Origin of the sequence: Gilliamella sp. Pas-s27 (assembly GCF_009795865.1) — a bacterium.
Classification (GTDB): Bacteria; Pseudomonadota; Gammaproteobacteria; order Enterobacterales; family Orbaceae; genus Gilliamella.
Window position 1 is genome coordinate 115344 of record NZ_WTEW01000001.1, and the last position, 57671, is coordinate 173014.

At 34.2% G+C, this 57671-nt stretch carries 52 protein-coding genes and 1 riboswitch (2 of these 53 cut by a window edge); of the genes, 26 read left to right on the forward strand and 26 right to left on the reverse strand.

Annotated features, from left to right (window positions below):
- Positions 1–305, forward strand: partial view of an ABC transporter ATP-binding protein gene (locus GQ589_RS00520; RefSeq protein ID WP_160411125.1) — the final stretch only. It extends 1627 nt beyond the left edge of the window; only the last 305 of its 1932 coding nucleotides appear in the window; its start codon lies beyond the left edge, outside the window; the stop codon is at positions 303–305.
- Positions 306–380: 75 nt separating this feature from the next.
- Here the strand turns inward: GQ589_RS00520 and GQ589_RS00525 are convergent, their stop codons facing one another.
- The 3 genes from GQ589_RS00525 to apbC form a co-directional block, all read right to left on the reverse strand.
- The gene (locus GQ589_RS00525; protein ID WP_160400323.1) at positions 381–1574 is read right to left on the reverse strand and encodes a sugar transporter; all 1194 of its coding nucleotides are present in this window, start codon (positions 1572–1574) and stop codon (positions 381–383) included.
- A gap of 136 nt (positions 1575–1710) precedes the next feature.
- Positions 1711–2223, reverse strand: coding sequence for a thiol peroxidase (gene tpx / locus GQ589_RS00530; RefSeq protein WP_160400324.1), 513 nt, complete (start codon positions 2221–2223; stop codon positions 1711–1713).
- A gap of 314 nt (positions 2224–2537) precedes the next feature.
- Positions 2538–3611 carry an iron-sulfur cluster carrier protein ApbC gene (gene apbC / locus GQ589_RS00535; RefSeq protein ID WP_160423887.1) on the reverse strand — a complete coding sequence of 358 codons (1074 nt, stop codon included), beginning with the start codon at positions 3609–3611 and terminating at the stop codon, positions 2538–2540.
- Between the two features lie 238 nt (positions 3612–3849).
- Between apbC and metG the strand changes: the two genes are divergently transcribed.
- Positions 3850–5877 (forward strand): methionine--tRNA ligase, encoded by a 2028-nt coding sequence (gene metG / locus GQ589_RS00540; RefSeq protein ID WP_160423889.1) that lies wholly within the window; start codon positions 3850–3852, stop codon positions 5875–5877.
- Positions 5878–6018: 141 nt separating this feature from the next.
- On the opposite strand, the gene GQ589_RS00545 is transcribed toward metG, so the two are convergent.
- Positions 6019–6594: a hypothetical protein gene (locus GQ589_RS00545; protein WP_160423891.1), complete on the reverse strand. Its 576-nt coding sequence runs from the start codon at positions 6592–6594 to the stop codon at positions 6019–6021.
- Between the two features lie 105 nt (positions 6595–6699).
- A complete protein-coding gene (locus tag GQ589_RS00550; RefSeq protein WP_160423893.1) occupies positions 6700–7857 on the reverse strand; it encodes an MFS transporter in 1158 nt (385 codons plus the stop codon).
- Between the two features lie 148 nt (positions 7858–8005).
- Here GQ589_RS00550 and GQ589_RS00555 point away from each other — a divergent pair, with 148 nt between their 5' ends.
- Entirely contained in the window at positions 8006–8308 is a 303-nt protein-coding gene (locus GQ589_RS00555) for a MerR family transcriptional regulator (RefSeq protein WP_160423896.1), read from the forward strand.
- A gap of 434 nt (positions 8309–8742) precedes the next feature.
- Here the strand turns inward: GQ589_RS00555 and GQ589_RS00560 are convergent, their stop codons facing one another.
- Both GQ589_RS00560 and GQ589_RS00565 read right to left on the reverse strand, forming a co-directional pair.
- Entirely contained in the window at positions 8743–9528 is a 786-nt protein-coding gene (locus GQ589_RS00560; protein WP_160423898.1) for an SDR family oxidoreductase, read from the reverse strand.
- A 115-nt stretch (positions 9529–9643) separates the two neighbouring features.
- Positions 9644–10321 carry an NADPH-dependent F420 reductase gene (locus GQ589_RS00565; RefSeq protein WP_160423900.1) on the reverse strand — a complete coding sequence of 226 codons (678 nt, stop codon included), beginning with the start codon at positions 10319–10321 and terminating at the stop codon, positions 9644–9646.
- 107 nt (positions 10322–10428) lie between these two features.
- Between GQ589_RS00565 and GQ589_RS00570 the strand changes: the two genes are divergently transcribed.
- On the forward strand, positions 10429–11319 hold the full coding sequence (locus GQ589_RS00570; protein ID WP_160423901.1) for a LysR family transcriptional regulator: 891 nt from the start codon (positions 10429–10431) through the stop codon (positions 11317–11319).
- A gap of 72 nt (positions 11320–11391) precedes the next feature.
- Here the strand turns inward: GQ589_RS00570 and tolC are convergent, their stop codons facing one another.
- Positions 11392–12738: an outer membrane channel protein TolC gene (gene tolC, locus GQ589_RS00575; protein WP_160423903.1), complete on the reverse strand. Its 1347-nt coding sequence runs from the start codon at positions 12736–12738 to the stop codon at positions 11392–11394.
- 138 nt (positions 12739–12876) lie between these two features.
- On the opposite strand from tolC, the gene nudF reads away from it, so the two are divergent.
- Together nudF and cpdA are read left to right on the forward strand one after the other, a co-directional pair.
- Positions 12877–13506 (forward strand): ADP-ribose diphosphatase, encoded by a 630-nt coding sequence (gene nudF, locus GQ589_RS00580; protein WP_160423905.1) that lies wholly within the window; start codon positions 12877–12879, stop codon positions 13504–13506.
- A 168-nt stretch (positions 13507–13674) separates the two neighbouring features.
- Complete coding sequence (gene cpdA, locus GQ589_RS00585) at positions 13675–14505, forward strand: 3',5'-cyclic-AMP phosphodiesterase (protein WP_160423907.1); 831 nt, start codon at positions 13675–13677, stop codon at positions 14503–14505.
- A gap of 38 nt (positions 14506–14543) precedes the next feature.
- Here the strand turns inward: cpdA and cls are convergent, their stop codons facing one another.
- The 5 genes from cls to fldA form a co-directional block, all read right to left on the reverse strand.
- On the reverse strand, positions 14544–16007 hold the full coding sequence (gene cls, locus GQ589_RS00590) for a cardiolipin synthase (RefSeq protein WP_160400333.1): 1464 nt from the start codon (positions 16005–16007) through the stop codon (positions 14544–14546).
- 6 nt (positions 16008–16013) lie between these two features.
- Positions 16014–16469, reverse strand: coding sequence for an acyl-CoA thioester hydrolase YciA (yciA, locus tag GQ589_RS00595; protein WP_160400334.1), 456 nt, complete (start codon positions 16467–16469; stop codon positions 16014–16016).
- A gap of 25 nt (positions 16470–16494) precedes the next feature.
- Positions 16495–17040, reverse strand: a complete 546-nt coding sequence (locus tag GQ589_RS00600; RefSeq protein ID WP_160423909.1) for an inner membrane-spanning protein YciB — start codon at positions 17038–17040, stop codon at positions 16495–16497.
- A gap of 69 nt (positions 17041–17109) precedes the next feature.
- Positions 17110–17568, reverse strand: a complete 459-nt coding sequence (fur, locus tag GQ589_RS00605; protein ID WP_160400336.1) for a ferric iron uptake transcriptional regulator — start codon at positions 17566–17568, stop codon at positions 17110–17112.
- A 78-nt stretch (positions 17569–17646) separates the two neighbouring features.
- Positions 17647–18159, reverse strand: coding sequence for a flavodoxin FldA (gene fldA, locus GQ589_RS00610; protein WP_160400337.1), 513 nt, complete (start codon positions 18157–18159; stop codon positions 17647–17649).
- Positions 18160–18336: 177 nt separating this feature from the next.
- On the opposite strand from fldA, the gene sucC reads away from it, so the two are divergent.
- The 11 genes from sucC to hslU all read left to right on the forward strand — a co-directional run bounded on the left by sucC (position 18337) and on the right by hslU (position 28233).
- Positions 18337–19506: an ADP-forming succinate--CoA ligase subunit beta gene (gene sucC, locus GQ589_RS00615; RefSeq protein ID WP_160423911.1), complete on the forward strand. Its 1170-nt coding sequence runs from the start codon at positions 18337–18339 to the stop codon at positions 19504–19506.
- 27 nt (positions 19507–19533) lie between these two features.
- Positions 19534–20406, forward strand: a complete 873-nt coding sequence (gene sucD, locus GQ589_RS00620) for a succinate--CoA ligase subunit alpha (protein WP_160411140.1) — start codon at positions 19534–19536, stop codon at positions 20404–20406.
- A gap of 99 nt (positions 20407–20505) precedes the next feature.
- A complete protein-coding gene (locus GQ589_RS00625) occupies positions 20506–22077 on the forward strand; it encodes a cytochrome ubiquinol oxidase subunit I (protein ID WP_160400340.1) in 1572 nt (523 codons plus the stop codon).
- 20 nt (positions 22078–22097) lie between these two features.
- Positions 22098–23234, forward strand: a complete 1137-nt coding sequence (gene cydB, locus GQ589_RS00630; protein ID WP_160423913.1) for a cytochrome d ubiquinol oxidase subunit II — start codon at positions 22098–22100, stop codon at positions 23232–23234.
- 10 nt (positions 23235–23244) lie between these two features.
- Positions 23245–23355 (forward strand): cytochrome bd oxidase small subunit, CydX/CbdX family, encoded by a 111-nt coding sequence (locus GQ589_RS00635; protein WP_160411143.1) that lies wholly within the window; start codon positions 23245–23247, stop codon positions 23353–23355.
- A gap of 185 nt (positions 23356–23540) precedes the next feature.
- Positions 23541–23936, forward strand: coding sequence for a tol-pal system-associated acyl-CoA thioesterase (gene ybgC, locus GQ589_RS00640; protein ID WP_160423915.1), 396 nt, complete (start codon positions 23541–23543; stop codon positions 23934–23936).
- Positions 23933–24604 carry a protein TolQ gene (gene tolQ / locus GQ589_RS00645; RefSeq protein ID WP_160400344.1) on the forward strand — a complete coding sequence of 224 codons (672 nt, stop codon included), beginning with the start codon at positions 23933–23935 and terminating at the stop codon, positions 24602–24604. The genes ybgC and tolQ overlap by 4 nt, the downstream gene beginning before the upstream one ends.
- Positions 24601–25029, forward strand: coding sequence for a colicin uptake protein TolR (gene tolR, locus GQ589_RS00650; RefSeq protein WP_370519401.1), 429 nt, complete (start codon positions 24601–24603; stop codon positions 25027–25029). The genes tolQ and tolR overlap by 4 nt, the downstream gene beginning before the upstream one ends.
- A gap of 27 nt (positions 25030–25056) precedes the next feature.
- Entirely contained in the window at positions 25057–26202 is a 1146-nt protein-coding gene (tolA, locus tag GQ589_RS00655; protein WP_160423920.1) for a cell envelope integrity protein TolA, read from the forward strand.
- 153 nt (positions 26203–26355) lie between these two features.
- Entirely contained in the window at positions 26356–26883 is a 528-nt protein-coding gene (gene hslV, locus GQ589_RS00660; RefSeq protein ID WP_160400347.1) for an ATP-dependent protease subunit HslV, read from the forward strand.
- 21 nt (positions 26884–26904) lie between these two features.
- Entirely contained in the window at positions 26905–28233 is a 1329-nt protein-coding gene (gene hslU, locus GQ589_RS00665) for an HslU--HslV peptidase ATPase subunit (protein WP_160400348.1), read from the forward strand.
- A 53-nt stretch (positions 28234–28286) separates the two neighbouring features.
- Here hslU and asmA read toward each other — a convergent pair whose 3' ends face one another.
- The 3 genes from asmA to mltA form a co-directional block, all read right to left on the reverse strand.
- Entirely contained in the window at positions 28287–30167 is a 1881-nt protein-coding gene (asmA, locus tag GQ589_RS00670) for an outer membrane assembly protein AsmA (protein ID WP_160423922.1), read from the reverse strand.
- Positions 30168–30199: 32 nt separating this feature from the next.
- On the reverse strand, positions 30200–30781 hold the full coding sequence (gene dcd / locus GQ589_RS00675) for a dCTP deaminase (protein ID WP_160411149.1): 582 nt from the start codon (positions 30779–30781) through the stop codon (positions 30200–30202).
- Between the two features lie 70 nt (positions 30782–30851).
- On the reverse strand, positions 30852–31940 hold the full coding sequence (gene mltA, locus GQ589_RS00680; RefSeq protein WP_160411150.1) for a murein transglycosylase A: 1089 nt from the start codon (positions 31938–31940) through the stop codon (positions 30852–30854).
- A 197-nt stretch (positions 31941–32137) separates the two neighbouring features.
- On the opposite strand from mltA, the gene cycA reads away from it, so the two are divergent.
- On the forward strand, positions 32138–33511 hold the full coding sequence (gene cycA / locus GQ589_RS00685) for a D-serine/D-alanine/glycine transporter (protein ID WP_160411151.1): 1374 nt from the start codon (positions 32138–32140) through the stop codon (positions 33509–33511).
- Between the two features lie 34 nt (positions 33512–33545).
- Here the strand turns inward: cycA and GQ589_RS00690 are convergent, their stop codons facing one another.
- A complete protein-coding gene (locus GQ589_RS00690; protein ID WP_160423925.1) occupies positions 33546–34568 on the reverse strand; it encodes a TerC/Alx family metal homeostasis membrane protein in 1023 nt (340 codons plus the stop codon).
- Between the two features lie 181 nt (positions 34569–34749).
- On the opposite strand from GQ589_RS00690, the gene dacB reads away from it, so the two are divergent.
- A complete protein-coding gene (gene dacB / locus GQ589_RS00695) occupies positions 34750–36186 on the forward strand; it encodes a serine-type D-Ala-D-Ala carboxypeptidase (RefSeq protein WP_160411153.1) in 1437 nt (478 codons plus the stop codon).
- A 69-nt stretch (positions 36187–36255) separates the two neighbouring features.
- On the opposite strand, the gene GQ589_RS00700 is transcribed toward dacB, so the two are convergent.
- Together GQ589_RS00700 and GQ589_RS00705 are read right to left on the reverse strand one after the other, a co-directional pair.
- On the reverse strand, positions 36256–38091 hold the full coding sequence (locus GQ589_RS00700) for an ABC transporter ATP-binding protein (protein WP_160423928.1): 1836 nt from the start codon (positions 38089–38091) through the stop codon (positions 36256–36258).
- A gap of 257 nt (positions 38092–38348) precedes the next feature.
- Positions 38349–39038: a S24 family peptidase gene (locus GQ589_RS00705; RefSeq protein WP_160411155.1), complete on the reverse strand. Its 690-nt coding sequence runs from the start codon at positions 39036–39038 to the stop codon at positions 38349–38351.
- A 627-nt stretch (positions 39039–39665) separates the two neighbouring features.
- Here GQ589_RS00705 and GQ589_RS00710 point away from each other — a divergent pair.
- Complete coding sequence (locus tag GQ589_RS00710) at positions 39666–39836, forward strand: Sec-independent protein translocase subunit TatA (protein WP_202112414.1); 171 nt, start codon at positions 39666–39668, stop codon at positions 39834–39836.
- Between the two features lie 18 nt (positions 39837–39854).
- Positions 39855–41039: a UbiH/UbiF/VisC/COQ6 family ubiquinone biosynthesis hydroxylase gene (locus GQ589_RS00715; protein WP_160423930.1), complete on the forward strand. Its 1185-nt coding sequence runs from the start codon at positions 39855–39857 to the stop codon at positions 41037–41039.
- Between the two features lie 558 nt (positions 41040–41597).
- Here GQ589_RS00715 and glmS read toward each other — a convergent pair.
- Positions 41598–43430 (reverse strand): glutamine--fructose-6-phosphate transaminase (isomerizing), encoded by a 1833-nt coding sequence (glmS, locus tag GQ589_RS00720; RefSeq protein WP_160423934.1) that lies wholly within the window; start codon positions 43428–43430, stop codon positions 41598–41600.
- A gap of 3 nt (positions 43431–43433) precedes the next feature.
- Positions 43434–44813, reverse strand: a complete 1380-nt coding sequence (gene glmU, locus GQ589_RS00725) for a bifunctional UDP-N-acetylglucosamine diphosphorylase/glucosamine-1-phosphate N-acetyltransferase GlmU (RefSeq protein ID WP_160424024.1) — start codon at positions 44811–44813, stop codon at positions 43434–43436.
- A 144-nt stretch (positions 44814–44957) separates the two neighbouring features.
- Between glmU and hemG the strand changes: the two genes are divergently transcribed.
- Together hemG and typA are read left to right on the forward strand one after the other, a co-directional pair.
- Complete coding sequence (hemG, locus tag GQ589_RS00730; RefSeq protein ID WP_160400180.1) at positions 44958–45491, forward strand: menaquinone-dependent protoporphyrinogen IX dehydrogenase; 534 nt, start codon at positions 44958–44960, stop codon at positions 45489–45491.
- A gap of 143 nt (positions 45492–45634) precedes the next feature.
- Entirely contained in the window at positions 45635–47461 is a 1827-nt protein-coding gene (typA, locus tag GQ589_RS00735) for a ribosome-dependent GTPase TypA (RefSeq protein ID WP_160400179.1), read from the forward strand.
- 34 nt (positions 47462–47495) lie between these two features.
- Here the strand turns inward: typA and GQ589_RS00740 are convergent, their stop codons facing one another.
- Entirely contained in the window at positions 47496–47912 is a 417-nt protein-coding gene (locus tag GQ589_RS00740) for an RnfABCDGE type electron transport complex subunit B (RefSeq protein ID WP_160423935.1), read from the reverse strand.
- A complete protein-coding gene (locus GQ589_RS00745) occupies positions 47912–49624 on the reverse strand; it encodes a formate--tetrahydrofolate ligase (protein WP_160423938.1) in 1713 nt (570 codons plus the stop codon). Before GQ589_RS00745 ends, GQ589_RS00740 begins: the two co-directional genes overlap by 1 nt.
- A gap of 141 nt (positions 49625–49765) precedes the next feature.
- On the opposite strand from GQ589_RS00745, the gene sohB reads away from it, so the two are divergent.
- The 3 genes from sohB (at position 49766) to GQ589_RS00760 (ending at position 54445) form a co-directional block, all read left to right on the forward strand.
- Positions 49766–50875, forward strand: coding sequence for a protease SohB (sohB, locus tag GQ589_RS00750; RefSeq protein ID WP_160423940.1), 1110 nt, complete (start codon positions 49766–49768; stop codon positions 50873–50875).
- A gap of 243 nt (positions 50876–51118) precedes the next feature.
- Positions 51119–52819, forward strand: a complete 1701-nt coding sequence (aspT, locus tag GQ589_RS00755; RefSeq protein ID WP_160423942.1) for an aspartate-alanine antiporter — start codon at positions 51119–51121, stop codon at positions 52817–52819.
- Between the two features lie 30 nt (positions 52820–52849).
- On the forward strand, positions 52850–54445 hold the full coding sequence (locus GQ589_RS00760; RefSeq protein ID WP_160411162.1) for a bifunctional aspartate transaminase/aspartate 4-decarboxylase: 1596 nt from the start codon (positions 52850–52852) through the stop codon (positions 54443–54445).
- Between the two features lie 779 nt (positions 54446–55224).
- On the opposite strand, the gene lysC is transcribed toward GQ589_RS00760, so the two are convergent.
- The 3 genes from lysC to mog all read right to left on the reverse strand — a co-directional run.
- Positions 55225–56589, reverse strand: a complete 1365-nt coding sequence (lysC, locus tag GQ589_RS00765) for a lysine-sensitive aspartokinase 3 (RefSeq protein ID WP_160423944.1) — start codon at positions 56587–56589, stop codon at positions 55225–55227.
- 75 nt (positions 56590–56664) lie between these two features.
- A riboswitch (Lysine riboswitch) is annotated at positions 56665–56838 on the reverse strand.
- A 116-nt stretch (positions 56839–56954) separates the two neighbouring features.
- Positions 56955–57413, reverse strand: coding sequence for a transcriptional regulator ArgR (gene argR / locus GQ589_RS00770; RefSeq protein ID WP_160400367.1), 459 nt, complete (start codon positions 57411–57413; stop codon positions 56955–56957).
- 175 nt (positions 57414–57588) lie between these two features.
- On the reverse strand, positions 57589–57671 hold the 3' portion of the coding sequence (mog, locus tag GQ589_RS00775) for a molybdopterin adenylyltransferase (RefSeq protein ID WP_160400368.1). Its footprint extends 496 nt past the window's final position; the window shows 83 of its 579 coding nt (coding positions 497–579); its start codon lies beyond the right edge, outside the window; its stop codon occupies positions 57589–57591.

Genomic DNA, 57671 nt, shown 5'->3' on the forward strand with positions numbered 1-57671 from the left:
AGAATGCTGAGTCAGCCAAAAAAGAAGCTAACAACGTTGCAACTTTGCCTCGTCATGAACAAGCCACTAAAAAACGTGTTAAGCTGAGTTATAACGAGCAACGCGAGCTAGCACAATTGCCAAGTCGGTTAGAGCAGTTAGAAAGCGATATTGCCGATTTGCAACAGCAAGTGAGTCATCACGACTTTTTTAATCAACCTCACGAGGTGACTAACGCCATATTGCAGCAGTTAGCCGACAAAGAAGCCGAGCTAGAGGCTGTCTTTGAAAGGTGGGAGCAGTTAGAGTCGTTAAGTCAGTCATAACCCTTTGCCAATCAGCCATGTTGAGCATTATTTATCATTGTGGTTAATAAATAATGCTGTTTGGCTTGTGGGGGATTAATTCTGTTGTGATTCTTCCGTTTTGATGTTCCACAGCTTTCTAGAATGAAAGGCGAACAATAGTAGGGCAATGATGACAAAAATTGCCCCTACAAATCCGATGTCTTTGGTTGATAGGAAAATGAGTACCTTACTGCCAATAAATGCGCCCCCTCCAATGCCGATGTTGTAGATGCCCGAATAAACCGATGTGGCAATGTCGGTTGCGTCAGGTGCAGCGTCAATGACTTTGCTTTGCATAACCATGCCGATAATGGTCACTGAAAGCCCCCATACCAAGCACTGAATAATGGCGGTGTAGATGCTGAGCGAACTAACGTCAAGCGATAATAAGCAAATGCCTAATGTTAATACGGGAATAAACAAAATGGCCGTTGGGTTTTTGTTGGCATATTTGGCAAAAATCACACTGCCAATCATGCCTGAAAATCCAACAACCAGTAATAAACCGACAATGACGTGTTGATCAAATCCACCAACATTTGTCATAAATGGGGTGATGTAGGTGTAAGCCGTAAAGTGTCCTGCAATAATGATCGCAGTGAGTAGGTAGATGTTAAGCAGTACTGGGCGTTTTAGTACCTGTGGTATGTTTTTCATCGAAATGATGTTGGTGCTTGGTAACTTAGGTAATAAGTTAATCAGTATTAGCATGACACAAAAGGCGAAGAAGCCAATACATAAAAAGGTTACGCGCCAGCCGACCCATTGCCCGATTATTGTTCCAATCGGAATGCCGAGTATGGTAGCCATTGAAACACCAATCACAATAAAGCCCATGGCTTTGGCTTTTTTGCCATTGGGTGCTAGTCGAACGGCGAGTGGCGTTGTGATAGCCCAAAAGACGGCATGTGCACAAGCGATGCCAATTCTGGCTGCCACTAAGCTGTAGAAATTCCACGCTATCCCAGCTAATAGGTGACTACCAATAAATAAGCAGAATAGTAATATGAGTAGCTTTTTTCGTTCCATTTGGGAGGTTAATACCGTTAGTGGCAACGATAGTAGCGAAACCGACCACGCATAAATTGTTAGTAACAATCCGGCATGAGCATTATCCATCGAAAAACTTTTTGCGATATCAGGCAGTAGACCAACAGGTATAAATTCTGTTGTGTTAAAAATAAATGCAGCAAATGCAAGGCATAGAATAGATGACCAAATACGAGATCGGGTAATGTTATTATTCATGATTAAGATTGTGGCGGGAAGATTAGATTACTTTTGATTATAACTGAATATTTTTGTCTATTAAATAGTTGCTATAAATTAATCTTAAAGTATATCGCTACCAATATTATTAGGTAGCGATATATTATATCGTGATTTATGCTAATACTTTAGCTGCCGCTAGGGCTTTGTCATAATCAGGCTCAGACGAGGTCTCTTTTACATATTCAACGTAAACAATCTTGTCATTTTTATCAATGACAAATACGGCTCGAGTAAGTAACCGTAGCTGTTCAATAACAACGCCATATTTTAAACCAAAGTTGAGTTCTTTATGATCTGAGGTGACTTTAACGGCATCAATCCCCTCAGCTGCACAATAACGGTTTAATGCAAAAGGTAGATCAACACTAATTGAAAATATTACGGTATCTTTTAGTTTTGCTGCTTCGACATTGAAATGGTGAACCTGGGCACTACAGACCGATGTGTCAATTGATGGTACTGAATTTATTATTCTTACTTTGCCACTAAAATCGGATAATTTTATCGGTTTCATCTCTAGATCTTGCACAGTAAAATCAGGTGCCAAATCACCGACATTGATTTTTGGACCTAATAAAGTAATTGGGTTACCACGCATTGTGACTTCATTCGCTCTTTTTTGCATAATTGTTTCCTTAGTGTTGTGACAAATTATGGGGGGATAGTGTAACGACTTCCAATGCATTAAAGCTTTTGCACATGATAGCGTTAGTTGAATATAGAACTAAATGAGCAGATCAGCAATAGCATTATCTGTTTTTATCGAATGAATTAGCCGATTACTGTTATCGTTGATAACGTTGCTGTTAACACATTGAGGAATTTCTATATTAATCAAATTTCATTAATAAATCATCGAGGAAATTAGTCAGTATTGTTTGTTATAAAATTTATCTAATTTTGGCTGTGGTTTTTACAGCCAATAGTTTGGTTTTTAAGTTACAATGTTTTAAACGCTATATCAGGAAAAATCGTTTTTCCTTGCCAATATAACTCGCTAGCAATATGTTCGGCAATTTGGCCATAAAGTTGAGTAAATTCGCTATCAGGATGGCTAATGACTGTGGGTTTTCCTGTATCAAGATCTTGGCGTAAGATTTTATGAAGTGGTACTTGTCCAAGCAATTTTGTTTGATATTGATTGGCCAAACGTTGTGCGCCTCCTTCACCAAATATTGTTTCGTGGTGACCACAATTTTCACAAATGTGGTAACTCATGTTTTCAATAATTCCTAGTGTTGGAATGTTGACCTTATTAAACATGGTAATACCTTTTTTGGCATCAATTAATGCAATGTCTTGTGGGGTGCTAACAATTATGGCCGCCGTTACTGGAATATTTTGAGCAAGCGTTAATTGAATATCCCCAGTACCTGGTGGCATATCAATAACAAGATAATCAAGTTCAGGCCAAAGCGTATCTTGTAATATTTGTAGTAATGCTTTGCTTGCCATTGGTCCACGCCATACCATTGCACCATCAGGGTCAACTAAATAACCTATGGAGTTACTGGCTAATCCATATGCCATAATTGGGGTCATGTGTTTATTGTCTGGTGTTAATGGGTGCTCTTTTTCTGTACCCAACATGGTTGGAATCGAGGGGCCATAAATATCGGCATCTAAAATACCTACTTTAGCGCCTTGCTTTTGTAAAGCTAATGCTAAATTGATTGCTGTTGATGATTTACCCACGCCTCCTTTACCAGAACTTATGGCGATAATATTTTTTATATTATTAATGGCCTGTTGGTTATTAGCACGTTTTAAGGTGGCAATTTTATATTCAAGGCACCAGTCAATATCGTTAATACCGTTAAGTTTAAGTAATTCAGGAGTAGTTGTTTTTTTTAGGGCGTCAAAACCGCTTTGCCAAACAAAAGGCATGGTTAGGTTAATAGATAAGCGGTGGTTTAATATTTCGATTTTTTGTATTGCGCCAAGTTCAAATAAATTTTTTTGCAAAGTTGGATGAGTAAAATTCTCAAGAATTTTTTTTACTTCAATATTCATTATTGTGATCTCTTTATGTATCAATATTTATGCTTGTTTGCTTTTTAGTTTGATTCGTTAAAGGTTTAGCGCATGATAAATAGTTAGGCGTTATTTGGCATTTTTTAACAAAATTATTTAACTACCAACAAAGCTAATTGGGCATAGAAATTTTATTAAATTATGGCATAAATCTAGCGATAATCCCACGTTTGATGTACTATTTCTGTCATTATGTAAAAAAGGGTAATAAATCAACATGACAACTCAACGCAAAATATTGGTGACTTGTGCACTGCCTTATGCCAATGGTGCAATTCACTTAGGTCATATGCTTGAACACATTCAAGCTGATGTATGGGTACGCTATCAACGTATGCGTGGTAATGAGATCTATTTTATTTGTGCTGACGATGCCCATGGCACGCCAATTATGCTCAAAGCACAACAACTTGGTATTACGCCAGAACAGATGATTAGTGAAGTTAAAACCGAGCATCAGCGCGATTTTGCTGGGTTTAATATCAGTTATGATAATTACCATTCAACCCATAGCCCAGAAAATCGTGAAATATCAGAGCAAATTTATAAACGTTTAAAAGCAAATGGTTATATTAAAACTAAAGTTATTTCACAGCTATTTGATCCTGAAAAACAGATGTTTTTACCTGATCGCTTTGTAAAAGGCACTTGCCCACGTTGTAAAGCGCCCGATCAATATGGTGATAACTGTGAAGTGTGTAGTGCTACTTATAATCCTATTGATTTAATTGACCCTAAGTCTGTGGTTTCGGGCGCCACGCCGATTTTAAAAGAGTCTGAACACTTCTTTTTTGATTTGCCTGCTTTTTCAAATATGTTGCAAGAGTGGATTCGCTCAGGAACACTTCAAGACCAAGTGGCGAATAAAATGCAAGAGTGGTTCGAATCTGGTTTGCAACCTTGGGATATCAGCCGTGATGCGCCTTATTTTGGTTTTGAAATCCCTGATGCGCCAGGCAAATATTTCTACGTTTGGTTAGATGCGCCAATTGGTTATATGGGGTCTTTTTTAAATTACTGCAATACACAAAATAAACCGATTTTTGATGAGTTTTGGCGTAAAGATTCAAGTACTGAATTATATCATTTTATTGGTAAGGATATTGTCTACTTCCATAGTTTGTTTTGGCCGGCAATGTTAGACGGCAGTGAATATCGTAAGCCTTCTAATATCTTTGTACATGGTTATGTGACGGTTGACGGCGCAAAAATGTCGAAATCGCGTGGTACTTTTATTCAAGCAAGTACCTATTTAAAACACTTAGATCCTGATTGTTTGCGTTATTATTATGCAGCTAAATTGTCGTCACATATTGATGATATTGATTTGAATTTAGAAGACTTTGTTCAACGTGTAAATAGCGATTTAGTCAATAAAGTTGTTAATATTGCTTCGCGTTCGGCTGGTTTTATTCATAAACGTTTCGACGGTAAATTATCAGCCAAAGTGGCAGAGCCTGAATTGTATGCCTTGTTTGTTGAAAAATCTAAAGTAATTGCTGACTATTTTGAACAACGCGAATCAGGTAAGGCTATTCGTGAAATTATGGCACTCGCTGATGAAGCGAATCGCTATATTGACGAAAAAGCCCCTTGGGTGGTTGCTAAACAAGAAGGGCAAGATCAAGCATTGCAAGATATTTGCTCGATGGGTATTCACTTATTCCGCATTTTGATGACCTATTTAAAACCAATTGTGCCTTCGTTAGCTGAGCGCAGTGAGGCATTTTTAAATAGTCAATTAACATGGAATTCTATTGATAACGCTTTAACAAATCATAAGATTAATCAGTTCAAAGCCTTATTTAACCGTATTGATATGGATAAAATCACCGCTATGATTGACGAAACAAAACAACAAGCTGCACTAGCGCAACCAACAAAACCACTCGTTGCTGAACCTATCGCTGAGACGATTAATTTTGACGATTTTGCTAAAGTCGATATGCGTGTAGCGTTGATTAAACATGCCTGTTTTGTTGAAGGCTCTGATAAATTACTTCAATTGACACTTGATATTGGCGATGAAACCCGTAACGTGTTTTCAGGTATTAAGCAGTTTTACCCTGATCCTGATGTGTTAATTGGTCGTTTAACCATTATGATTGCCAACTTAGCTCCTCGTAAAATGCGTTTTGGTGTTTCCGAAGGTATGGTGCTTTGTGCAAGTGATAAAGATGATGGTGACGGTGTGTACTTGTTATCTCCAGATAGTGGCGCTAAACCGGGAATGCGAATTTCGTAACTGATATCTTTATTATAAATAAACGGCATCTTAACAAGTTGATATGCTTGTTAAGATGTTTCAGGAAACTATACGTTTCGGTATGAAATTTGTTAATTTGATAAATAATTGTAGCATTTGTTTTTTAGTATTGTTTTTCTATTATAGGTGTTTAGCTAACCAACTATCATGTAACCATTTTTGAGTTTGTCTTCCTGCTCGAATAAAATCCCATTCAATATCTCTTTCAAAAACCATCTCTGTTTGATCAGGTCCTATGATAGTCCAAAAATAGAGGCCAGTATTTAAATCACGACATTTGACTTTCATACCAGTTAGTGTGTTTTTTTTGCCATCAACAATAATAGTTTCGTTATGGGTATTGATCCACTTATTATTATAGTTATCTAATAAATCTGGTGCATAGTCTTTAAGAAAATTTAGAGTAATTTGTAATGCGGTTTCTTTGGAAACTTGTTGGCTAGAAGACTGATATTTAGGTAGTAATCTTACTAATCCTTGTAAATTTTTAGTAGTATTATTAATTAATAATGAAACATGTTGTTGTTCAAGATGTATGTTTTCATTGGGTTCAAAACGATAAAGAGTGACAGGCTGTTTATTGTGGAGTCCCTGTTTAGTTAATACTAAATTAAAATCACGTTCTGCATTTTGTAATAACTTTTGAAAGCTTGGTACAAGTATGTTTTTTGCTTGTTGTACTTGTGTTGAGTTCATAGTTTGTTCCTTTATTGTACTCATTTCTTTTGCGTAACAAGTTGAATTTAAAAAACTTGTTATAAGTATTAAGCTAATAAATATTTTTTTCATTATAAAAAAACCTTAATGGTAATTTCTTTTATTTAATATTAGTTGCAATGCACAAATAAATAGAAAAAGGGTGATGAGTAAAATTAAATTATTCATTTCAAAAATGGTTGGTAAAAAGGCGCCTATACTCGCACCAATAAATAAAACACAGGTGTATAGCGATACGGCAATGCCACGACTTTCAGCTTCAGATTTGATTGTAATACATGTAATCATTGATGGAATGGCATAGGCTAGTCCAAAAACAAATATAAAATGGATAATAAATAAAAGACTAACAAAATTTAATTGGTTATTAATATAAAAACAGTGAATTAATAACGAAGTGCTCATTAGACATAATGCAATGAATAATACGTATAATGGTTTGATTAGCTTAAATAGATAACCAGCTGTTAGACTAAATAATATAGCAATAATGCTTATATTACGTAGTGTTGGTACATAAATAATTAATAAACTATGGTGTAATATTGAATAAAGACTAACAAAACTAAGTAGAACAAAGAGCGAACAACAATAGATAGGAAATAATTTTTTATTAAACAAAATGTTGGGAAGTTTACTAAAAATTGAAGTTATTGATGTTTTTTGTAGTGTTGGTTTTTTCTTATTGCTTTTTGAACTGTTGAAATAAAAGCATACACCGCCTAATGTGTAAATAGTACCTAAAAACCACATAGATTTGTGCAGTGAATCAACAATCATTATTGAACCAAACCATTGCCCAATGGTTGTTGCGAGTAGAAACGTACAACTAATAATTGAGATTGCTTTAGATTTTGTTGCATCAGCAAGGTTAACCGAAATCCACGCTAATGCAACAGGTGGAAATGAGGCTGCACAAAAGCCTTGGATGGAACGTGCTAACAACAATAAATAATAACCACTTATCAATGGAATAATAAAAGTGATTAATGCTAAAAGTAGTAAGCCTATTGCTAAAGTAAAATCTTTGCCTATTTTATCTGATAAAATTCCCCAAATAATTAGTCCAATCGCGTAAAAAATACCAAATATACTTGTTAATAAGCTGACATTACTTGGTGTACTACCTTTGATAAAAATTAGTAAATTTTCTGGAATGGGTAAAAAAATGTAGAGAAGGGTGACAACAGCAAGCGCTATAAAAGGAATTAATGTTGTTCCTACGATTAACTTATATTTCATTGATAAGTCCTTTAAGTTTAATTGTTGTATTTAAACTACAATAATTGCAGTATATATCCATTTCGGTTTTTAAATCAACATAATTTGTTGTAACAATATAATTTAATCGATAAAATATAGAAAAATAAATGATGAAAAAGGTTTTGCTATGGAAGATATTTCTGTTAAGAATTCATATGATGACTTTTTATTAACCGTGATTGTTGGTATTGGCGAGGTTTCTGAAATGACAAAAATTCCAGTTAGAAAATTACGATATTGGGAAGAAAAAGGCATCATTAAAACAGTTGATCCACAATCTAAGTCTCGTCAATTTGATTTAGCGAATATAAAAAAAATTGTTTTGATTCAAGAGTTAATGGAAGATGGATATTCGTTGGATGGTGCTGCCAAAAAAGTTGAAGATAGAATTGCAAAAATAGAATCATTAATGAATCTAATTCAAATGTAATTGTATGTATATTTGTTTTTTTATATTGTAATAATATTAATTTAAGTTCTAGTCATTAATTGGTTTTATAATCATATTTTCAATATGAGTATTTTATTATTTTGCTTATCAATTGATGGCTTTATTAAGTTTATTATTGATAGGTTTTTATTAATATTTTAGTAAGCCTTTTTTAGGATAAACAGATAAAACCGATATCTAATGTCACATTAAAATCATTACCTCAAGGTAAATCGTTTGTTGACGTTGATGGTGTTTGCTGTGGTGAAAAGTTAGAAGGCTGTTATTTAGAAATGGCCTTTAATTATAATGGCTGTTATATTTTTATTTTTAACTTAAAATTGGCAATCAAAATAACGATTGCCAAAGTTCAATTTTGTTAAAAATCATATGTTGCTGTTTGATTTAACATTGCATGTAAATTCGTTATTGTTTTATTTTTGATTTTCTGACGGATTTCCTGAATAAGGAAATATGCTGTCTTTTAGTGAAAAAGAGAAATCTTTAGTATTAATCTCGCCAATAATGTTGTTACTATCGTATAAAGCCAGTAAAAATTCGGCCATCTGCTTGGCTGTATGGTACTTTGTAAAACTCGTATCGTAGTTGTATTCACTGACATTATTGGCTTTTTCACCAAATTCTGTTTTTGTTGCAGCGGGAGCTAATACCTTTGCGGTTAATTGGGCATTAGCTTGCTTTAATTCCTGTGCTAGCCCTTCGGTAAAGGCGTTGACATAGAATTTTGTTGCGCAATAGGTTACTGCATTGGGAACGATAGTATATCCGCCTCGTGAGGAGATGTTTATTAGTTGTGTTCCGGGTTCATTTTGATATTTACGTACATATAGTGTTGAAAAAATCGTTAGGGTTTCAATATTTAAATGAAGCATTGATTCGATTTTTTCTAAATCTTGATCACGAACACTGCCGTAATGACCAAAACCAGCATTATTAATCCATGTTTCAATAAAATAGTTGCTTAAATCATTAAAAAGGGAATAAGCGTTGGTTGGCTGTGATAAATCACAAACTTTTATAATTACTTCTAATGTTGGGTTAATTTTTGCTATTTCTTGTCGTAAATGTTCTAAATTTTCTTGTCTTCTTGCTGTAATAATAAGGTTTTTATTTCGTTTGGCAAAGGCAAGGGCGGTTGCATAACCTATGCCAGAACTGGCGCCGGTTATAACAGTATATCTTTTATTTGGATTGATCATTTTTATTTCCTTTAATTAATATTTCAAATTTCTCTTTAAGTAACACTATTTAACCTATTGAATAGGCGATAAATGTATCTTCATTATGATAGAAGAAAGGGCTTATTTTGATTTTTTATCTTTGTTGATTATTTGTTTGCCATGAATTGTGTGGTACTTCAAATTCTCTTGTGGTTTGTGCTATAACATCATTCAACTGTTGACGATTTAATGGTATGCAATAAGCCGGTTTTGCTCGTTCAAATCGCCAGCTATTTGATAAAGCACCGACATCAACATAATCATAGCCGATATTTTCTAGTAGATTGATAACAGTCTGTTTGGTGGCTAAATCGTTTCCAGCGATAGGAATTGCCCTTCTATCGGATTGATCATTAGGTTTTGCATCTTTAACAACATCTTTAGCAAGAATGGCATTGAAGACTTTAACAACTTTAGACTTATTAAGATGTTTGGCCATTAGCTCACTGGTTGTTATTTCATATTTATCTAATGGTTCTAAATACCCATCGCGTTCAGGGTAATAGTTAGTAGCATCAAGTACTATTTTGCCTCGGAGTAATTCAGTGGGTAAATGTGTATAATTGATAAAAGGAATAGCAACGAGAATGATATCAGCAAATTTAATGGCTTCTTCTTGGCTTCCAATTTGACAGTTTAAGCGTGTAGCTACACTAAATAGTGTACTTTTATCTCTAGAATTGCTTAGCATAACTTGATAACCTGCTTGCATAAATAGTGTTGCGCAAGCTTGACTGACAAATCCTGCACCTATAATGCCGATTTTTTTCATATATTTACTCCTTTTAGATATTCGCTTGATTTATGCTATGATATTTGTAAAATAAAAAGTAATAAATATCTTAAAAGTTGTTTTATTAACAACTATCGGTTGGTAATATGGATTTATTTAGGAGTATGGAAGCTTTTGTATTGACTGTAAAAACAGGTTCATTTGCATCAGCTTCTATTTCATTAAATACCTCTCCTCAAATGGTTGCGAAATATATTCTTTTTTTAGAAACGCAATTAGGGCTAAAGTTACTTAATCGAACAACTCGCTCACAAAATCTTACTGAATTTGGTAAGCAGTATTATGAACGTTGCTTAAGTATTTTGGGTGAAGTTAAAGCTACCACTATGCTTGCACAACAATTTTTAGACGAACCTAGTGGAGTGCTTAGAATTAGTGCACCATTTACGTTTGGTAATTCTGCTTTAGTGTCACTAATTAGTCGGTTTCTAAATTGTTATCCAAAAATTAGTGTTGATATTCAGTTGAGTGATCATTATGTTGATTTAGTTAAGGATGGTTTTGATATCGCGTTTCGTATTGGTGATTTGAGTGATTCTAGCCTCATTGCTCGTAGACTTAATCCTCATCAACTTATTTTTGCTGCTTCACCAAATTATTTGGCAGAATACGGTATTCCATTAACACCATATGATTTGAAACAACATCGGTGTTTGGTTTATCAGTATGCTAATCAAAATAGCAAAGACTATATTTGGCCATTTATGATTAATGGTGAATTAATTAATATTCCTATATCAGGATCATTTCAAAGCAATCAGACGTCGGCTTTAGCGATAGCGGCAATTGAAGGATTAGGTATCACAATGTTACCTGAAGCTATGTTACAAGAACCGATCACGCAAAAGAAATTACTTCCTGTATTACAGTCATTTTTACCACCCGCGAAGCAGCTTAATATGCTTTACACAGCTGATTGTCAGCAACCACCAAAGTTAAAAGCATTTATTGAATTTGTGCTGAATGCGATGGCTTGAGTGATAATTACGTTTAAATATAATAAAAAAGGCGATTATTTCGCCTTTTTTATTATATAACTAATACGATAATTATTTTATAGTTACTAAAGTGCTAACTTCTTTTCCTAACATATTGTTTAGATAGACTAAATCGTCTGCAGTTAATGTGCCAACAGCATATTTAAGTTGTAGTAGACTAGTTAAGTAATTATATTTCGCATCAGATAAGCGCTGTTTTGAACTGTATAGTTGTGTTGTAGCATTTAATACGTCAACGATTGTTCGCGTTCCTGCTAGATAACCAGCGTTTGTTGATTCTAATGAACTTTGTGCAGAAATAACTGCTTGTTGATAAGCTTTGATTGCACTAATGGATGATGAAATATTATTATATGATGAACGGACTTGATTAATAACACTACGATTAGTACTTTCTAGTTTTTCGCTGAAACTTACATAGTTTTGTTGGGCTTGTTCAACTTTAGACATTGTTGCACCACCTGAAAAGATTGGTAGGTTTACACTGACGCCAACATAGTTATTCCCTGAATAAGATTTGCCACCATGTGCACCAGGTGCTATGTTGTTACCATATCTATCAGTTTTATTTAAATTTGTCGATGCATCTAAACTTGCTGTTGGTAAATGACCTGATTGTGAGAGTTTGATTTGTTCACGCGCTATGTCTTGATTTAACCTCATTGTTAATAAATTAAGATTAGACGTTTCAGATTGTTTTAATAAAGTATTGATTTGTGTCGGGGATTCAGTTTTAAATGTATTACTGTTAATACTTGCCAAACTTGAATAAAAACGGCCACTTACTTGACGTAAATTTTCGATTGCATTGTTTAACTCATTTAATGCGTTTACTTGTTGCGCGACAGTTAGGTCATGATTAGCTTTTGCATTTTGTACGTCTTCAATTGTTGCTAATCCAACTTGGAATTTTTGACTGATTTGTTCTAATTGGCGCGCAATTGCTTTTTTCTGTGCATCAATAAAGCTTAATGCATCAAGCGATTTTAACACATTAAAATAAGCAACAGAAGTATTTAAGATTAATGTTTGACCTTGGTATTGATAGGCAATATCGGCAATACTTGCTTGCTTTTTAGTAATATCTAAGGCTTTCCAATTTGAGAAATTAAAAATGCTTTGTGATACTGTGATTTGGTATAAGTTGCCGCTTTTAGATTTTATACCACTGTTATCACGTCGACCATGATTAACACCATAAGAAGCGCTCAAACCAATCTGTGGTAGCAAGCTCGCTCGAGAACCAGAAATTGCTGCATATGCTTTGTTTTTTTCAGCTAATGAACTGCGTAGATCTGGATTAGTTTCTTTTGCCTGTTCATAAACTTGTATTAAATTTTCAGCAAAGACAGATTGGCTTAACATTAAGCCAACTAAAAAGGTTAAAGTTTTTTTCATCAATCTTCTCTTTAAAAATCATTAAAATATAGTAGTATTTTTAATGGTATAATTTTAGCAGATAATTAACATATAGTAAGCATAGTTTATGTCTATTCGCACTTTTTATTCAAATTCAATTTAAATTTGGGATTTTATATGAAAATTAAAGGTAATCCAGTTCGTTTTGATAAAAACGATGTGGTTAATTTGACTAAGAAAGTTTTGTATAAAGGTTTTTTTTCTTTATTTGAATATCGTTTTCAATATCGTAAATTTGATGGTTCAATGAGCGAAGTTGTAGCTCGTGAAATTTTGGAACGTGGTCATGCGGTTGTACTTTTAGCTTATGATGCTAAACGTGATGACGTTGTATTAATTGAACAAATTCGAATTGCCGCTATTGAAACTCAAGATAGTCCATGGATGCTAGAACTTATTGCCGGTATGATGGATCATGAAAATGAGTCATATGAAGATGTAGCAAGGCGTGAAGCTATGGAGGAAGCCGGAGTCACTGTAGGTAGATGTAAACCTATAATCAGTTATTTGGCATCACCAGGCGGTTTGACTGAACGACTGCATATTTTGGTGGGTGAAGTTGATTCATCAACCGCTACAGGTATTCACGGCCTAGCTGAAGAAAACGAAGATATTAAAGTTCATGTTGTAAGCCGATCTCAAGCTTATCAATGGGTAGAAGATGGAATTATTAATAATGCTGCATCTATTATTGCACTTCAATGGTTAGAGCTTAATCATGAGTCATTAAAAAAAGAGTGGAAATAATTTTTTAATGATTAGATTTAATTATTTCTTTCATAAAAGTGTGATCTATTTTACACTTTAATATAACACTAGGATTTATAATAAAAATTATGTTTCCAGTCACAATGTTTATTTTGTTGCTGACATTATTAACCATAATTATAGATTGATAAATAATTGGGGTAAATTTTGGAGTCATTTTTAAAACTTCCAATTCGGAATAGAAATTACGGTAGAATATTACATATAACTGATACTCATCTTTTTTCAGATGATGATAGCTCGTTGTTGGGAGTTCATTCTAATGCTAGCTTTTTATCAGTTATTAATGAAATTGAACGTAGTAACAAGAAGTTTGATTTGATTGTAGCGAGTGGCGATTTTGTTCAGGACGGTTCTAAAAAAGCTTATGCCCGTTTTGCTAAGCAAATAAATAAGTTTAATACGCCTTGTGTATGGTTGGCTGGTAACCATGATAATTATGCTTATATGCAAGATGTATTTGATAACTATCAACTTGCCGATAATAAAATAGTTCAACTAGGAAGCAAATGGTTAATTGTTTTATTAAATAGCCAAGTTGTGGGGCAGGCTTATGGTTTTTTACCAGAATCTGAACTTGAGTTTTTACAAAATGCTTTAACTAAATACTCTTCTAGATATGTGTTAGCTTTTTTACATCATCATCCAATTAGTTCTGGCTGCCATTGGTTAGATCAGCATATTTTGAAAAATAGTGGACAATTAGAGCAGATGATTCAACAACATCCTAATATAAAGGGAATTGGTTGGGGCCACATTCATCAAAAACAGGATTATATTTGGCATCATTGTAATGCTTTTTCAACGCCTTCAACTTGTTTTCAATTTAAACCTGAATGCTATGATTTTCAATTATCAAGTGACGATGCTCCCGGTTGGAGAGAAATTAAACTTAATGCAGATGGTTCTATCGAGAGTGATGTTTATAGATTAACAAACAATCAGTTTTTACCAGATATTTCTCAGAATGGTTATTAATAAATAATAAAGGGGATGCTTGAAGAACTAAATAAAAATTATAGTAATGGTGCAAAAAAGTAAAACAGCCGTTCAACAACTCGTTGCCAAATTGGGCGTTGGTTCCATTCTTCAGTTTTTACTTTATCTGAGTTAGATAAATATTTTTTTAAGAGCAATGCTAACGATTTAGCGAATTCTATGTCATCAATCACTGTTGTGATTTCAAAATTAAGCCATAAGCTACGCATATCTAAATTAACAGTACCAACAAGACTTAGCTGGTTATCGATTAGAACGCTTTTTGTGTGTAATAGGTTATCATTGAATTGATAGAGTTTTACACCACCATTTAATAATTCGGAAAAAAATGCTCGGCTTGCCCATTTTACCATTAGTGAGTCATTTTTTTTGGGGATGATGATGATGACTTCTACTCCCCTTTGAGCTGCGGTACAGACAGCATGTAAAATATCATCGCTAGGTACTAAATAAGGTGTTGTAAAAATAATTTGGTCTTGTGCTGAATAGATTGCTGTTAATAACACTTGATGAATCATGTTTTCCATATAACCTGGGCCAGATGCTATTAATTGCATTATGTGTTTTTTATCCTCTGGTGGTTCGGCGAAGTCGGTTATTTTGGGTAGAGTTAAATGTTTGCCTGTTTCTAGTTCCCAATCACTGGCGTATATGGCACTCATTAACGTTGTTATAGGGCCATTCATTCTGACCATAATATCAACCCATTCACCAACATGTTTATTTTGTTTAAAAAAGCGAGGATCAACTATATTCATACTGCCAGTATAGGATATATAATTGTCGATGATGGCTACTTTTCGGTGTTGGCGTAAGTCCAGTCGTCTAAACATAAATCGAAGTAAGTTTACTTGTAAAGCTTCAACAATGATAATTCCTGCATCACGCATTCTTTTATTCGCATCAGTTTTTATAAAATGTCTGCTACCTGCAGAATCAACCATTAATCGACAAGTTACACCTCGCTTAGTTGCTTGTATTAGTGCTTGTTCAACATCATCAGCACGACCACCTTCATTCCAGATATAAAATACCATTTCGATATTTGATGTTGCTTTATTTATATCGTCAATTAAACGGTCAAAAATTTCGTTAGTTTCGCTTAGTAGTTCGATGTGATTACCATTAATTCCATCAAGACCTGTTTGGTGTTTGCAAAGTTGAAAAATTGGTTTACTTACTTGACTAACATTACTGGTAAAAATATCAGAAAATTCACTTAGACGATTAATAAACTTTGAAATAGTTGGACGCATTTTTTGCGCCCGTTTAACGCGTTGTTGTCCTAAGTGAGCCTCTCCTAGGGCAAAATAAAGGAACACTCCGACAAGTGGTAAGATATAAATAACTAACATCCATGCAATGACATAAGTTGTTGGTCTTCGTTTGAAGACGATCCGTAATGTTGTTGAAACAATGATCAACCAATAAACAAAAAAGATCAACGTGCTAATTAAAGCATGAAATGTGGTAAATTGCATACTTAGTTAATTATTAGTTAAGTTTAATTTAGTAAGCGGATCTTTAGTGCAATCATAATTTTGAAAAACTTCTGGTAATGGTTTGGGGTTATTATGCTTATCAACTGAAACATAAGTAAATACAGCATCGGTTATGCAAAAACGTTCTGTAGTATCAAATGTATCAATGACTTTTTTTACCCAAACCTCAATACCAATGGTGATAGATGTTTTTCCTGTTTTAATGCATTGTGCGTAACAACAAACAACATCCCCTACCATTGCTGGTTTGTAAAATGTAATACTACTAGCATTAACTGTTACAACTCGATTTCTAGCGATCTCTTTTGATAAAATACCACCAGCAAGATCCATTTGAGACATGATCCACCCGCCAAAAATATGTCCATGGGGATTGGTGTCTGCAGGCATAGCCAGAGTTCTTAGGACTAGTTGTCCCTTAGGGGCTATATTTTGTGTCATGCTAAAATACTCCATTTGTACTATATTATTGTTTATTGTCTATATCTTTATTCATATTTTTATAGATGTAGATACCTGATATTAAAGACAATAGTAACGATGCGCCAGGTAAAATAAATACTTTAAATATCCAGAAAAAATTATCTGTAGTGTAATAGGTCGCACCTAAACTAATTGTGCCACATAATATAAAGAAAACGACCCATAATAAATTTAGTTTATTCCAAATATTTATATCTAGTTGTATTTCTTTACTGAGCATTTTTTGAAGTAGGTTTTTTTTGAAAATAAATTGGCTAACTAATAACGCCATAGCAAATAAGAAATTAATAATAGTTACTTTCCATTTGATTATATTAGGGTCACGCATATAAAGTGTGAATCCACCAAAAACCATGATCATCAGATAAGAAATTAACTCTATTTTATCTATTTTTCTATATAAAATAAGAATAAGAAGAAAGCATACTGTTGCTGCGATCATTAATGCTTGAACGCCCACAAAGACGTCGTACATTGTTAAAAAAATAAAAAAGAATACAAGAGGAATAAAGTTTAAAAGCTGTTTCATTTAAGTATTAACCTAGTAAAAAGGTAAGTTGTCATATTTTAAATAAGCAAAAAGCCTATTGGAATAGGCTTATTTTTTGTGATGAAGTTCAGGATGCGCTTTACAATTACCAGATTGGCAATGCCCATAAAGGTATAAGCTGTGATAAGTTAACTTAACACCATATTGTTCTGCGATTTCTTTTTGTCTAGCATTGATAATATCATCGCGAAACTCAAACACTTCGCCACAATCCAAGCAAATTAAATGATCGTGATGTTGTTGTGTCGCTAGTTCAAAAACTGCCTTGCCACCTTCGAAGTTATGGCGAGTGACAATTCCAGCATCATCAAACTGGTTCAAAACACGATAGACGGTTGCAAGCCCAATTTCTTCACCCATATCAAGTAGTTTTTTATAAAGATCTTCTACTGTGATATGTTGGCATGAAGGATCTCGTAATAATTCTAAAATCTTCAATCGTGGTAACGTAACCTTTAAACCAGCGCTTTTCAGAGCTGCATTATTATCATTATCGTGATTAGTCATATTACTTCCCGTTAAGTTATAAATATTTAACCATTATAGAAACTATATATGGTAAATAAAAGAAATCGTTTTAATAGATTAAATTTTCATTTCTATTTTGACTTGATTAACCCAATTGTTGATGCGTTCTTCAGTTAACTCTGGTTGGCGATCTTCGTCAATCGCTAAACCAATAAAGTGAGTGTCGTCAACCAAGCTTTTTGATGCTTCAAAACTATAGCCTTCAGTTGACCAGTGCCCAACGATTTTTGCACCTTTAGGTTCGATAATATCACGAAGTGTACCCATAGCATCACAGAAATATTCGGCGTAATCTTCTTGATCGCCACAACCAAAAATAGCTACCACTTTACCGTTAAAGTCAACTTTTTCTAAATTTGGAAAAAAATCATCCCAGTCGGCTTGCGATTCACCATAGTACCAAGTTGGAATTCCAAAAAATAGATAATCATATTGCTCAATGTCTTCTTTAGTTGTTTTGGCTATGTCAAAAATGTCAGCTTTGTCATTACCCAAAGCTAGTTGGATTTGTTTTGCTACATTTTCTGTATTACCTGTGTCACTACCAAAAAAGATACCAACTTGTTTCATATTTTTACCTTTACTATTTACGATATTAAGATATTTTTAGAAGTATATCATTGTCACTAACTATCAGCAATAATCCTAACTTACGCTAAACATAAGTTATTATTTGCTATACAATTTATTTATGTTGAATTAAAATTGTTGTCTATTTTATGTTAACTTAGGCTGTGGAATTCGTTTATGAACTTGCATGAATATCAATCTAAATGTCTTTTTAAACAATATAATTTACCCATACCAGAAGGATATGTTTGTAACTCAATTGGTGAAGTACAAGATATCTTAGCTGAATTATCTTCACAGAAAGATTTAGGTACTTGGGTGGCTAAATGTCAGGTTCATGCAGGAGGGCGAGGTAAAGCCGGTGGCGTTATTTGTACTCAAAATTATAGTGAGATAAAGCAGTTTGCTGAAAAATGGTTGGGGCAATATTTAGTTACTTATCAAACAACCGATAAAGGCCAACCAGTTAACAAAATTTTAATTGAAAAAGCGTCTAATATTCATAATGAATTGTATTTGGGGGCAGTGGTTGATCGTAGCTCTAAGCGTGTTGTAATTATGGCTTCAACAGAAGGTGGTGTTGACATTGAAAGTGTTGCTGAAAAATCGCCACATTTAATTTATAAAACCTCGCTTGATCCTTTAACTGGACCTTGTGCTTTTCAAGCTCGAGAACTTGCATTCAAATTGGGACTGACAGGTAAATTAGTGAACCAATTTACAAAGCTTTTTGTCAATTTTGCAAAGCTTTTTTTAGAAAATGATGTTTCATTAGCCGAAGTTAATCCTTTAGTAATTACTGATTCAGATGAACTTATTTGTTTAGATGCAAAAGTGGTTTTAGATGATAATGCTATTTTTAGACATCCTAACTTAAATGTTTTAAGAGATACAACGCAAGAAGATGAGCGTGAATCAATCGCTGCAAAACAAGGTATTAGCTATGTATCATTAAATGGCAATATTGGTTGTATGGTTAATGGTGCAGGTCTTGCGATGGCAACTATGGATATTATTAAACTGCATGGCGGTGAGCCAGCTAACTTTTTGGATGTCGGTGGAGGCACAACGAAAGAACGCGTTGCAGAGGCATTTAAATTGATATTATCTGACAAAAATGTGAAAGCAATTTTGGTTAATATTTTTGGTGGTATTGTTCGTTGTGATTTAATTGCTGATGGTATTATTAGTGCAATTAAGGAAATTGGTCTTACTGTTCCTGTTGTTGTTCGTCTTGAAGGTAATAACGCTGTACTTGCTAGAGAAATTCTCGCTAAAAGTAAATTAAATATTATTACTGCTGAAAGTTTAATAGATGCGGCCCAAAAAATCGTTGCTGTTGCTTAATAATAGGACGCATGGAGAATAGTTATTATGTCAATTTTAGTTAATAAAGAAACCAAAGTTATTTGCCAAGGGTTTACCGGTAGTCAAGGTACTTTTCATTCACAGCAAGCGCTTGATTATGGTACTAAGTTAGTCGGTGGGGTGACACCGGGTAAAGGCGGTTCAACACATTTAGGTTTGCCAGTTTTTAACACTGTTAAAGAGGCTGTTGATGTAACAGGGGCGACGGCAAGCGTTATTTATGTACCAGCAGCATTTGGTAAAGATTCTATTTTAGAAGCGATTGATGCAGGTATTAAATTAATTGTTTGTATTACTGAGGGTATTCCAACTTTAGATATGCTTGTTGTTAAAGAAAAACTACAACAAAATGATGTTGTTATGATCGGACCAAATTGCCCCGGTATTATTGTTCCTGATGAATGTAAAATAGGTATTATGCCTGGACATATTCACCTAGCAGGGAAAGTGGGGATTGTTTCTCGCTCTGGTACATTAACTTATGAAGCGGTTAAACAAACAACGGATATTGGTTTGGGGCAATCTGTGTGTGTTGGTATTGGCGGTGACCCTATTCCTGGTAGTGATTTTATTTCTATTTTAGCATTACTTGAACAAGATCCTAAAACTGAAATCATTGTTATGATTGGTGAAATTGGTGGTAGTGCCGAAGAAGAGGCAGCTGAATACGTTAAAAAACACGTAACTAAACCCGTTGTAGCTTATATTGCAGGTGTTTCTGCTCCATCAGGGAAACGTATGGGACATGCTGGTGCAATTATTTCAGGAAATAAGGGGACAGCGGCTGAAAAATCTAAAGTATTGCAATCTGCAGGCATTACAGTTGTAAAAAGTCTTACCGATATCGGCGATGCTGTGAACAAACAAATTAAGATATAGATTTTTTGATGTACATCAATTTTTATTCTGTAATTATCAGTGTATAATAGCAGTCAATAACGTAAAATTTTGTGAGCATTTAAGGATTAGGGAGCGCTTATGTTAGATATAGTAGAACTTTCACGCCTCCAGTTTGCACTTACTGCAATGTATCATTTTATTTTTGTTCCATTAACGCTAGGTTTAGCGTTTATGCTAGCAATTATGGAAACCGTATATGTTGTTAGTGGTAAGCAAGTCTGGAAAGATATGACGAAGTTTTGGGGCAAATTGTTTGGTATTAACTTTGCCGTAGGTGTAGCAACTGGTTTAACCATGGAGTTTCAATTTGGCACTAACTGGTCTTATTATTCACACTATGTGGGTGATATTTTTGGTGCACCATTAGCGATTGAAGGTTTAATGGCTTTCTTCCTTGAATCAACAATGGTTGGTTTATTCTTTTTTGGTTGGGATAGATTGAGTCGCGGTAAACATTTAATGGTGACTTGGTGTGTTGCATTTGGTTCTAATCTCTCAGCACTTTGGATATTAGTTGCTAATGGTTGGATGCAGTTTCCGGTGGGTTCTGAGTTTAACCCTATCAATTCACGTATGGAAATGGCCAATTTTTTCGAGTTAATTACTAACTCAGTTGCTCAATATAAATTTGTTCATACTGTAGCAGCAGGTTATTTAACTGGTGCGATTTTTGTATTAAGTATTAGTTCTTATTATCTACTAAAAAAACGAGATATTGGATTTGCAAAACGTTCCTTTGCTGTGGCAGCTACATTTGGTTTTATCATGTCAATTGCTGTTGCCATTATGGGGGATGAAGCAGGGCACGAAATGACAACGGTTCAACCAGCTAAGCTTGCTGCCATTGAAGCTGAGTGGGAAACTCAACCTGCGCCAGCATCATTTAATGTTATTGCTTTTCCATCACAAAAAAATAAAGAAAATTTATTTGCAATAGAGATTCCTTATGCAATGGGTATAATGACCACTCGTTCATTTGATACTCAAGTAATCGGATTAAAAGATATATTAAAAAATAATGAAACTAGAATTCGTAATGGTATTTTAGCTTATACGAATTTGGAAAAAATTCAGCAAGGAAGTCAAGATCCAATAGTTCTTAAAACGTTTGAAGACAATAAATCTGATTTAGGTTATGGTTATTTAGTCAAACGTTTCACTGATCGGGATAATTTGACTATCCCTCAAGCAAAGGAAGAACATATCAAAGCAGCAACAGAGGATTCAATTCCTGCTGTTTGGCCATTATTTTGGGCTTTTAGAGGCATGGTCGGTTTTGGTTTGTTAATGATTTTGGGAACAGGTATCGCTTTATGGACTACCTATAAAAATAAAATCGGCGAAAAACGTTGGTTATGCCGTTTATTGATTCTATTTTTACCTTTACCATGGTTAGCCTGTGAATGTGGTTGGTTTGTGGCTGAATATGGCCGTCAACCATGGGCAATTCAAGATATTTTACCAACAGGCGTAGCAAATTCTTCCTTAACTCCAGGTGAAGTATTATTTACTATGGTGCTTATTTGTGGGCTTTATACTTTGTTCTTGGTTGCAGAAATGTTCTTGATGTTTAAGTTTGCTCGTTTAGGTCCAAGCTCTTTAGGTACAGGCAACTATTATTATGAAAAAACACAACCAATATCAGAATAAAGCATAGGGGAGTATATACAATGATTGATTACGAAATTGTACGTGTCATCTGGTGGGTGCTGATTAGTGTTGTTTTAATCGGTTTTGTTGTCACTGATGGTTTTGATATGGGCGTGGGTATCTTATTACCGTTTATTGGTAAAACTGACACTGAACGTCGAATTATGATAAACGCAATTGCTCCCCATTGGGATGGTAACCAAGTTTGGTTAATTACTGCTGGTGCGGGAATATTCGCTGCTTGGCCTATGGCATATGCAGCCTCGTTTTCTGGCTTTTATATTGCAATGATTTTAGTGCTTTGTGCGCTGTTTTTTCGACCAATTGGTTTTGATTATCGCAGTAAATTAGAAAATTCAAAATGGCGTAATTTATGGGATACTGGTATTTTTGTTGGTAGCTTTGTGCCAGCATTGGTTTTTGGTGTTGCTTTTGGTAATTTATTAGAAGGTGTTCCATTCCGATTTGATAACTCTTATCGCGTGTTCTATGAGGGTAACTTCTTTGGTTTGCTTAACCCTTTTGCGTTGTTGACTGGTGTTGTTAGCTTAATGTTATTTGTTGCTCATGGTGGCGCATGGTTACAAATGAAAACATCAGGTGAACTTTATTTAAGAGCCAGAAAGGCTACACAAATCGCTAGCTTAATTATGTTAATTGCTTTCGTTTTAGCGGGAGTTTGGGTTGCATTTGGTATTCATGGTTATGAAATTACTAGTATCATCGATTATGATGCAGCATCACAACCGTTAAATAAAACTGTGTCTACTGATGCATCATGGTTAACTAATTATATGAATTACCCTATTTTATGGATAGTGCCTGCTTTGGGGATTGTGTTACCACTGTTGACTATTCTTTTTTCTGGTTTAAATAAAAATGCATTAGTTTTTGTTTCATCTATATTAACAATTGCATGTGTTTTATTTACCTATGGTATTGCAACTTTCCCATTTATTATGCCATCAAGCATTATGCCGAACGCAAGTTTGACAATATGGGACGCATCATCAAGTCAATTAACACTTAATATTATGTTTATTGTCGTTCTTATATTTTTGCCTATTGTTCTTTTTTATACCATTTGGTCATATATCAAAATGTTTGGACGGTTAGACAAAAATCATATCGAAAATAATAAGCATTCACTTTATTAAGGAAGATATTATGTATTACGTTTTATGGTTTATAGGACTGATTGCGGCATGTATGTTATCTGCTGTAACTGGTTTATGGGTTGAACGCGATAGTAATGAAAAAGAATCTAATAACAAGTAGTATTTGTTATAGAATAATAGAAAAGTAATAAAAAGGTGACGAAAAGTCGCCTTTTTAGTTGTTGCAAAAGATATTAATCATAAATTGTAATGATAATTGTTTTCATTTGTTTTTTTTTATATCATAATGCAGCAAATTTTATATTTAGATATAATGTAATCAACTATAGTTAGTGCGATTTTGATATGAAAAAATTCAATTGGAATGCAAGAGTTTATTATGAAGATACAGATGCTGGTGGTGTAGTTTATCATGCACGTTATCTTGCTTTTTATGAACGAGCAAGGACAGAAATACTAAGACAGTTTAATATTAACCAGCAAATGTTATTGCTAGAAGGTATTGCTTTTGTGGTAAAAAAGATGGATATTGGTTACCATTTTCCAGCTCGTTTAGATGATATGTTGTCTATTGAGACTTGCATTGGGCAAGTTCGCAAGGCATCTATTGTTTTTAAGCAGACTATTTTTAATCAAAATAACCAAGTTATTAGTACAGCTGATGTCCTTATTGCTTGTGTAAATATTACGAAAATGAAGCCATGTGGGCTTCCTAAGTTACTAGTTTTGGAGTTTATATGAATATTATTGATCTGTTTTTGCAAGCAGGTTTGTTAGTTCAAGCTGTCATGTTGCTGCTGCTTACTTTTTCTATTATGTCATGGGCTATTATATTTCAAAGAACTAAAATTTTAGGTAAAGCTAAAAAACAAATTGAGCAATTTGATAATAATTTTTGGACAGCTGATGATTTAAATGTGTTATTTGATAAAGCAAAATTTCATAAAGAAGAAATTAGTGGTACAGAACATATTTTCTATTCAGGTTTTAAAGAATTTTCAAGACTGTATCAAATTAACCCTAATATGGCTGAGTCAGCTTTAGATGGATCATTGCGTTCTATGCGTTTAGCGATGAATCGTGAGCTTGATAACCTAGAATTACATATTCCTTTTTTGGGCACGGTGGGATCCATTAGTCCATATATTGGTTTGTTTGGGACTGTTTGGGGAATTATGCATGCATTTATTTCTTTGGGTGAAGCTAAACAAGCCACATTAAAATTGGTTGCTCCAGGTATTGCTGAAGCATTGATTGCAACAGCTATTGGTTTATTTGCTGCTATTCCAGCGGTACTTGCTTATAATCGTTTATCATTAAGAGTGAGTCGAATTGAACAAAGCTACCTTAACTTTATTGATGAATTTTCAGCAATTTTACAACGTCAAGCTGTTGCTGTTAGGAAATAATTATGAGCAGACGTTCATCACGTTTTTCAATTAAATCTGAAATCAATATAGTACCTTTACTTGATGTGCTTTTGGTATTAGTGCTTATTTTTATGGCAACAGCTCCAATTATTAGTCAAAGTGTTGAAGTTGATTTGCCTGAAGCATCGGAGTCTAAAACGGTTTCGCCTTCTGAAAATAAACCGATTATTATTGAAGTTTCTGGTGTAGGTATATATACGTTGATTATTGATCAAGATCGTCAAAGTAATTTACCACAAGAACACATTATTGCAGAAGTTAAGCAACAGATGATTCTTAACGAAAAAGCTGTTTTTTTAGTTGGTGGTGCTAAAGATGTTCCATATGAAGAAATTATAAAAGCGTTGAATTTATTACAATCTGCCGGTGTTAAGTCTGTAGGATTAATGACTCAACCAATTTAAATAATATAATATAGCAAGATGTCAGCAATGTCTTATAAACCAAATTCAAAATTAAGTATAGCTATTATAATATCCATTATATTACATGCAATTTTATTGGCTGTTTTGGGTTATAAAGCTATGCATTCTAATGATACTAACTATGGTAACGCTAATGGTAATTCTATAGATGCTATTATGGTTGATTCTTCGGTCATGACCGAACAGTATCAAAGGCAATTAAAAACCCAAATTAGTCAAAAAGAAGCTGAACGAAAAAGACAGCAACAAATAGATAATCAGGCTCGTGAGCTACAAGAGCAACAACTGGCTCAGCAACAACGACTTAAAGAATTAGAAAGAGAGCGCATAAAAGTAGAGGAATTGCAGAGAAAAGAAGCTGAAGCAGCGAAAGCTGCACAGATAGCAAGGCAAAAAGAAGAAGAGGAGCGAAAAGCTAAAGAACAATTAGAATATCAGAAAAGGGAGGCTGAAAAACAGCGCTTAGAACAAGAGCAGGCTGAATTTGTAAAACAGAAAGCTGAACAAGAAGCTAAATTAAAAGCAGAGCGAGAATTATTAGATAAACAGCGTGAAGAAAATCAACGTAAGCAAGAAGAACTAGCAAAACAAAAAGCTGAACAAGAGGCTAAAGCAAGAGCTGAGCGAGAACTTGTTGAAAAACAAAAAATTGAAAATCAGCGTAAACAAGAAGAGCTAATTAAGCAAAAGGAAGATCAAGCAAAAAAGCAAGCCGCTGAAAAAGCTGCTGCAGAAAAGGCTGCGGCGGATAAAGCTGCTGCCGAAAAAGCAAGAAAAGCCGCACAAGCTAAAAAAGATAAAGAACTCGATAACTTGTTAGGTGGGTTGACATCTGGTACTCCTAGTCCGTCTGGTGGATCGGCTAGCCGTAAAGGCGTTTCAGATGGAGAACTTGATAAATATAAGTCTTTGGTTCAAAATGCTATTAGTAATAAATTTATTAATCCCAACAAATTATATAGTGGTCGTAATTGTGTATTAGAAATTCAAATAGCACCTGATGGTTTATTACTCGATGTTACTGCGAAAGGTGGTGATGAAGCATTATGTCGAGAAGCACTTTCTGCTACTAAACAAGCTGTAATTCCAAAACCTACAAGTACATTTTATGATCAAGTAAAAATAATGAAAATTGATTTTCAACCGAAATAATTTTATATGCAGACACGATGTTTCTAAAGTTTCTAATTTTTTGCAATAAATTATCAATATTCTCTAATAAAAATATTGAATTTATATTAATCATCCCAATATATCGTCTATCCATTCTGAATCAAATTATTTAAGTTAAAAAAGGAACAGAACATGACAACAATTGTCAGTGTCCGTCGTAAAGGGCAAGTCGTTATTGGTGGTGATGGTCAAGTCACGTTGGGCGAACGTATTATTATGAAAGGTAATGCCCGTAAAGTTCGTCGTTTATATAATAACAAAGTGATTGCAGGATTTGCTGGTGGTACTGCCGATGCTTTCACTCTATTTGAGCTATTTGAGCGAAAATTAGAAATGCACCAAGGGCATTTAACTAAAGCTGCCGTTGAATTAGCTAAAGATTGGCGAACAGATAGAATGTTACGTAAACTAGAAGCTTTATTGGCTGTTGCTGACGAAAGTGCATCACTTATTATTACAGGTACTGGTGACGTTATACAACCAGAAGATGATTTAATTGCTATTGGTTCTGGCGGTCCTTATGCTCAAGCGGCGGCTCGTGCTCTGCTAGATAATACCTCACTTTCTGCTCACGATATTGTACAAAAATCGTTGTCAATTGCTGGTGATATTTGTGTATATACCAACAACTTTCAAACTATTGAAGAACTCAACTATTAATTGAACAAAGAGAATATTATTATGTCTGAAATGACTCCTCGCGAAATTGTAAGCGAATTAAACCAACATATCATAGGGCAAGATAAAGCAAAACGTTCTGTGGCCATTGCATTACGTAATCGCTGGCGTCGTATGCAACTTGATGAAACATTACGCCATGAAGTTACACCTAAAAATATACTTATGATTGGACCAACGGGGGTTGGTAAAACTGAAATTGCAAGACGTTTAGCAAAATTAGCTCATGCACCATTTATTAAAGTTGAAGCGACTAAATTCACTGAAGTTGGTTATGTAGGAAAAGAAGTCGATTCAATTATTCGTGATTTAACTGATTCTGCGGTAAAAATGATTCGCCAAGAAGCTATTGAACGCAATCGTAATCGAGCAGAAGAATTAGCTGAAGATCGTATTTTGGATGTGCTTGTAGCACCGGCTAAGGATGGTTGGGGACAAATTGAAAATAATAATGATTCAACAGCAAGACAAGCTTTTCGTAAAAAACTACGTGAAGGTTCTCTTGATGATAAAGAGATAGAAATTGAGATAGCTGGTGTTAATATCGGTGTTGAAATTATGGCTCCTCCAGGTATGGAAGAGATGACAAATCAATTACAGTCAATGTTTCAGAATTTAGGTGGGCAAAAAACCAAATCACGTAAAATGAAGATTAAAGATGCGTTTAAACAACTCATTGAAGAAGAAGCAGCTAAATTAGTTAATCCTGATGATCTCAAACATGCAGCTATTGAAGCAGTTGAGCAAAATGGCATAGTTTTCATTGATGAGATAGATAAAGTTTGCAAGCGCGGTAATTCATCGGGTCCTGATGTTTCACGTGAAGGAGTACAAAGAGATCTTTTACCATTAGTTGAAGGGTGTACTGTATCGACTAAACATGGATCGGTTAAAACAGATCATATCTTGTTTATTGCATCAGGTGCTTTCCAAACAGCAAATCCATCAGATTTGATTCCTGAATTACAAGGTAGATTGCCAATTAGGGTTGAATTACAAGCTCTAACAAGTGAAGATTTTGAACGTATTTTAACTGAGCCAAATGCTTCTCTTACTGTTCAATATAAAGCATTAATGGCAACAGAAGGTGTAAATATTGATTTTACTCCTGATGGTATTCGAAAAATAGCGGAATCAGCATGGCAAGTAAATGAACAAAATGAAAATATTGGTGCTCGTAGGCTGCATACTGTATTGGAACGTTTGATGGAAGAAATTTCATTTGAAGCTAGTGAACTTGATGGAAATACTATCACTATTGATGCTAAATATGTAAGTGATCATCTAGACAAACTTGTAGCAGATGAAGATTTAAGCAAGTTCATTTTATAAGGTAGTTTTAATTTTGATATAAAAAAGGTGAGTTTAATTCACCTTTTTTATTGCTATTTTCTTAGTAATTCTCCCAAGATATCGGTTGCTTTTGTTTTTGATTTTGAATTATTTCTGGAGTCATGATTTTCTAATTTGTCACGGAGTTTATTTAAATGTTCTTGCAATTTATCACTAAGTACATCGGAAACTAATTTACCAATATTGATTTGATAATGAAGATTAGCAAATTGACCATAAATACGTAGAGGTATTGTTAATTTTTGTAACTTTCCAATTGTTTTACTTTTACCATTCCAGCCTCCAAGCATTTTTAAGTTTAAATTAATATCTAAGTCTTGTTTTAATATTCCAACTCTTCCTGAACCATCAATGACATCAAGTGTTTCTGAATTAGCATTTAATGTAGTAAATTCTAAATTACCTTGTTTTAAGTTGGCATTTGCTAAAATTTTATGAAATTTGGTGTATTTCTCTTGGTTTTCAGGTGTCATAATATCTTTTGAATATTGAGCTACTGCATTTTGTATAATGCTTTGAATATTAATGTTTTTAAGTCTAGCATCTGTGACAGCAATCTCTAGATTTCCGCGTAAGTTAGTTAATAATTTGGAGCTTGATAAACTATTACTTTCTATATTCCCCGTAGCATTAAATAAGCCTTCTAAATCATTTGTGATATTTATTTGGCTAAAAAATGTGGTTAAATCAATATTTGTTATTTTGGTATTAAGCTTTATTAGCGTACTTTTTTGTTTGCCATTCGCAATACCTGTTACTGCTACATGTCCTTTAGCAAAATCAAAATTAACATTTTTAATTGTTGCAATACCATCATTATTTGTTAGAGCAATATCAACATTGTTTAATATTATTTTGTTGGCATTCAATTGTTTAATACTTAATCTAGCTTTGGCGTTAAAAGTATTTAGAAAGCTTAATTCATTATCATTTTTTTTGATATTTGATACTACAGGTGAAGTTTGTTGGGTCGTTGCTTTTTTATCGGATTTCTCATTTATCTCTAAAAAGGAAGTCAGATCTATTTTATTTGAATTTAATTGTAAATCTATATATGGTTTATTTGTTAAATCCGCACTTATATCTCCAGTAAAATCATTTTCATTAATTGAAAATGATAAATTTTGGCTTTTTAGCAACATTGGGAGTTGTTGGTAGTTGAATATACCAGTAATATTACCTTTTAATTCTTTTTCCGAATTACTGATGCCCTTATAAGTAAAATCTAATTTTTTTAAATCGATTATTGTTTGCTTTGGAAATTGATTCAAATCGACAGAGGCGTGTGCTAGATAAGATATATTTTGTTGGTTTTTATCTATATTACCTTTTAAATCAATGAAAATATTTTTATCTTTATTTTGTTCTAGTGATAGGTTAATTTTTCTAAAATTAATAAGCTCATCATTATGTTGTAACATTACTGTGCTATCGGCAACTTCAAATTTATTTAGGTTAAATTCCCAATTGGATGTTTTTTTTTGATTTTTTGAATTAGTTGTTTCATTAGTGGCAGTATTGGATGGTGTCTTTATTTTATTTTTTGTAATAGTTCCTATACTTTCATCGGTAATGTTAATAACCGCTGATTTTATAAATATGTTTTTAACTGATAGCTTTTTTGAGAAAAGTGGTAATAATTCAACATCTAGCCTCATATTATCTGCTATTAAAATGGGTTTTTCAGTACCATCGTCAGATAGTTTTATTGAGTCGGTTAAAATGCTTACTTGTGGCCATATATGCCAGCGTAAATCTCCATTAATAGATAATTCATAACCTGTTTTATCTTTTACCGTATTAGAAATAAATCCACGAAAATTGTTAGGATCTACAAAGACAATAAGCGAAATAATACTTATTGAGATAATTAAGATTAAGGCAAATAGAGCAATCAAAAATTTTTTGATCATATTAATATTCCTTTTTTAAGGTTATAAACTGTTTAGTCTTTATCAATACGACTGGCGACTGCTCCATGTTGGTCTTTATATTTTGCATCCTGTCTTCTGTTATATGGTCTTGCAGAAGGTCCTGTTAATGTTTCAAAACTAAGTGCTCCGATTGTCATACCTGGTCTAAGTGCTAGTGGGATCTTTCCTGAATTGTAAAATTCTAATACGATTTGTCCTTGCCAACCAGGATCGATACGATGAGCCGTAACGTGGACCATTAGTCCAAGTCTGGCAAGTGACGAACGACCATCCAACCATCCGACCAAATCGTCAGGAATAGAAACTGATTCTAATGTTACTGCCAATGCTAATTCACCCGGATGAAGATAAAAGGCATCACCTTCGGGTAATACCATTTCTTCACTCATCACCCGTTCTAGTACTGCAGAGACTTCTTCTTTAGGTCCACTTAAATCTATGTAAGGAGTGGTATGTTCTCGAAAAGTTCTAAATTGGTTACCTAATCTAACATCAACGGTTGCACCATTAATAAAGTTTGTTGCAGGTTGTGGCGTTATTTTTAATTTACCATGTCGTAAATACGCTTCGATATCTCGGTCGCATAATCTCATGAGTTATCCTTAATTGGGCTTATATAACCTTATTTTAGCAGGTTCTTTTGATTGCGTCGATGTTAGTTGTTTAAGGTTTTATCACCCATGCGCGCCCATAATGGTTATAGTATCCTGCTAATTTACCCGGTTTTTCTCCGATGCCGAGGTAAAGGTCAAAATGATGTCCTTTAATTGCACCTCCTACATCAAGTGCTACCATTAAACGGATTTCTCGCTTACCGTGGTATTTTCCATTGTCATCAAGAAGAGGAACATCAACTAATACCACTGAACCAATTGGTATTAATGATTTATCAGAGGCTATAGAAGCATTAGCAACTAAAGGTACTGAAGCAGCGCCTTTTACCTCAGCATTATGTTGTGGTTTGAAAAAAATAAATGAGCGGTTTTGAATTAGTAAAGATTTAAGTTGTTCTTCGTTTTGATTTTTGGCCCAATCCTTGATTGATTGCATAGATATATTTTCTTTTTTTATTTCACCTTGTTCAACTAATAATCTTCCTATACTTGAATAACTATGATTATTTTTACCTCCATAGCAGAAAAAAACTAAAGGTGAACCATCTTCAAAATCAATATAAGCGCTACCTTGTACCTCCATAGTAAAGTTATCCATTAAAGAGTTGCTATAGGCTATTTCAAGTCCTTGACCAGTTAATGAACCATTATAAATTTGTTCACGATCTGGTAATTGTTCTCCATTATCAGTTGGCATTTTGTAAATCGGATATTTAAATTCTTCTGTTGGTTGATGTCTTGCTTTGATTATAGGGGTGTAATAGCCAGTTAAATGCACATTACCGTACCCATCTTGTCCAGCCATTTCATAACTATTAAGTCCAACTTTATAAAATTCATCAGTTTTTAAAGAGCGTTCAATCCACTCATTTATCGCTTTATAAATATGCTCATTTTTACGATATAATGCAGGGGATGATAATTTAATTTTTTCAATTTGGATAATGTAGTCTGATATATTGACAGGGATATTTAATTGAGGATGATTTCTGTTAAGTGGTAAAGATAGTTCTCCATCTTTATATTGTTGGCCTTGATTAGTTGGTTTATTTGAATTTTTTAGTATAAAAAATAGAACAAATAAAATAAATAAAATGCATAAAAAATAAAAACGATAATAACGAATGTTTTCTTTCATTTGAGTAAATAGTCATAATAAATTAAGGAATATAGTTATTTATGCTACACAATTCTATTATAAGAAACTAGCAATAAATATAATGTAATTATAAAAATTTTTCATAACGATTCAGCTTGCGATTTTATTCTATAGACTTTATAGTCCTATATTCCTAGAAAACCTAAAAATTGTGAAAATAAAAGGAAATAATAGCGATGAGCATTACATCCTCAAAGCATGATCTAAAGAGAAACCTTTCCAACCGTCATATTCAATTAATCGCAATTAGTGGAGCTATAGGGACCGGCTTGTTTATGGGCTCAGGAAAGACCATCAGTCTTGCTGGGCCTTCTATTATTTTTGTGTATATGATTATTGGTTTCATTTTATTTTTTGTTATGCGTGCGATGGGGGAAATTCTTCTTTCTAATTTGAATTATAAATCATTTAGTGATTTTTCTAATGATCTTTTAGGTTCTTGGGCTGGTTTTTTTACTGGTTGGACATATTGGTTTTGTTGGGTTGTTACAGGGATTGCAGACGTTGTTGCAATTGCTGGATATACTCAACATTGGTTTCCTGAATTACAGTCATGGATACCAATGTTGTTAACTATTGTGTTGCTATTAACTCTAAACTTATTAACAGTAAAAATGTTTGGTGAGACAGAGTTTTGGTTTTCAATGATTAAAATTATTGCAATTTTAGCCTTGATTGGCATTGGTTTGGTAATGATTTTAACTACTTTTTATTCAGAACAAACTAATACATCAGCTACATTTTCGAATCTATGGGAATATGGTGGATTTTTTCCTCATGGTTCTATGGGGTTTTTTGCAGGTTTTCAAATTGCTATTTTTGCTTTTGTAGGAATTGAATTAGTTGGTACAACAGCAGCTGAAACAGTTGATCCAAATAAAAATTTACCACGTGCTATTAATTCAGTGCCTGTGCGTATTATCTTTTTTTATGTTTTTGCTTTGATCATTATTATGAGTGTAACACCATGGACATTTATTTCTCCGAATAAAAGCCCTTTTGTTGAATTATTTACCTTAATTGGCCTACCTGCAGCTGCAAGTATCATTAATTTTGTAGTATTAACATCTGCTGCATCTTCAGCTAATAGTGGTATTTACTCAACAAGCAGAATGTTATTTGGGCTGGCTAAAAAACAGGATGCTCCAGAGCCTTTTGGTAAGTTGTCAAGTCGTTCAGTTCCTGCAAATGGTTTATTATTTTCGTGTATTTGTTTATTTGGTGGAGTTGTGTTGATTTATCTAGTACCTAATGTAATGGAGGCTTTTACCATAGTAACTACAATTTCGGCTATTTTATTTATGTTTATTTGGTCGATGATTCTTATTTCTTATATTGCTTATCGTCGTAAAAAAGAAAACTTGCATAAACAATCCCAATTTAAAATGCCGGGTGGAATTTTGATGAGTTATGTTTGTTTGGTTTTTTTTGCTTTAATGGTTTTGTTACTTAGTTTAGAAGCTGATACTCGTCAAGCATTAGTTGCAACGCCTATTTGGTTTATTATTTTAGGCGTGAGTTACTATATTCGATCTTTAAAACGTTCCTAATTAAGGCAGGAAAACCTGCCTATGATTTGTAACATTAATTTTTATTTCTTTCTGGCCAAATAATACTGGCAATAATACCTAAGGTTAGTATACCTAGAACGATATAAAGACTTGTGGTTGCATCTATATCGATACCATATCCAAATAGATGATTACTTGCATTTAAAGCTAATTTTCCTGCAATAAAAAAAAGTAAGCAAGTAACCGCTTTACCGATGTGAACTAAATACTGCTTCATTGCTTGTAAAATAAAATACATTGTTCTAAGGCCCAAAATAGCAAAAATCATGGCACTATAAACAATTAATGGTTCTTGACTAACAGCGATTACAGCAGGAACTGAATCAAATGCAAACATAACGTCACTAAGTTCAATTACAACAATACATAAAAATAGCGGTGTAGCATAAAAAAAACTTTTAGGTATTTTACCAACTAAATTATTATTCTCAGGTTTTATAAGTTCAGCATCAAGTTGTTTTTGTGATAATAAAAAGTGATGACCAACAATTTTGGGATAAGATGGAAAAATACCTTTAGCAATGCGAAATGCAAAGTGATTTGAATAATCTTTTATATCTTGCTCATTATCTTGCCCCCTCAACATCATTATTCCTGTGCAAGCAACCAATATTGAAAACATAAACTCCATCCAAGGACCTAAATATAGTAACCCTGTACCAAGAATAACAAATATGGCACGAAATATAATAGCACCAATAATCCCCCAATAAAGTAAGCGATGACGATAATTATTTGGTACAGAAAACCATGAAAAAATAGCCATAATTACAAACAAATTATCGACTGATAAAGTTTTTTCAAGAACGTAGCCTGTAATAAATAAACTAGCTATTTCACTTCCGTGATGAATGTATAAAAATAGAGCGAATGCAAATGAGACTATTATCCAAAATAATGACCAGATAATGGCATTTTTCAAATTGATAGGTTTATCGCTATGATGCGCGTATAAATCAATAATAATTGCAGCCAGGGCTAACCCAATAAATACTAGCATCGTTTCTATTGGAAAACCTAATGAATGTTGAGTCATAATTATATTACCTAGTTTTAAAAGTTATATGGAGTTAATTTTTCTTATTATTATGTTGAATTATTCAATAGTACATAATTATAAAAGTGCTTGAGTATATATTGCTAGCTATATCAAAAAAAGTTATATTTGCAATTCACATTTAACTGTTTTTATTTAATAACATTTTGAGCCAACATTCATGATAAAATTCAGGGTAATTATTTTTTTCATCCTTCCTTTTTTTTCAGGATTATTACATGCACAACCAGTAGAACCTTATCTATCTTCTTTACCTAAAGGAAGTGATTTATCCATTTTGGTTCAATCGGTTGGAACTAAACCTAAGACAATAGCAAAATATAAAAGTGATCAATTCAAACAACCAGCAAGCACTCAAAAGGTAATAACAGCTTTAGCCGCTCAACTTGAATTAGGTAGTGATTTTCGATTTATAACGCGTATACAAACCAATGGGGCAATAACTCAAAAGCAGTTAAATGGTGATTTAATTATTCAATTAAGTGGTGATCCAACGTTTACTCGATCTCAATTAAAAAATATGATTACTACTTTACGCCAAAAAGGTATTGAAAAAATTGTAGGAAATGTGATTTTAGATACTTCAATTTTTACTAGTCATGACAAAGCTCAAGGGTGGTCATGGAATAATTTAACAGCTTGTTATAATACCTCCCCGTCAGCAGCAATTATTGATGATAATTGTTTTTATGCAACAGTGACACCAGGGAAAGTAGGTGAAAAAGCCTCTATCTCCGGCCCATCTAATATTCCTGTTGTGGTGATCGGGAGTGTAAAAACTATAGCAAAAAATAGTAAAGACATTAATGATAGGTATTGTGAATTAGATGTTAATTATTCATATAAAAATCGATATTATCTATCAGGCTGTATTTCCGCAAGTTCAGATAAAATACCATTAAAATTTGCGGTGATTGATGGTGTTGAATATTTTTCTACTATTTTAAAAAATGAACTTAAATTACAAAAGATAACTTATACAGGATCGCTATTTGAAGTTAATCAAAGGAGTAGCTCAAAGTTAAATTTATTAGCATCTAACCAATCAGCGCCACTTTCTGATTTATTAACGGTGATGCTCAAAAAATCAAATAATTTGTATGCGGATGTTATTTTTAGAACTTTAGGTGCGCATTATTATAATGTTCAAGGAACATGGCGTAATGGGGGGGATGCCGTTAAGCAAATTTTACGCAAAAAAGCGGGTATTGATCTTGAAAACTTAGTTATTGCTGATGGTTCTGGTTTATCTCGATTAAACTTGGTGAGCGCCGACAAATTAATGGAAGTTTTACAATATATTGCAGCCCATAACGAACAATTAAAAATTATTGAAAAGCTACCAATTGCGGGTGTTGATGGAACCTTACAAAATCGCAAGAGCTTTAACCAAGCACCATTTAAGGACTTGATACGTGCTAAAACAGGTTATATTCAAGGATGCTATAATTTAGCTGGATTTATACAAAAGTCCGATGGTAGATATATGGCTTTTGTACAGTTATTATCGGGTTACCATGCAGATAGCCAAAATGGTCCTAAAAATAGTGCAATTATGCGATTTGAATCAGAATTTTATAAAAATTTTATGAACTAATTGCTCAATAAGGACACATAGATTTTATATGAGTATGTGTCCTGATTTATTTATTAGTAAAGTATTAAATTAAATATTTTCCCCTAAAAATCCACCACTTTGATGTTTCCAAAGTTGTGCATATAACCCATTTTTTTTAAGTAATTCTTGGTGGGTTCCTTGTTCAATAACTTTACCTTGATCGAGTACGATTAATTTATCCATTGCGGCAATAGTTGACAAACGATGAGCAATGGCAATAACTGTTTTTCCTTCCATCAACGTGTATAAGCTTTCTTGAATTGCTTGTTCGATTTCAGAGTCCAGGGCACTTGTTGCTTCATCTAATAATAAAATAGGAGCATTTTTAAGAATGACGCGTGCAATAGCTATTCGTTGTCTTTGCCCCCCCGATAATTTTATACCTCGTTCACCAACAAATGCGTCATAGCCTTTTCTACCACTTGCATCAACTAATGTTTGAATAAAATCATCAGCATGTGCTTTTTGGGCTGCGGTAATCATTTGTTCTTCAGTAGCTTGATTGTTACCATAGAGCAAGTTTTCTCGAACTGTTCGATGCAGTAAAGAAGTATCTTGTGTCACCATACCAATTTGAGCTCGTAGGCTTTCTTGGGTAACAGACGTAATATCTTGCCCATCAATTATAATTTTGCCACTTTGTAAATCATAGAAACGGAGTAACAAATTGATCAGCGATGATTTTCCAGCTCCTGAACGACCGACTAAACCAATTTTTTCACCTGGTTGTATCGTTAGATCTAAATTTTTAATTATTGAAATTTGTTTTTTTTCATCATAGCTGAAATTAATATGTTTAAACTCGATTTTTCCTTGAGTTATATTAAGCTTAGATGCATTAGGTTGATCGACTATTGTTTTAGTTATAGAAAAAGTATTAATTCCATCTTTCACAACACCAATATTTTCAAATAAGGCGGTCATTTCCCACATGATCCAGTGTGAAAAACCATTTAATCGAAGCGCTACAGCTGTTGTTGTTGCTATTGCACCAATACCAATTAATTGATTTGTCCACAACCATAGGGCAACGCCTGTTGTACTTAGTATTAACGAAACTGATAATAAATGATTAACAATTTCAAAAGTACTGACTAAACGCATTTGTTTATTAACAGTAACTAAAAATTCATCCATTGATTCTTGTGCATATTTTGCCTCATTACCCGAGTGAGAAAATAGTTTGACTGTCATAATATTGGTATAGGCGTCCGTTACTCGCCCTGTCATTGTAGAACGGGCATCAGCTTGCATGCTAGCAACCTTACTTAAACGGGGAATGAAATAATACATGGCAATACCATAAATTAGACACCAAATTACAAATGGAATTAATAACCAAATATTTAATTGCCCGATGATGGTTGCCATGGTAATAAAAGAAATCAAGACATAGATAAAAATATCTGATACTAAAAAACAAGTATCTCGAATCGCAAGTGCTGTTTGCATGACTTTTGCTGATATTCTTCCTGCAAACTCATTTTGAAAAAAATGCATACTTTGATTTAGTACTAATCGGTGTAGATTCCAACGCATTCTCATCGGAAAATTCCCAGCTAGGCACTGATGCTTAATAATAGTTTGTAGTCCAATAATAAAGGTACTTGCTAAAATGATTAAGGCTAATAGTACTAATGTTGTTTTCTCTTGTTGCCAAAATTTGTTAGGTTCAACAGAGGCAATCCAGTCAATAATTCTACCTAAAATAGCGTATAAAAAAGCTTCAAAAGCACCACCTAAGGCACTAAAAATAATTAGTAACAGTAAAAGTAATCGAGTCCCTTTGGTTGATTGCCATATGAAACTAAAAAAATTTTTAGACATGGATTGAGGTTCATCTTTTGGGTAAGATGACACCAATTTTTCAAAAAATTGATACATATTAGACCTAATTAATAATAAAAATTTTCACCGTTGATGTTGTCAATAATATAGAAAAATGAAAGGAGTGCAAATAAATACAAATGTTTTTTTCACTAAGACTAAGGTTGTATTTAATATGTTAAACAAAGAATGCTTAATTATATGCTTGCAGTTTTTGATGATAAAAATATTAAATAAACCTATGAGGAAATACACGTTAAATATTTCCTCAATTTTAGATTATGTATTGGAAGTTGATATAATTATTAAAAACATTAAAAAATGTCTTTAATAATTAGTACAACACGTCCAACAATATGATATTTATGGAAGTCATTCTTGGGTACTTCGATGGTAGGATGTTGGCTATTATTACAAATCAATAACCATCCATTGAGTGTTAAGCGTACCTTTCTTAGAAAGGTTATATCTTCATATTCAATTAAATAAATTGCTCCATCAACAATATCACTTATTTCAGTATTAAGAATTAGACCGTTATTATTTTCTATTTCAGGTGACATTAAATCACCTTTGGCCCAATATATGATTAATCTTTTTGCATCTAAGCCTCGATGTTTTACCCAACCCTCAATAATAGGGTAGTTCATAACCGGAGGTGTTTCTCTAACAAAACGTTCTTTTTGTGCTTCTTCTTTAGTTGGTAATTGTTTTTTGTAGACAGGAATTCGATAAATATTTTCATTGTAGACATCTTCTTCATTTTTCGAGTCCACAAATTCTTGCCTATGACCAGTGGCAAGCCAATTGAAAGATACATTACATTTTTCAGCAATTACTTCTAGACGAGTAAGTGAAGGGTAGGTTTTCCCGGATAAATAATCTCTAATTACTGTTTCAGACATATCGCATTTTTTAGCGAAAGCGGAAACAGATAACCCCTGCATTGAACTGTGTAATCTATCTTTAAATGTTTTGACATTATTATTTTTAGTTGCTTTCATCGTTGCTCCATTATTTTTCTTGTGTAATTTTATTAATTATAAAGTATTTTTTTTGATTTTAAATAGTAAATACATTGAAAATACAATAAAAAATTTTTTATTTATTAATTTGCGTGATTTTTTTGTTTTATGCTTTTATTTTTTATTTTTTTCTGTTTTTAATTTGTTATTCTTATCACTTTTATGAAAGTGGCAATGTGTTTTTTTATTTTGTTTTTCGTGTTTTTATGCTAAAAATATTTATTTAAATGATAAATTTTATTTTTTTAATTGTTTTTGATATTGATCAATATTTTATGGTGGTTTTGTTTTTGTTTATCTATTTGTTTTTTAATTACTTATTTTTTTGCGCAATGTTTAAACAAATAAAAGCAAATAAAAAAACAAATAAAAACGTTGACGTGGGCGAAAAAAAATGGATAATAAGAATGGTAAGGATTTTTCATTGTTTTCTTTCCTTATATTCCTTATATTTCATGTTGGCCTGTATAGTTTTATACAGGCTTTTTTTTTTATTTCTGAACTATTCATGAAATCCTACAATAAAAAGAGTATAATAAATTCGTCATAAAATTTGTTTTGTAACCTATCCTAATGAAGAGCTATATTTATTGAGAGGATTTGATTATGTCTTTTAGCATCCCACATCTTTTAGTGTTTCTTGCTGTGGTCATTTTATTATTTGGCACTAAAAAATTGCGTCATTTAGGTTCTGATCTTGGTTCAGCATTGAAAGGCTTTAAAAAAGCGATGAATGATGATGAGGTTGAACCAAAGAATGATGATAGATTAAGTTAAATAGTTGCATTTATTCAAATGAATATTCAATTTGATGTGATAATTGTCGGCGGTGGGTTAGTTGGTTTAGCTACCGCTTGTGCACTGAGTAAAAATGCTCTAAATATTGCGATTATAGATAATAAAATTCATCAACACGAATTCTTTTCGCATGTAGAAATTGGTATTAGAGCTTCTGCTATTAATGGTTCGAGCCAACAGTATTTTTCGCAAATAGGCATTTGGGATGATTTATGCAATAGCAATCGCGTGCAAGAATTTACTGAGATAGGTGTATGGGAAAAAAATGGTCAAGCACATTTGTCCGCACATGCTAAAAATTATAATTGCCCAAATTTAGGTTATATTATAGAAAATAATGTTATTTCTCATTATCTGTACCAATATGCTTTAAATTGTCCTAACATTAATATGTATAATTGTGAAGCAATTGATTGTGCTTTTAATGACGACTTTGTCTTTCTAACTCTTGCAGATAAAAGTGTTTTACAAGCTAAATTAATGATAGGTGCAGATGGTGCTCATTCTTGGGTGCGTAAATATGAAAATATTTCTACATTTGAACGCAATTATCTTCATAATGCGGTCATTACAACGGTTAAAACAGAATACTCTCATCAATCTTGTGCTAAACAAGTTTTTTATCCAAATGGAATTATTGCTTTTCTTCCACTTTGGCAGGAAAATAAAAGTTGTTTAGTTTGGTCGACTAAACCTGATCATGCTGCGGTTTTAGCATCAATTTCTGAATTTGAATTTTCAAATAAACTATTTGCGTTAACTGGTGATAAAGTGGGTAAATGCCAATTAATTAATTCGCGTATGGTATTTCCTTTAAAAGAACGCTTTGCAAAACAGTTTGTTAAGCATAGATTTGTGTTGATTGGTGATGCAGCACATACTATTCATCCTTTAGCTGGACAAGGTGTAAATCTAGGTTTTCAGGATTCCGCTTTATTAGTTTCTACAATTAAAACATTAGTTAATGAACAAAAAGATATAGGTTTGGCTAGTAATTTAAAATCGTATCAGTTTAATCGCCGTAAAGATACATTAATTATGCTTGCAGCTATGCGAACTATTCAAGATATGTTTAATGGTGATAATTTACTAAAAAAAACGTTAAGAACAATTGGCATGAATACCATAGATCATAGCCCACTATTAAAAAGACAACTGATTAAATATGCTATGAATATTTAGTCATTCTTCGGTTATACTCCAAGTTTTCTCTAGATTGTTAAAAAGATACAATTCTAATACTTCAGTTAAATAAGTGTGGTATTGTTCAATGTAACTGTTTTGATATTGGCTGTAAGCTCAATATAATCAATAGTGATATCATGAAGTTTTACCCAACTGGTGAGCGTATTTCTAGTAAATTTTGGTTCATTATCTACTCGTATTTTTTATGGATAATTATGATAACGCACCAACTTGTTAAGATGGCAGGTATTTTCTAGTAGCCAGAGTAAACTAGCAGTAATTTCAACGCCTAATGCTTATAGGTTAAAGTCTTCAATAATTACTGAATGAATACAAAGTCACTTTCTTGCCATTGGATAATAAATTCACGTGATAAATAGGTGTCTTTTAATTCCAATAGGTAATTAATGTTAATCAAATTTTGACTGAGTGACGATAATTTCATTAAAAATTTTAATAAAATCAATATGTTTTCTGGGAGGTTTTTATGCGTTATTGGTTTTGATATTTTATATCAAAACCAATAATAAACTTTTGTAGCTTATAAAGCCAGACTTACTCCACGGTTACCGATTTTGCTAAATTTCTTGGCTGATCGACATCGGTGCCTTTGATCAAAGCAACATGATACGCCAGTAACTGGGTTGGTACGGTGTAGTAAATCGGTGCGGTTAGCTCTTCAATATGGGGAAGATTGATAATATGCATGGTATCATCACTAACAAAGCCAGCATCTTCTTGAGCAAAGACATACAGTTGACCACCTCGTGCTCGAACCTCTTCTATATTAGATTTTAATTTTTCTAGCATTTCGTTGGTTGGTGCCATAACAATAACAGGCATATCCGCATCAATTAATGCCAGTGGACCATGTTTGAGTTCACCAGCAGCATAGGCCTCAGCGTGAATATAAGATATTTCTTTGAGTTTTAGCGAAGCTTCCATAGCGATTGGATACTCATCACCTCGACCTAAGAATAACGCATGACGTTTGTCAACAAAATGTCTAGCAAATTTCTTAATTTGAGGTTCTGCCATGAGCACTTGCTCAATGCGGTTTGGTAGAATTTGTAACGCATGCACAATAGCTTGTTCGGTACTTTCTGCCATATTATTTATGCGTCCTAGTTTAGCAACTAGTAGCAATAAAACCGTTAATTGTGTGGTAAAGGCCTTAGTTGATGCAACGCCAATTTCAACCCCAGCTTTGGTTAATAGCACTAAATCAGCTTCACGCACGAGTGTTGAGGCTGCTACATTACAGATCGCAAGGGTATTTAGGTAATTATTTTCTTTCGCTAATCGTAATGCCGCGAGTGTGTCTGCCGTTTCGCCCGACTGTGAAAGTGTGATAAATAAGCTATTTTTGCGGCGAGCCGGGTTACGGTAACGAAATTCTGACGCAATTTCGACATCACAAGGAATTCCAGCTAAAGCTTCAAACCAATAACGTGCAACCATACCAGCATTATAAGCAGTACCACAGGCAACAATTTGAACATGCTCAACCTGTTTAAGAATGGCTTCCGCTTGCTCGCCTAACTCTGATAAATCGACCTTGCCATGCACCATGCGGCCTTCAAGCGTATTTTTAATCGCATTAGGTTGTTCGTAGATCTCTTTTTGCATGTAATGACTATAGCCTGCTTTGCTGCCCGCATCATATTGTGCATCAGATTCTATACATGGTCTTGTTACTTCTTGGTGATTTTTATCCAATATGGTCACTGTTCGCTGAGTGATATGTGCGATATCGCCTTCTTCTAAATAAATAAATCGGCGGGTAACTGGCAATAGTGCTAATTGATCAGATGCGATAAAGTGCTCGCCTATGCCGCAACCGATAACTAAAGGACTACCTGAGCGTGCCGCAATAAGGATATCAGGATTGCGGGTGTCCATAATTACGGTACCATAAGCGCCACGCAATTGTGGGATAGCTTTTTGTACAGCGTCAAATAAGGAACAATCTTCGGTTGTTATAATGTTATGAATTAAGTGGGCAATTACTTCGGTATCGGTTTCTGAACGGAATTGATAACCTTTAGAGATCAATTTCTCACGTAGTGGTTCAAAATTTTCAATAATGCCATTGTGTACAACAGCAATAAAACTAGATACATGAGGATGGGCATTATGTTCAACTGGTTCACCGTGGGTTGCCCATCGGGTATGAGCAATTCCTGTAGTTCCTTTTATTGGATGTTGCTCAACTGCGTCTTTTAGTGCTTGTACTTTACCAACACGGCGAATACGCTGTAATTCACCTTGTGGTGAAATAATTGCAATTCCAGCGGAGTCATAACCACGATATTCTAATCGTTTTAAACCTTCTAATAATATTTCAGCAACATCACGTTTGGCGATAGCACCCACAATACCACACATAGTTTATTCCTCGTCAGTTGACTTTGTTGGTCGTTTCCAACCAGCAAGTTGTTTTTGTTTTACTCGGCTTACGACCAATTCATTCTCATTCACATTATTGGTAACCGTTGTTCCTGCTGCAATAGTTGCCCCTTTACCCACTTTTACAGGTGCAATTAATTGCGTATCAGAACCGACAAACACATCATCCTCAATAATGGTTTTAAATTTATTGGCACCGTCATAATTACAGGTGATGGTGCCTGCACCAATGTTGACGTTACTACCAATTTCACTATCGCCAAGATAGCTTAAGTGTCCGGCTTTGCTGGCTTGGCCTAGATGTGTCTTTTTTAGTTCAACAAAGTTGCCGACATGAGCTTGTTCATCAAGTTGTGAACCCGGTCGTAAGCGGGCGAATGGCCCGATAGTACATTGTTTAGCGATGGTTGAATCTTCAATAATGCTATATGGACTGATACTTGAATCATCATCAATTGTACAATTTTTCAAAATACAACCTGCACCAATAAATACGTTATTACCTAATTTGACATTGCCTTCAATAATTACATTACAATCAATCGTAACATCTTTACCGTGCGATAGAGATCCTCGTAAGTCAAAACGAGTTGGGTCAAGCAATGTTACGCCTGCTAATAATAAATTTTGTGTTTGTTGATGTTGATATTGTCGTTCTAATGTTGCCAATTGCAGGCGATTATTGACGCCTTCAACTTCAAATTGTTGTATAGGTTGTGATGTTTTAATGTTATAACCATCTTGATAAGCAAAGGCAATGATATCCGTTAAGTAATACTCTTTTTGTGCATTATCATTGCTTAAACGAGACAACCAATCTTTGAGTAATTTACCAGTAACAAGCATAATACCTGTGTTAATTTCTTTGATTTTTTGTTGCTCAAGAGAGGCATCTTTCTGTTCAACAATGGCGATAACTTTGCCCTTTTTTCGTTCAATTCGTCCATACCCTGTTGGGTCATCTAACGTTACTGTTAATAATGCAATACCGTGCTCTGTTTTGCTAGCGATTAAATTTTTTAATGTTTCAACCGAAATTAATGGCGTATCCCCATAAAGAATCAAAATATCTTCGTCATCTTGAATATAAGTGCTAGCCTGTTGAACTGCATGCCCTGTGCCAAGTTGTTCTGCTTGATAGATAAGTTCGACATGTTGATCTTTAAGTGCAATTTCGAGCTGCGATTTACCATGACCATAAACAATATTAGTGCGATTTATATTAAGTTGTTGCACGGTATCAATAACATGTTGTAACATCGGCTTACCACCGATTTTGTGTAATACTTTTGGCTGCTCGGAATACATCCGTGTGCCTTTTCCTGCTGCTAAAATAATTGCACTAAGTTTTGTTGGTGAAATCGCCATAATCAGTTCCAGTCCAGTTAAATAAGTTAACTACTATAATCAAAGTCTTCTATGAAATCACCCCCAGTTCGTTAATTTTTATAATAAAAAAAGTAAAATTGATTTATGATAAGCCATTATCAAATAAGGTTTTATATTATGAATACAACAAAAAAGGTTTTATTACTTTACACAACTCATGAAAAACAAACACTTAAGATCATGCAACGTATTAAAACACAGTTAGACGATAAATGTTACTGCGATGTTATTGAACTTTTAGCTGATAGCAAAATCGAGCTTTCAAACTATGATGCCGTATTGTTGGGAAGTTCCATTCGCTATGGATTTTATAGTAAATTAATGAAAAAATTTATTGATGAACATTATCAACAATTAAATAATATGAAGTCAGGATTTTTTGGTGTAAATGTCGTAGCAAGAAAGCCACATAAAAATACACCAGAAACCAACTTATATACCAAAAAATTTCTAGCTAAAATAGCATGGAAACCCACTTTTACCGCTGTTTTTGCAGGTGCTCTTTATTATCCTCAATATAACTGGTTTGATCGTAATATGATCCGTTTTATTATGTGGCTAGGTAAAGGTGATACCGATGTGACAAAACCGATTATTGAATATACAGATTGGGCAAAGGTAGATGAGTTTGCTAAAAAATTTAATACTTAAACTCATCGCTTCATGAAATTTTTTTAAACTTATCAAGTGCTCAAGTTCTTTTTAAGAAACTTTGTGATATAGATCAACATTTCGACTAAAAAGGTGTACAATATCGCGCCTAAAGAATTTATCTCCTAATTGGGATTTTAATTGTGATTGAAAATTTAAGAAATATAGCCATTATTGCTCACGTTGACCATGGTAAAACAACCTTGGTTGACAAGTTATTAAAACAGTCAGGTACGTTAGATAATCTGCGTGGTGATGATAATGAACGCATAATGGATTCAAATGCGCTTGAAAAAGAGCGTGGTATTACCATTTTAGCTAAAAATACTGCGATTGATTGGAATGGTTACCGAATTAATATTGTTGACACCCCAGGACATGCTGATTTTGGTGGTGAAGTTGAACGTGTTATGTCGATGGTTGACTCTGTGCTATTACTTGTTGATGCAATGGACGGACCAATGCCTCAAACCCGTTTTGTAACGCAAAAAGCTTTTGCCTATGGTTTAAAACCGATTGTGGTTATCAATAAAGTTGACCGTCCAGGAGCTCGCCCTGATTGGGTAGTTGATCAAGTATTTGATCTATTTGTTAATTTAGGAGCAACTGATGAACAGTTAGATTTCCCTATCGTTTATGCTTCTGCTTTAATGGGCATAGCTGGTGAAGATCACGAAAATATGGCTGAAGATATGACGCCATTATTTGAAGCGATTGTTAAGCATGTTGAGCCACCAAAAGTTGATTTAGATGGTCCATTCCAAATGCAAATTTCACAGCTTGATTATAATAATTATGTTGGAGTTATTGGTATTGGTCGAATTAAACGTGGTCGTGTTAAACCAAATCAACAAGTGACTATTGTCGATAGTGAAGGTAACAAACGTACAGGCAAAGTAGGGCAAGTACTAGGTCATTTAGGTTTACAACGTTATGAAGCCGAAGTTGCCGAAGCGGGTGATATTATTGCTCTAACAGGTCTTGGCGAACTCGGGATTTCTGATACGATTTGCGATAATAGCTGCGTTGAAGCATTACCAGCGTTAACTGTTGATGAACCAACAGTAACCATGTTTTTTAATGTTAATAGCTCTCCATTTGCAGGTAAAGAAGGTAAATATGTCACTTCTCGCCAAATTCTTGAGCGTTTAAATAAAGAACTTGTACATAATGTTGCGTTGCGTGTTGAAGAAACCCCAGACCCCGACGCCTTTAGAGTATCAGGCCGTGGTGAATTACATTTATCAGTACTGATCGAAAATATGCGTCGTGAAGGTTATGAATTAGGCGTATCTCGTCCTAAAGTTATTTTTAGAGAAGTTGACGGTAAAAAACAAGAGCCATTCGAACAAGTTACCCTTGATATTGAAGAACAACATCAAGGTTCAGTGATGGAAGCACTTGGTTTACGCAAAGGTGATCTAACCAACATGTTACCAGATGGTAAAGGTCGTGTGCGTTTAGATTATGTCATACCAAGCCGTGGTCTTATCGGTTTTAGAACTGAATTTATGACAATGACTTCAGGTACTGGTTTACTTTATTCTACATTTAGTCATTATGATGATGTTCGTCCAGGTGAAATTGGTCAGCGTAATAATGGTGTTATGATTTCAAACGGTACTGGTAAAGCATTGGCTTATGCTCTGTATGGTTTACAAGATCGTGGTAAATTATTCCTTGGTCATGGTGCGGAAGTGTATGAAGGTCAAATCATTGGTATTCATACTCGTTCAAACGATTTAACTGTTAACTGTTTAACGGGGAAAAAATTAACCAATATGCGAGCATCAGGTACTGATGAGGCAACAACACTTTCACCACCAATTAAAATGTCATTAGAACAAGCACTAGAGTTTATTGATGATGACGAATTAGTGGAAGTTACACCATTATCTATCCGTTTACGTAAACGTCATTTAACTGAAAATGATCGTAAACGTGCGTTTAGAAGTGGTAATAAAGACTAATTATTATTAGTTCTATCTTAATATGAAAACCTCGCTATTTAGCGAGGTTTTTTTTGGCTTTTACTCTAGCAATGGCGTCGGCGATAGACTGTTTCCTGTCGACCGATGTGCTAGCTTTATTTGCCACTGGTGTGGTACGAGGAAACAAAATTGTTGGTGGCACCAATTGGTTGTGATTTAACCGCTGTTGTTTTTTCTCAGTTAGCGCTAACTCTTCTGATTCACTTAATACAGTACCTAATGTGCTTAATGTAATACAGTCTGTTGGACAGGTATTAATACAATTACTGCACGAAGTGCATAGCGGTGGCAAAATAGTGTGTAATACTTGCTTACTGCCCACTATAGCATCGGTTGGGCAAACACGAATGCATTTGCCACAACCAATACAGTTCTCTTCATCAATAAACGCTTTATATTCTTGTTTAGTTTGCATAATCACTTCTTGCATTAACTTAAACCTACAATATTACCATCCTTGTCAATATCAATATGCCTATAAGCAGGATTAGTACCAAGCCCCGGCATCGTCATGACATTTCCAGCGTAAACACGAATAAAGCCAGCCCCAGCTGAAATAGCCAAATGACTGATATCAACGTCAAAATTAGTGGGTACATTTTTTAAGTTAGCATCAGCACTGATTGACATTGGAGTTTTAGCAATACAAAGAGGAAGATGATCAAGTTTCAATGCTTCAATTTCTTTGATGTTTTCTAACGCTTTTGGCGATAAATTGGCTTTATTAGCACCGTATTTTTTTACCATAGTTTGAATTTTATCAGCGAGTGGCATATTGTCTGGATAAGGTAATTTAATTTCACTTGGCATTTCACACGCTTTAATAACATGCTGTGCTAATTTTTCAGCGCCTTTACCGCCTTGAGTAAAGACTTCACTTACTTCACAAGCAAAGGCACCATGTTTAACTGCATATTGTTGTAAAAATGCTAGTTCTTCCTCACTGTCGTGTGGAAAGCGATTAATAGCGACGATCACTTGTAAGCCATAACTTTTTGCATTATTAATATGCCATGCCAAATTAGTTGCACCAATCTCAAGTAATTCAACGTTGGATTCTGAAATTTCTTTCGGAATAGCTTGCCCTGGTTTGATATTATACTTTCCGCTATTGGATTTTAGACTTCGCACCGTTGCAACCAATACCACACATGACGCTTTGATACCAGCTTGACGGTATTTAATATTAAAGAATTTTTCCATCCCCATATCCGATCCAAATCCTGCTTCGGTCACAACATAATCGGCAAGTTGTAAAGCAATACGATCAGCAATGACAGATGAATTACCATGGGCAATATTAGCAAAAGGACCAGCATGAATTAATACAGGTGTATGTTCAACGGTTTGCATTAAGTTAGGGTTTATAGCATTTTTAAGTAATACCGTCATAGCGCCTGCAACTTCAAGTTGTTCTGCGGTAATAGCTTCGCCTTGCGTGTTATAAGCAAGAATAATACGACCAATACGAGTACGCATATCGTGTAAATCTGAAGCTAAGGCTAAAATTGCCATGAGTTCTGATGCTGCGGTAATTTCAAATCCATCTTGGCGTTCAACACCATTAACGCCACCACCCACACCGACAGTTATTTTACGAAGTGCACGATCATTATGGTCAATCACACGTTTCCAAACAATGCGATTAACATCAATATTTAAACGAGGTAAACCTGTTTGGGCGGTAAATTCATCACCTAGACGCTCTTCATGATAAAGGCGTGAATCTAATGCGGCCGATGCCAAATCATGAGCAGCAGTAATTGCGTGAATATCACCGGTTAAATGTAAATTTAATGTTTCCATCGGTAATACTTCAGCTTGCCCACCACCAGCAGCGCCACCTTTAACACCAAAAACCGGACCAAGGCTTGGTTGACGAATACAAGCAATTGCTGTTTTACCGATATAATTTAAGCCCTCACTTAGCCCAATAGTATTAACGGTTTTCCCTTCGCCAAGCGGTGTTGGTGTGATAGCGGTAACTAAAACTAGTTTACCATTAGATTTATTTTGATTGGTTTTGATAATGGATAAATCGATTTTAGCGACATGCTTGCCATAAGGTAATACAAACTCATCTGGAATATTGTATTGTTTAGCGATTTCGGTAATTGGGCGTAAAGACATATTTATTCTCATTTAACAATAGATTGGGAGATTAGTATAAATAATTTAAATTGCCGAATAAAGCGACAATTTAATCTTTATTAATTTTCGGCACAATCTACAATTATCTTGTTATAATAAACGGATTTCATTCAATCAAAGGATAATAGTTAAATGAATTGGTTTTCACAGTATTCACTTTTTTTAGCTGAAACAACAACAGTCGTTATTGCTATTTTAGCTGTGCTCATTTTTATATTAAGCCAACGCCGAAAATCTACAACAGCGACAGGGCGCTTATCAGTTAAAGATATTAGCCAAGAATATGAACAAGTCAAAGATGACATGTTGATGTCAAGCATGGACGAGCTAGAAGCTAAACTGTTTATGAAAGATCTTAAAAAACAGAAAAAGCTAGAAAAAAAACAGGCAAAATTAGCAGCGAAACAAAAAAAGAAACAAGCTAAAAATCAACAAAATTCTGACCAGCAAATAGCGCCAGATACATCATCAAAGCCTGCAGAAAGTAAAACCAATCAACAAGTCAAACCTAAATTGTTTGTATTATCTTTTAATGGCAGTATGGATGCTCATGAAGTTGAAGAATTACGCCAAGAAATCACTGCTGTATTAGCCGTGATTAAACCAGAAGACAATGTTGTTGTTAAACTTGAAAGTCCCGGTGGTGTGGTTCACGGTTACGGACTGGCGGCATCGCAATTATTACGGTTTAGACAACGTAACATTCCTTTCACTGCAGTGGTTGATAAAGTTGCTGCCAGTGGTGGTTATATGATGGCATGTACCGCACATAAAATTGTGGCAGCACCGTTTGCTATTGTGGGTTCAATTGGCGTTGTTGCGCAAATCCCTAACTTTAATCGCTTACTTAAAAAACATGATGTTGATATTGAGCTACAAACAGCAGGTGAGTATAAACGCACATTGACAATGTTTGGAGAAAACACAGATGAAGGTCGTCAAAAATTCAAACAAGAACTTGAAGAAACGCATCTTCTGTTTAAAGATTTTGTGAAAGAGTATAGACCAAATGTTGATATTGAACAAGTTGCTACAGGTGAACACTGGTTTGCAACACAAGCCAAAGACAAAGGCTTAGTCGATGAAATTAGTACGAGCGATGACTTTATTCTGTCTCACTTAGAAACACATAAAATTATTTCTGTTAGCTATCAACGTAAGCAAAAACTATCAGAAAGAATTTCTAAAAATGTAATAAAAAATGTTGAAAGATTATTCTTTAGACAAGAAAAAGGGCTGTAGACAGCCCTTTTTATTATGTTATGTATAAAACTCTATGAATAAATCATAACTTTTATTGAAATTCTTAAGCATTTTATCCCACTTTTTAACAATGATATTAATCGTTAAAACTGAATATCTATTCTTTAGTTTGCGGTTTAACATGTAAAAGTATTCATAATTCTTTATGAATATTATTTAAATCCCAAATATATCTTTTCAAATTCATTAAATCACAAATCATTGCGCTTAAGGACAATTATTATGTTTCAATGGCTTTCACAATGGATTTTAGATGGGCTTAAACACTCACCAGAAATTCTTTTATTTCTATCTTTAAGTTTAGGGTATTTAATTGGCGCTATTCGAATTGGAAAATTCCAACTTGGTGGCGTTGCGGGTTCATTACTTGTTGCTGTTGCATTAAGTGTTTTTGGTGTGACCATTGACGCTGGTGTTAAAGCTGTACTTTTTGCTCTCTTTATTTATGCTGTTGGTTTTGAAAGTGGTCCTCAGTTCTTTCGTTCGCTAGGGGTTAAAACCTTACGCGAAATCTTTTTAGCACTCTTTATTGCTGTTGCGGGGTTAATCACCGTTGTTATATTGTCTAAGTTATTTAATTTAGACAAAGGACTTGCTGCTGGTTTAGCGGCAGGCGGATTAACGCAATCGGCCATCATGGGTACCGCATCTGATGCATTAAGTCAACTTGGCTTAAGTGCAGAGGAGTTAAGTAAAATGCAGGCAAATGTCACCATTGGCTATGCTGTTACTTACATCTTTGGTTCGCTTGGTGCCATTATTGTGTGTGTTAACATTCTACCTAAAATAATGGGGAGTGATATTGGCGATGATGCAATGAAAGCACAAGCCGAACAACTTCATGGTTCACTTTTATTAGGTAGCAATCAAAATTTAGCTTTATCGGACGTTACAGGTCGTTTGTATCGTATCACCAATAAAATCAATCAAACTGTCGAACATCTTGAAAAGACAATTAACGGGATTAGTATTGAACGTATCAAACGTGGCAATAAAATAATTGAAGCAACGCCAGAAACTTTACTCAAATCGAAAGATATCATTCTGGTTGTTGGTCACCGTGATGCCATGATTAGCGCGAGTGATCTACTTGGCGAAGAAATTAACTCAGCATCAGGTATGGATGTTGTGATGAGCACCCAAGATGTCGAAATGCGTAACACTCGTTACGTTGGGCAAAACCTATCTGACGTTTTATCATCTGACGAAGTGATGAAATTGAAACACGGTATCTATTTAATTGCGATACATCGTGATGGCATGCTTTTACCACTTAATAACGATATTAACTTAAAACTTGGTGATGTTATCACTGTTTATGGTAGCGCAGGTGATCTTAAACGTGTTGTTGATAAAATCGGGGCACCGATCGCCAAAAGTGATAAAACTGATTGGATATTTCATGGGTTAGGACTTGTTGTTGGTTTAATTATTGGCTTAATTGTGATTCGTGTCAGCAATATTCCAATTACTTTAGGTGCTGGTGGTGGTGCGCTTTTATCGGGTTTATTATTTGGTTGGTATCGCTCACTTCATCAAACTGTCGGTAATATTCCAACAGGTGCTGTGCAGTTATTAAAAGATTTTGGTTTGGCTGGTTTTGTTGCTGTCGTTGGTTTAAGTTCAGGACTACAAGCAATTCATACTATCCAAGAACAAGGCTTATCTTTGTTTTTAATTGGTGTTGTTGTAACGTTATTGCCAATGCTACTTGCGATTTATTTTGGTAAATATGTACTTGGTTATAAAAATGCCGCGGTATTTGCTGGTGCTTTAGCCGGTGCGCGTAGCGCTAACCCTGCTTTTGGTGAAGTACTTAACAAAGCAGGCAACTCAACACCAACTAACTCTTTCGCTATTACCTATGCCCTTGCTAATGTCTTCCTAACATTATTAGGGCCATTGGTTGTTGCTTTCGTTTAATTGAAATATACATGATAAAGGATACAAATTATGAAAAACAAAACAGAATATGCAAAATATGCCAATTTAAGTCCTTTTGAACTTAAAGATAGCTTAATTGAGTTAGCACAAAGTCATGCTGATCGCGCTATGCTAAATGCAGGTCGTGGTAATCCAAACTTTCTTGCCACATGGCCACGTCAAGCCTTTTTCCAACTAGGTGTTTTTGCGACTCAAGAATCCGAAATGTCATTTTCATATTTAAATGAAGGTGTTGGTGGCATGCCTATCAAAGCGGGTTTAACAGGACGCTTTGAACATTTTGTCCGCCAAAACTATCACACTCCTGGCGTGGCATTTTTAGGAAAAGCATTTTCTTATATTCGCGATCAACTTGGACTTGATGAAAATGCCTTTCTACAAGAAATGGTCGAAGGTATTTTAGGGTGTAATTACCCCGTACCAGATAGAATGCTACACTTTAGCGAAGATGTCGTAAAATCCTATGTTTTACAACAAATGGGGGCTCAATATTTAGATCGCGATGATATTGACCTCTTTGCTGTTGAAGGTGGCACAGCAGCCATGGCTTATATTTTTAATTCAATGAAAGAAAACGGATTAATTGAAAAGGGCGATAAAATTGCTATTGGAGCGCCAATATTCACGCCTTATCTTGAAATTCCTGAACTTAACGATTACCAACTTGTTGAAGTGTTAATCAATTCTGATCCTAACTTAAATTGGCAATATCCTGAATCAGAACTACGAAAATTAGAAGATCCATCAATCAAAGCCTTTTTCGTTGTTAACCCATCAAACCCACCATCAGTTAAAATTGATGATAAAAGCTTAAAAATCATAGCCGACATTGTCAAAAAACGTCCTGAATTAATTATTCTAACTGATGATGTTTATGGTACATTTGCTGATGATTTCCAATCCCTATTTGCGATCTGCCCAAAAAATACCATCTTAGTTTATTCATTTTCGAAATATTTTGGAGCAACAGGTTGGCGTTTAGGTGTTATTGCAACGGCACGTGATAATGTCATAGACAACACCATTAAAGCACTACCAAACAAAACTAAACAGATCTTAAACAAACGCTATAGCTCAATTGTTACTGATCCTGAAAATCTAAAATTTATCGATCGTTTAGTGGCTGATAGCCGTGCGGTTGCTTTAAACCATACTGCAGGGCTTTCAACTCCGCAACAAGTACAGATGGTATTATTTGCCTTATGCGAAATGATGGATAGCGATCAAAGTTATAAAAACGCATTAAAATCATTAATCCGTCGCCGTGCAGCATCACTTTATCAACATTTAGGTATGCAACATAAAACGGATGAAAACAGCGTAGACTACTACACATTAGTTGACTTAGAGCATATTTGCCGAGAGTTATATGACGACAAATTCGCAAAATGGATCCTAAAAAATAAAAATCCATCTGAAATGCTATTTAGAATTGCCGACGAAGCGGGTGTAGTGCTATTACCAGGTAAAGGATTTGCCGTACAACACCCATCAGCCCGAGCATCGTTAGCGAATTTAAATGAATACCAATATGCCGCAATTGGCTTATCAATGCGCAAATTGGCCGAGGAATATTACGCAGAATATAAAGCAAAAAACAAATAACTAAATAGTTATACTAATAACCCACACAAAACCCTAGATAATCTAGGGTTTTTATTTACCAAATAAAACATGACTTCGTTATTTATAATAAAATCCAACAAAAGCCTTATAAAAATTGGTCAGGAAAGGCATTGATTTTATTCAAGTTTTTATTTTTCAAAAATAAAGCCATTTATCGAATAAAAATCACTGTCTTGGCAGGCAACTCGATCAGCGGCTTTAACGAATTATGCATTGTCGTCCATTTACTTGCAATAACAAACGGGTTTGCTATTTTTATGGATTAACTTTAGGACCATAACCCTAACCTAACATATGTGGCATGTATTGTTCTGTATGACTATTTTCATCATAAGAGACACTCGTGTCATCTTCATCTTCATCATCGCTATAAACACCAACAAAGTCTTTTAAATCACCTAATTCTGGAATTGGAACTAATTGATCAGTTGAAACTATTTCATCATTTTTAACATAAGTGATACGCCAAACTAATTCTTTAGCTGCTTCAGCTCCATATAAATTATCAGCTAATACTTCTAACGGTTTTAAAAGGGGAGTGATATCACCACAAAAAACGGTTGTGATTTTATTAATTTTTTTGCTTTAGAATGTGTCAACAACAGACTAGTTTAGCGAACCAAAGAGGAGGCTAGACTATGTGTTTTGGGAAGCAAATCATAGCCAGTGCAGAAGACCAAAATCTGGTGTCTAGTAATCGCACTGACCGTATTCTTCAGTCAAAAAATAGGCGTTAAAGGTATTCTCTTTTTCTAATATTATTGTTCGAAAATTGTTTTATGTAGAATTTTAATAATTGATTCAGCATCATTACTTTTTGCTAATAGGCAAATATTGTGAGTACTTGCCCCATAGCAACAAAGTCTAATAATAAAATCATCTAACACACCAAATACTTCTTTTGGTATACCTTTTGTTGAAGTTAGGTTGTTTCCAATTATCGCAATTAGTGCTAAGTCTTCTTCTACTGTTACATTACAAACTTTTGATAGTTCGTTAAATAATTCTTTTGTTAATAAACTGCTACCGTTGGTATTAGTGCCTGTGGTATCAATAGTTAATGCGATACTTACTTCTGATGTGGTTACTAAATCAACCGAAATATTATGTTCAGCTAATATTTTAAATACATTAGCTAGAAAACCTTGAGCATGAAGCATATTTAAACTAGTTAGTGTTAATAATGTTTGTTTGCGACGTAGTGCTAAAGCTCTAAATGTGGGTAATTTAGATGTAATGCTGTTTGTGTTGTAAACAATTGTTCCTCCTTCTTGAGGCGCTTTGCTTGAACCAACAAAAACTGGGATATTGCTACGTACTGCTGGTACTAATGTTGCTGGATGTAACACTTTTGCACCAAATGTTGCCATTTCGGTCGCTTCGGCAAAAGATATTTCATCAATACGTTTAGCCGCTGGGGTAATGCGAGGGTCATTAGTATAAATTCCTGCAACGTCAGTCCAAATGTCAATTTGAGTTGCATTTAATGCTTCACCTAATAACGCAGCTGTATAGTCGCTCCCACCACGCCCTAATGTCGTGGTTTTACCAGAGTTTTCACTACCGATAAATCCTTGTGTTACAATGATCCCCTGATTGTTTAGCGATTTTAAATGCGCACAGCAAAGTTGTTTAATATCTTCAATTTTAGGTGTGGCTTTACCAAATTTATTATCGGTGCGTAGAACTTTACGGACATCAAACCATGTAGCATTTTTTTGTTTTTCTTTCAATATTTCGACAAATAGCTTTGAAGACATCATTTCACCGTGGCTAACAAGCTCATCAGTTAATGCTGGTGATGTAGCTAAACTTGCAGCTTCAGACAAAGAGGCTATATTAGCTATAATTTTGTCAATTTCATTTCGTAGCTCGGGGTTTTCAGGTAGTTGTTCTAAAATGTTGTATTGGATCGATTGAATTTTGGCAATATGTTGAGATCGAACATCGACATCACGACCTTCTGCTAATGCGACTAATAAATTTGTCACACCTGCAGATGCCGATAGCACTACAACTTTTACGTTAGAATTAGCGATTACAATATTAGCGCTATTTACCATTGATGGATAATCGGCAACGCTAGTACCACCAAATTTGGCAATTATAAATGATGTTTCCATGAATTCCTCATATTAAAAATTTTTATTTTTAACAGAGTTAGAGCGGTAGTGTCCTGTTTACGATTAAAAAAGCACAGACCATGAAGCGCTCCACCTGTTAAGGTGACAACCCAAGGGATTCAGCCCTTGCAGTCGATTTGATAGCTTCTGGATTGACTATCAAATCTCGGCATTACATCCCCTAGATCATTTATTAGTGGTTCCAGTCCCTAAAATGATTTACCTGAGTAATGCACCTCTTCGTTTTTGCAATTTCAGTTATGAAATTATCATCATATAAGATTAACGATTTTGTTTTTTGTGTCAATAGGTTAAAAATTAAAAAATTATTTGTTCATAATATGATTCTAACAAAATAGAAAAACCTATAATTCTTGTTCAAACAATTCAATAATGGTTTGATATAATTTTTTTACCGTACATTCTTTAGTTGGTGTACTAAAAATTGTGTCATCACCAGCAATTGAACCTAAGATTCCTTTTGATTTACCAATTGAGTCTAGTAATCTAGCTATGAGTTGGGCTGCGCCAGGGCTAGTACGTGTTACTACCATTGAGCTATTAAAATCAATATCAATTACTAAATTTTTTAATGGACTACTCGTTGTTGGTATGCCAAGTTCCGCTGGTAAACAATAAACCATTTCAGATTTCGCATTTCGGGTTCTCACTGCACCAAATTTAGTTAGCATGCGTGAAACTTTAGATTGATTGATATTGTCAAAACCTTGCTCTTGTAAGGCTTGTACGATTTCTACTTGTGAACTAAACGTCTCTTGACGAAGCATCTCTTTAAATGTTTTAGTAAGATCGGCTTGTTTCATAATGTTCCTTGGTTTTTAATTTTTTACTGTTTTTGTGCTAATTTGTGTATTTATGATCATGATATTTGTAATCAAATCTGTGTCTGTGTGTTATTCAAACTAAAATAGTTACTATTTTTGATAGCATTAGTAACAATCTATAATATAGATAATTATGCGTTAAATTTGCATAAAATTAAAGATTTGATTTTATTGCTTCCTTAGGTCGAAAAGATTTAACTATTTGATCATGGGTTTCAATATAGGGGCCTTCTAAAA

Bases quoted from the DNA above. Each gene is read 5' to 3' on its own strand.
- GQ589_RS00525 (WP_160400323.1), bottom strand. From the start codon at position 1,574: ATGAATAATAACATTACCCGATCTCGTATTTGGTCATCTATTCTATGC.
- tpx (WP_160400324.1), bottom strand. From the start codon at position 2,223: ATGCAAAAAAGAGCGAATGAAGTCACAATGCGTGGTAACCCAATTACT.
- apbC (WP_160423887.1), bottom strand. From the start codon at position 3,611: ATGAATATTGAAGTAAAAAAAATTCTTGAGAATTTTACTCATCCAACT.
- metG (WP_160423889.1), top strand. From the start codon at position 3,850: ATGACAACTCAACGCAAAATATTGGTGACTTGTGCACTGCCTTATGCC.
- GQ589_RS00545 (WP_160423891.1), bottom strand. From the start codon at position 6,594: ATGAACTCAACACAAGTACAACAAGCAAAAAACATACTTGTACCAAGC.
- GQ589_RS00550 (WP_160423893.1), bottom strand. From the start codon at position 7,857: ATGAAATATAAGTTAATCGTAGGAACAACATTAATTCCTTTTATAGCG.
- GQ589_RS00555 (WP_160423896.1), top strand. From the start codon at position 8,006: ATGGAAGATATTTCTGTTAAGAATTCATATGATGACTTTTTATTAACC.
- GQ589_RS00560 (WP_160423898.1), bottom strand. From the start codon at position 9,528: ATGATCAATCCAAATAAAAGATATACTGTTATAACCGGCGCCAGTTCT.
- GQ589_RS00565 (WP_160423900.1), bottom strand. From the start codon at position 10,321: ATGAAAAAAATCGGCATTATAGGTGCAGGATTTGTCAGTCAAGCTTGC.
- GQ589_RS00570 (WP_160423901.1), top strand. From the start codon at position 10,429: ATGGATTTATTTAGGAGTATGGAAGCTTTTGTATTGACTGTAAAAACA.
- tolC (WP_160423903.1), bottom strand. From the start codon at position 12,738: ATGAAAAAAACTTTAACCTTTTTAGTTGGCTTAATGTTAAGCCAATCT.
- nudF (WP_160423905.1), top strand. From the start codon at position 12,877: ATGAAAATTAAAGGTAATCCAGTTCGTTTTGATAAAAACGATGTGGTT.
- cls (WP_160400333.1), bottom strand. From the start codon at position 16,007: ATGCAATTTACCACATTTCATGCTTTAATTAGCACGTTGATCTTTTTT.
- yciA (WP_160400334.1), bottom strand. From the start codon at position 16,469: ATGACACAAAATATAGCCCCTAAGGGACAACTAGTCCTAAGAACTCTG.
- GQ589_RS00600 (WP_160423909.1), bottom strand. From the start codon at position 17,040: ATGAAACAGCTTTTAAACTTTATTCCTCTTGTATTCTTTTTTATTTTT.
- fur (WP_160400336.1), bottom strand. From the start codon at position 17,568: ATGACTAATCACGATAATGATAATAATGCAGCTCTGAAAAGCGCTGGT.
- fldA (WP_160400337.1), bottom strand. From the start codon at position 18,159: ATGAAACAAGTTGGTATCTTTTTTGGTAGTGACACAGGTAATACAGAA.
- sucC (WP_160423911.1), top strand. From the start codon at position 18,337: ATGAACTTGCATGAATATCAATCTAAATGTCTTTTTAAACAATATAAT.
- sucD (WP_160411140.1), top strand. From the start codon at position 19,534: ATGTCAATTTTAGTTAATAAAGAAACCAAAGTTATTTGCCAAGGGTTT.
- GQ589_RS00625 (WP_160400340.1), top strand. From the start codon at position 20,506: ATGTTAGATATAGTAGAACTTTCACGCCTCCAGTTTGCACTTACTGCA.
- cydB (WP_160423913.1), top strand. From the start codon at position 22,098: ATGATTGATTACGAAATTGTACGTGTCATCTGGTGGGTGCTGATTAGT.
- GQ589_RS00635 (WP_160411143.1), top strand. From the start codon at position 23,245: ATGTATTACGTTTTATGGTTTATAGGACTGATTGCGGCATGTATGTTA.
- ybgC (WP_160423915.1), top strand. From the start codon at position 23,541: ATGAAAAAATTCAATTGGAATGCAAGAGTTTATTATGAAGATACAGAT.
- tolQ (WP_160400344.1), top strand. From the start codon at position 23,933: ATGAATATTATTGATCTGTTTTTGCAAGCAGGTTTGTTAGTTCAAGCT.
- tolA (WP_160423920.1), top strand. From the start codon at position 25,057: ATGTCTTATAAACCAAATTCAAAATTAAGTATAGCTATTATAATATCC.
- hslV (WP_160400347.1), top strand. From the start codon at position 26,356: ATGACAACAATTGTCAGTGTCCGTCGTAAAGGGCAAGTCGTTATTGGT.
- hslU (WP_160400348.1), top strand. From the start codon at position 26,905: ATGTCTGAAATGACTCCTCGCGAAATTGTAAGCGAATTAAACCAACAT.
- asmA (WP_160423922.1), bottom strand. From the start codon at position 30,167: ATGATCAAAAAATTTTTGATTGCTCTATTTGCCTTAATCTTAATTATC.
- dcd (WP_160411149.1), bottom strand. From the start codon at position 30,781: ATGAGATTATGCGACCGAGATATCGAAGCGTATTTACGACATGGTAAA.
- mltA (WP_160411150.1), bottom strand. From the start codon at position 31,940: ATGAAAGAAAACATTCGTTATTATCGTTTTTATTTTTTATGCATTTTA.
- cycA (WP_160411151.1), top strand. From the start codon at position 32,138: ATGAGCATTACATCCTCAAAGCATGATCTAAAGAGAAACCTTTCCAAC.
- GQ589_RS00690 (WP_160423925.1), bottom strand. From the start codon at position 34,568: ATGACTCAACATTCATTAGGTTTTCCAATAGAAACGATGCTAGTATTT.
- dacB (WP_160411153.1), top strand. From the start codon at position 34,750: ATGATAAAATTCAGGGTAATTATTTTTTTCATCCTTCCTTTTTTTTCA.
- GQ589_RS00700 (WP_160423928.1), bottom strand. From the start codon at position 38,091: ATGTATCAATTTTTTGAAAAATTGGTGTCATCTTACCCAAAAGATGAA.
- GQ589_RS00705 (WP_160411155.1), bottom strand. From the start codon at position 39,038: ATGAAAGCAACTAAAAATAATAATGTCAAAACATTTAAAGATAGATTA.
- GQ589_RS00710 (WP_202112414.1), top strand. From the start codon at position 39,666: ATGTCTTTTAGCATCCCACATCTTTTAGTGTTTCTTGCTGTGGTCATT.
- GQ589_RS00715 (WP_160423930.1), top strand. From the start codon at position 39,855: ATGAATATTCAATTTGATGTGATAATTGTCGGCGGTGGGTTAGTTGGT.
- glmS (WP_160423934.1), bottom strand. From the start codon at position 43,430: ATGTGTGGTATTGTGGGTGCTATCGCCAAACGTGATGTTGCTGAAATA.
- hemG (WP_160400180.1), top strand. From the start codon at position 44,958: ATGAATACAACAAAAAAGGTTTTATTACTTTACACAACTCATGAAAAA.
- GQ589_RS00740 (WP_160423935.1), bottom strand. From the start codon at position 47,912: ATGCAAGAAGTGATTATGCAAACTAAACAAGAATATAAAGCGTTTATT.
- GQ589_RS00745 (WP_160423938.1), bottom strand. From the start codon at position 49,624: ATGAGAATAAATATGTCTTTACGCCCAATTACCGAAATCGCTAAACAA.
- sohB (WP_160423940.1), top strand. From the start codon at position 49,766: ATGAATTGGTTTTCACAGTATTCACTTTTTTTAGCTGAAACAACAACA.
- aspT (WP_160423942.1), top strand. From the start codon at position 51,119: ATGTTTCAATGGCTTTCACAATGGATTTTAGATGGGCTTAAACACTCA.
- GQ589_RS00760 (WP_160411162.1), top strand. From the start codon at position 52,850: ATGAAAAACAAAACAGAATATGCAAAATATGCCAATTTAAGTCCTTTT.
- lysC (WP_160423944.1), bottom strand. From the start codon at position 56,589: ATGGAAACATCATTTATAATTGCCAAATTTGGTGGTACTAGCGTTGCC.
- argR (WP_160400367.1), bottom strand. From the start codon at position 57,413: ATGAAACAAGCCGATCTTACTAAAACATTTAAAGAGATGCTTCGTCAA.